We start from the raw sequence: 57,671 nt of genomic DNA, 5'->3' as shown, positions 1-57,671 counted from the left end.
CGTTTGGCCACGGCCTCCTGCAAGGCCATGCCGCCCGCGTTGGCCACCATCAATTTCGAAAAGTCGAGCTTGCCGAAATCCGGATGATTGAGCATCGCGTTGTAGAGCGTGTTCACGGCCGGGAACGTATTGATCGCGTAGCCCCGCAACTGCTTGATCATGCCGCCGATGTCGCGCGGATTGGGAATCAGCACGCCGAGACCGCCCGTGCGGACAGTCAGCAACGCACAGACCGTCAGCGCATAGATATGGTAGAGCGGCAGCGCGATGACGTTGACGATTTGCGCGACGTCGGCATGCAATGCGTTGGCAGGTGCATGCCAAGCCGCCGACTGCAGCACGTTCGCCACGATGTTACCGTGCGTGAGCATCGCCCCCTTGGCCACGCCCGTCGTGCCGCCCGTGTACTGCAGGAACGCGATGTCGCTCCGACTCGGCGCGGCCGCGGCAAACGGCAGCCGGGCGCCTTGCGCGACGACGTCGTTGAATTTCACGTGGCCGGGCAAACTCCAAGCGGGCACCATCTTCTTCACCCGCCGCACGACGAAGTTGACGATCAGCCCTTTCGCGCCCATGAGATCGCCCATCGACGCGACGACCACATGCTTGATCGCCGTGTTGCGTACCACCGCCTGCAGTGTCCCTGCGAAATTCTCGAGAATGACGATGGCCTCTGCTCCGCTGTCCTTCAACTGATGCTCGAGCTCGCGCGGCGTATAGAGCGGATTGACGTTCACGACGACGTAGCCCGCGCGCAAAACGGCAGCCAGCACGACCGGATATTGCAGCACGTTCGGCATCATGATCGCGATGCGCGCCCCGCGAGCGAGCCCCTTCGCTTGGAACCACGCGGCAACCTTGCGCGAAAGCGTGTCGAGTTCGCCGTAAGTGATCGACTTGCCCATGCAGGCGAATGCGCGCGACGCGTGGTATTGCCGAAAGCTGTCTTCGAGCAAATCGCCGACCGACGCGTAAGCCGAAGCGTCGATCTCGGCGGGAACGCCGGACGGGTAGGACTTCAACCAAATTTTTTCCATGCGGCGTCTCCCTAATTTATTCGAATGATCGTGCAAAAAAAGCGCATCGTAGCCGGTCGCCTCGCTCGAAACAACCGGATTAGACACCGACTTCGAACTAGAGAAAACCGCTTGCGCAACGGTCAGATCTCGGCGTGCTCGACTTCGACGAGACAATCGTAGAATGTCGCGGAGCCGCCGAGGTCGGTGAGTGCCTGGCTCGTCACCTGATTCGCATTGCACCCATCCGGTGCAAGCTTTTTCCACCAGATCGACATCCCGACGACGACGCCCTCTCGTGTGCGGTCCGTGACCCGAACGCGGGCGAGGAACGCGCCGCGGTCGTTGCGAATGCGAACGTTATCGCCCTCGCTGATGCCGCGTGCGGCTGCATCGAGCGGATGCATGTCTAGATGCGGCTCGCGCTCGCTGTCGCGCAGGCTGTCGACGTTCACGAAGGTGCTGTTGAGGAAGTGGCGCGCGGGCGGCGAAATCATCGCGAGCGGATAGCGCGCCGCGAGTTCGGGCGAGCCGTCGGCCGATTCGTAAGGCGGCAGGTAATCGGGCAGCGGGTCCAGCCCTTCGCGTGCGAGCAGCGAGCTCTCGAACTCGCATTTGCCCGACGGCGTGCGGAAGCCACCATCGGCGAACGGCGCATCGGGCAGGTTCAGCTTCGCCCAGCCCGCCTCGTTCAGCTTTGCCCAATCGATGCCTTCGAGCGCGGGATCATCCCAGCGCAGCCCGTTTCGTCCGACGGTTTCGTCGCTTTCGAACAGCGCGGGGTCGCTCAGGCCCATTTGGCGCGCGAGGCCGCGAAAGATCTCGGTGTTGGGACGTGCGTCTCCGACCGGTGCGATCGCGGGCCGATTGACCATCACATAGGTATGGCCGTACGACCGATGCAGATCGAAGTGCTCGAGCTGCGTCGTGGCCGGCAGAACGAGATCGGCGTAATCGGCGGTGTCGGTCTGGAAATGCTCGAGGACGATCGTAAACAGATCCTCTCGCGCAAACCCGGCCGCGACGCGTGCCGAATCGGGCGCCACGGCGACCGGATTCGAGTTGTAGACGATCAGCGCCTCGATCTTGGGGCCGAACGTCGCGTCGCCCTCATGCAGCAGCGCATCGCCGATGGCGTTCATATTGACGATGCGTGGCAGCTCGGCTGGCCAGCCCGGGATCAGATCGGGCCGCTGCAGCGCCGCGTTATCGAACGGCACCCAGCCCGATGACGACAACAGCAACCCGCCCGCTCGATCGCGCCACGCGCCCGTCAACGACGGCAAACAGGCGATCGCGCGCGTGGCATTGCCGCCGCCGCGCACGCGTTGCATCCCGTAGTTCAGACGGATAGCCGCTTTGCGCGTCTTGCCGTAAAGCCGGGCGAGTTCGACGAGTTCGCCTTCGTCGATGCCGCAAATCTGCGCAACGCGATCAGGCGGATAGGCCGCTGCGCGCGCCTTGAGTGCCTCGAAGCCGACCGTATGTGCTTCGACGTACGCGTGGTCGATCAGATGCTCGGCAATCAGCACATGAATCATTCCGAGCGCGAAAGCGCCGTCCGTTCCGGGACGCAGTGCGATGTGCTGATGACACTTCTCTGCCGTCAGCGAGCGATAGGGGTCGATGGCGACGAGTCGCGCGCCGCGCCGCTTGGCCTCTTGGGCCCGCGTCCAGAAATGCAGACTCGAGGTGATTGGATTGGCGCCCCAGATGAGAATGAGCTCGCTTTCCTCGAAGAATTCGAGATGCATCCCCAGCGAGGCACCGTACGTGTATTTGAGCCCTGCCATCCCCGCAGCCGAGCAAATCGTGCGATCGAGCCGTGATGCCCCGAGTTTGTGAAAGAAGCGTTGCGCGATGCTTTCGCCCTGCACCAAACCCATCGTGCCGGCATAGCTATAAGGTAGCAGCGCCTGCGGCTCACGCTGGACGATCTCGGAGAGCCGCCCCGCCGCGAGCGACAGTGCGTCGTCCCAACTGACCGGCTCGAACCGGCCTTCGCCCTTGCGGCCGACCCGTTTCAAAGGCGTCGTCAGGCGCTGTGCATGGTGGACGCGCTCGGGATAGCGGGTGACTTTCGTACAGAGGACGCCTTGCGTCGGCGCATGATCGGGATCGCCGGCGACCTTGATTACCTTGCCGTCGGCGACGGTCACGCGCATCGCGCACGTGTCTGGGCAATCGTGAGGACAGACGGCGCGGGCAAATTCGAGGGGCGCATTCATAGCGGCTTCCGTTAGAGACGGTGATGCGTAGGCCAGGCCGACAATTCTATTACTTTCGCGCTCGCCGACTGCACCAAATTGGCACCATGCAGTTCAGCGTAGAATGGTTCGTTCGATACCTGCGTCACATTCCGGAACCTTCTTCCAAAGTCGAACGCAATCATGAAACTCATCCCTGAAGTCTTGGCCGCGCGAGACGAAATTCAGTCCCTGCGACGCGGCATCCATGCTCATCCTGAATTGCGCTACGAAGAGATGCGTACCGCCGATCTCGTCGCACAATGCCTTGAAAAGTGGGGGCTGCGCGTGCATCGAGGGTTGGGCAAGACGGGCGTCGTCGGCGTGCTTCAGCGAGGCACCGGCACGCGGTCGGTCGGTCTGCGAGCCGATATGGACGCCTTGCCGATCGAGGAACTCAATACGTTCGAGCATCGCTCCCAAGCGCCGGGAAAAATGCACGCCTGCGGGCATGACGGACACACCGCCATGTTGCTCGGCGCGGCGCAGCACCTAGCCAAGCATGGCGAATTCGACGGCACGATCGTCTTCATATTCCAGCCGGCGGAAGAAGGCGGCGCCGGCGCGCGCGCCATGATCGAGGACGGCTTGTTCGAGCAATTTCCTGTCGACGCCGTATTCGGAATCCACAATTGGCCCGGTATGCCGGCGGGGGCGTTCGGCGTGACCGAAGGGCCGATCATGGCATCGAGCAACGAGTTTCGTATCGACGTAAAAGGCGTCGGCGCGCATGCGGCCATGCCGCACAACGGTCGAGATCCCGTTTTCGCGGCCATTCAAATCGGCAACGCACTGCAAAGCATCATCACACGAAACAAGAAGCCAATCGATACGGCGGTGCTTTCGATCACGCAGATTCACGCCGGCGATGCGCTCAATGTGATTCCGAACGACGCGTGGCTCGCCGGCACTGTGCGCACGTTTACGACCGAGCCCCTCGATCTCATCGAGTCGAGGATGGCGAAGATTGCTGAAGCGACCGCATCGGCATTCGATTGCTCGGCAACCGTCGTTTTCAACCGCAATTACCCGCCGACGATCAACAGTGCCGCGGAAACGCGTTTCGCGGTCGAAGTCATGCGTGAAATCGTGGGTGCCGGGAACGTCGCGGACAATGTGGAGCCGACAATGGGCGCGGAGGATTTCTCGTTCATGCTGCAGGCGAAGCCCGGCTGCTATGCATTCCTCGGGAACGGTGACGGCCGGCATCGCGACGAGGGCCACGGGATGGGGCCGTGTATGCTGCACAACGCCAGTTACGACTTCAACGACGAACTGCTGCCGGTAGGAACGACGTATTGGGTGCGGCTCGCGCTGCGCTACCTGGCCGAAGGGATTGCACGCTAGCGATTGCGTTTTGCGTTTTGCGTTCGGCCGCCCGCGCGCAGCGTGGGTGCCGGGCGCTCAGCGTGCGGCGGGCGCTTGTGGATTGAGTCGTTGCTTTTTGTTCGAGCATAAAGCACAAACCCCCGGTAGCGGGCGCGCTAACGGGGGTTTGTAGGGTAGGGAGCCTGACGATGACCTACTTTCACACGGGCAATCCGCACTATCATTGGCGTGGAGTCGTTTCACGGTCCTGTTCGGGATGGGAAGGGGTGGTACCAACTCGCTATGATCATCAGGCATGACTTGTTGCTACGAGGCTTGTGGGCCGCATAGCCAATCTGGGAAGAAGTATTGAGCGCGCGGTGTGGGCGGGCTCGGTGTTTCGGTGTAATGGGGGGTGATCGATGGGGGGTGATTGCGTGGCACGGATACGCGAGTCAAACCTTGAGCGCTGAGCCCCCGTTCGGGGGTGCTCTTCAGTCGGTGCTGAGGCACACACACTGAAGGCGAAACGCTCCGGTTATAGGATCAAGCCGTACGGGCAATTAGTATCGGTTAGCTAAGTGCATTACTGCACGTACACACCCGACCTATCAACGTCCTGGTCTTGAACGACCCTTCAAGGGGCTTAAAGCCCCGGGGATATCTCATCTTAAGGCGAGTTTCCCGCTTAGATGCTTTCAGCGGTTATCTCTTCCGAACATAGCTACCCGGCGATGCCACTGGCGTGACAACCGGTACACCAGAGGTTCGTCCACTCCGGTCCTCTCGTACTAGGAGCAGCCCCCTTCAAATATCCAACGCCCACGGCAGATAGGGACCAAACTGTCTCACGACGTTTTAAACCCAGCTCACGTACCTCTTTAAATGGCGAACAGCCATACCCTTGGGACCGGCTACAGCCCCAGGATGAGATGAGCCGACATCGAGGTGCCAAACACCGCCGTCGATATGAACTCTTGGGCGGTATCAGCCTGTTATCCCCAGAGTACCTTTTATCCGTTGAGCGATGGCCCTTCCATACAGAACCACCGGATCACTATGACCTGCTTTCGCACCTGCTCGACTTGTCGGTCTCGCAGTTAAGCACGCTTATGCCATTGCACTATCAGCACGATTTCCGACCGTACCTAGCGTACCTTCGTACTCCTCCGTTACGCTTTGGGAGGAGACCGCCCCAGTCAAACTGCCTACCATGCACTGTCCCCGACCCGGATCACGGGCCAAGGTTAGAACCTCAAACAAACCAGGGTGGTATTTCAAGGACGGCTCCACGCAAACTAGCGTTCACGCTTCATAGCCTCCCACCTATCCTACACAGATCGGTTCAAAGTCCAATGCAAAGCTACAGTAAAGGTTCATGGGGTCTTTCCGTCTAGCCGCGGGTAGATTGCATCATCACAAACACTTCAACTTCGCTGAGTCTCGGGAGGAGACAGTGTGGCCATCGTTACGCCATTCGTGCAGGTCGGAACTTACCCGACAAGGAATTTCGCTACCTTAGGACCGTTATAGTTACGGCCGCCGTTTACCGGGACTTCAATCAAGAGCTTGCACCCCATCATTTAATCTTCCGGCACCGGGCAGGCGTCACACCCTATACGTCCACTTTCGTGTTTGCAGAGTGCTGTGTTTTTATTAAACAGTCGCAGCCACCAGTTTATTGCAACCCCTTCACCCTTCTGGCGCAGGCCAGTCAAGCTACAGGGGCGTACCTTATCCCGAAGTTACGGTACCAATTTGCCGAGTTCCTTCTCCCGAGTTCTCTCAAGCGCCTTAGAATACTCATCTCGCCCACCTGTGTCGGTTTGCGGTACGGTCATCATGAGACTGAAGCTTAGAGGCTTTTCTTGGGACCCCTTCCGATTGCTTCGCAGCACTAGGCCGCTCGCGCCACACCCTTGAATTACGCGCCCGGATTTGCCTAAGCGCCTTCTCCAATGCAGCGACCGGGACTTCCAACACCCGGACAACCTTCCGCGATCCGTCCCCCCATCGCATCTCACGACGGTGCAGGAATATTGACCTGCTTCCCATCAGCTACGCATTTCTGCCTCGCCTTAGGGGCCGACTCACCCTACGCCGATGAACGTTGCGTAGGAAACCTTGGGCTTACGGCGAGGGGGCCTTTCACCCCCTTTATCGCTACTCATGTCAGCATTCGCACTTCCGATACCTCCAGCACACCTTACGGTGCACCTTCGCAGGCTTACGGAACGCTCTCCTACCATGCGCACTTGCGTACGCATCCGCAGCTTCGGTGACTGGCTTAGCCCCGTTACATCTTCCGCGCAGGACGACTCGATCAGTGAGCTATTACGCTTTCTTTAAAGGGTGGCTGCTTCTAAGCCAACCTCCTGACTGTTTTAGCCTTCCCACTTCGTTTCCCACTTAGCCAATCTTGGGGACCTTAGCTGGCGGTCTGGGTTGTTTCCCTCTTGACACCGGACGTTAGCACCCGATGTCTGTCTCCCGTGATTGCACTCTTCGGTATTCGGAGTTTGCTATGGCGAAGTAATCCGCAATGGACCCTTCAACCATGACAGTGCTCTACCCCCGAAGGTGATACACGAGGCACTACCTAAATAGTTTTCGGAGAGAACCAGCTATTTCCAGATTTGTTTAGCCTTTCACCCCTATCCACAGCTCATCCCCTAACTTTTCAACGTTAGTGGGTTCGGTCCTCCAGTACGTGTTACCGCACCTTCAACCTGGCCATGGATAGATCATCTGGTTTCGGGTCTACGCCCAGCAACTGAACGCCCTATTCGGACTCGCTTTCGCTACGCCTGCCTTAATCAGTTAAGCTTGCTACTGAACGTAAGTCGCTGACCCATTATACAAAAGGTACGCCGTCACCCCTTACGAGGCTCCGACTGTTTGTATGCATGCGGTTTCAGGATCTATTTCACTCCCCTCCCGGGGTTCTTTTCGCCTTTCCCTCACGGTACTGGTTCACTATCGGTCGATCACGAGTATTTAGCCTTGGAGGATGGTCCCCCCATCTTCAGACAGGATTTCACGTGTCCCGCCCTACTTCTCGTACGCTTAGTCCTTCAACACTGTTTTCGCTTACAGGGCTATCACCTGCTATGGCCGCACTTTCCAGAGCGTTCAGCTAACAACATCGATAACACGTACAGGCTCTTCCCATTTCGCTCGCCACTACTTTGGGAATCTCGGTTGATTTCTTTTCCTGCGGCTACTTAGATGTTTCAGTTCGCCGCGTTCGCTTCGCGTAGCCTATGTATTCAGCTACCGATACTCCATTCGGAGTGGGTTTCCCCATTCGGACATCCCCGGATCAAAGCTCGTTTGCCAGCTCCCCGGGGCTTTTCGCAGGCTACCGCGTCCTTCATCGCCTGTGATCGCCAAGGCATCCACCACATGCACTTGTTCGCTTGACCCTATAACGAGAGCGTCTCGCGGCCAGAGTTAGCGCTTTAGCGCTTACTCTGGGCTCGCCCCCTTGCGGGGCACCTAGAAGGTACCACCTACGGGGTTAGAACCACTCGCACTACAGGTTTGAGTTCTCGCGTTGTGCCGTATTCCAAGTCATCTTTCGATCACTTTTCATACTTGATACAATCACTACCCATCGATATCTTCCACGTCCATCTCATAGACGCTTCCAATATCCATTACTACTTCTTCCAGATTGTTAAAGATCGACAGCCGACTCGGACTACTTCAGTCGCTCTGACTGGCTCAATCGCCAATGACAAAGACTCTTCCTGCGCAACGCCTTGCGCCGAACCCTTGTCATTGGTGGTTGGTGGAGGCAGACGGGATCGAACCGACGACCCCCTGCTTGCAAAGCAGGTGCTCTCCCAGCTGAGCTATGCCCCCTCACTCAGTACAGACACAGACAGCCCACCTCTTCGATGAGCTCCCCAGGGGCGCAGACATATGGTGGGTCTGGTTGGATTCGAACCAACGACCCCCGCCTTATCAAGACGGTGCTCTAACCAACTGAGCTACAGACCCCTGAGTCTGTCTTGATCTACAGCCGATAAGCGTGAGCGCTCAACCTTGAACACGTCAGCTCGAGAAAGGAGGTGATCCAGCCGCACCTTCCGATACGGCTACCTTGTTACGACTTCACCCCAGTCATGAATCCTACCGTGGTGACCGTCCTCCTTGCGGTTAGACTAGCCACTTCTGGTAAAACCCACTCCCATGGTGTGACGGGCGGTGTGTACAAGACCCGGGAACGTATTCACCGCGGCATGCTGATCCGCGATTACTAGCGATTCCAGCTTCATGCACTCGAGTTGCAGAGTGCAATCCGGACTACGATCGGTTTTCTGGGATTAGCTCCCCCTCGCGGGTTGGCAACCCTCTGTTCCGACCATTGTATGACGTGTGAAGCCCTACCCATAAGGGCCATGAGGACTTGACGTCATCCCCACCTTCCTCCGGTTTGTCACCGGCAGTCTCCTTAGAGTGCTCTTGCGTAGCAACTAAGGACAAGGGTTGCGCTCGTTGCGGGACTTAACCCAACATCTCACGACACGAGCTGACGACAGCCATGCAGCACCTGTGTGACGGTTCTCTTTCGAGCACTCTCACCTCTCAGCAAGATTCCGTCCATGTCAAGGGTAGGTAAGGTTTTTCGCGTTGCATCGAATTAATCCACATCATCCACCGCTTGTGCGGGTCCCCGTCAATTCCTTTGAGTTTTAATCTTGCGACCGTACTCCCCAGGCGGTCAACTTCACGCGTTAGCTTCGTTACTAAGGAAATGAATCCCCAACAACTAGTTGACATCGTTTAGGGCGTGGACTACCAGGGTATCTAATCCTGTTTGCTCCCCACGCTTTCGTGCATGAGCGTCAGTGTTAGCCCAGGGGGCTGCCTTCGCCATCGGTATTCCTCCACATCTCTACGCATTTCACTGCTACACGTGGAATTCTACCCCCCTCTGCCACACTCTAGCTCGCCAGTCACCAATGCAGTTCCCAGGTTAAGCCCGGGGATTTCACATCGGTCTTAGCGAACCGCCTGCGCACGCTTTACGCCCAGTAATTCCGATTAACGCTCGCACCCTACGTATTACCGCGGCTGCTGGCACGTAGTTAGCCGGTGCTTATTCTTCCGGTACCGTCATCCCCCCTCGATATTAGCGAGGAAGATTTCTTTCCGGACAAAAGTGCTTTACAACCCGAAGGCCTTCTTCACACACGCGGCATTGCTGGATCAGGCTTGCGCCCATTGTCCAAAATTCCCCACTGCTGCCTCCCGTAGGAGTCTGGGCCGTGTCTCAGTCCCAGTGTGGCTGGTCGTCCTCTCAGACCAGCTACGGATCGTCGCCTTGGTAGGCCTTTACCCCACCAACTAGCTAATCCGCCATCGGCCGCCCCTTGAGCGCGAGGTCCGAAGATCCCCCGCTTTCCTCCATAGAGCGTATGCGGTATTAATCCGGCTTTCGCCGGGCTATCCCCCACTCCAGGACACGTTCCGATGTATTACTCACCCGTTCGCCACTCGCCACCAGGGTTGCCCCCGTGCTGCCGTTCGACTTGCATGTGTAAGGCATGCCGCCAGCGTTCAATCTGAGCCAGGATCAAACTCTTCAGTTCAATGCCTGTTACTGTTTTCGATTCACGTAGTTGCCTACGTCTTGAATCGGTCGCTCACTCAACGTACTGACAGGTCGAATCCATCTCTCGATGAACCCTACCTCAATACTGTGTGAGACTTGATACTTTCGCTTTCGGCCAGGCCCGAAGACCCAACCTCGCGTTCGCCATCAAGCGCCCACACTTATCGGCTGTAAATTTTTAAAGATCGCGTCGCTCAACCAACAGCGCCAGAACAACCACCCTTCCAGCACCGACCGTCTTGCGTTGCTGCGTCAGCAGCAGAGAAACGAGATTATGCAGAACCTTTCACATACCGTCAACTGTTTTTTTAGCACTCGCGCTATCGAACCGTCGCCGTCGGAGCCTGGCGCAAACCCCCGCGCAGCAACACTCCATCCACCTCTCGCTTCTCTTTCGCGCCGTCCATCGACTGACGCGAAGGGCGCAATTCTATGCACCTTCCGCAGGCCGCGCAAGCGGAAATTGCGCCGAGTCGAATCAGCGGTTCTTGAACACCGGTTTGCGCTTTTCGAGAAACGCCGCCATGCCCTCTTTCTGATCCTCCGTCGCGAACAACGAATGGAACAGCCGGCGCTCGAAACGAATACCTTCGGCAAGCGTTGTTTCATACGCGCTGTTTATCGACTCCTTCACCATCATGACGGCCGGCAACGGGAATTCGGCGATCGTCGCCGCTGCACCAAGCGCCTCGTCGAGCAGCGATGCCGCCGGGACGACGCGCGACACGAGGCCCGCCCGCTCCGCCTCGGCAGCATCCATGAAGCGCGCGGTCAAACACATGTCCATCGCCTTCGCTTTGGAGACGACCCGCGGCAGCCGTTGCGTGCCGCCCGCGCCTGGCATCACGCCGAGCTTGATCTCGGGTTGGCCGAACTTCGCCGTATCGGCAGCGATGACGATGTCGCACATCATGGCTAGCTCGCAGCCGCCACCGAGCGCGAAACCACTCACCGCCGCAATGACCGGCTTGCGGATCGTGCGCACCGCCTCCCAATTGCGCGTGATGTAGTCGCCCTTATATGCATCCATGTAGCTGTACGTGGCCATCATGCCGATGTCGGCACCCGCCGCGAACGCCTTTTCGCTGCCCGTCACGACGATTGCGCCGATGTTCTCGTCGGCGTCGAACGCCTTGAGCGCTGCGCCGAGCTCGTCCATCAAATCGTCATTGAGCGCGTTCAACGCCTTCGGCCGGTTCAATGTTATGAGACCGACGCGCCCGCGCGTTTCGACCAGAATGTTTTCGTAGCTCATGCATCCTCCAAATTTTAGGTGTCGATGAGGCGCGAAAAGCTTTCGCGCCTGCCCGGAAACAATGCTAACATTCGCCAACCAACCGGTCGGTCGGTTAATTGATACGATCCTTCGATTACCGGCCTGCTCCCCCAAACGCCTGGCCTGCGCCCCCTTGTCTCGCTATGACCCATCCTCTATTTGCGAAGCACGAAGACACGCTGAAGAACGCCCTCGAAGCCATCGGCTCGCGCGGCTATTGGAGCCCGTTTCCGGAAATGCCAAGCCCCAAAGTGTACGGGGAAACCGGTAACGCGGACGGAGAAGCGGCCTTCAAGGCGCACCTCGACCGCGAATTCGCCCTCGATCAGCCGAGCACCGGCGAGTGGGTCGGCGCCGAGCAATCGCCTTTCGGCTTTGCGCTCGGCGTTCGCTATCCGAAAGCCGACGCCGATGCGCTGATCGCCGTTGCCGGCGCGGCCGAACAGACCTGGCGCAAGGCCGGCCCCGAGGCGTGGGTCGGCGTGAGCCTCGAAATCCTGAACCGGTTGAATCGGGCGAGCTTTGAAATCGCCTACAGCGTGATGCATACAACCGGTCAAGCCTTCATGATGGCCTTCCAAGCCGGCGGACCGCACGCGCAAGATCGCGCGCTCGAAGCCGTCGCCTATGCCTGGAACGAGTTGCGCCGCGTGCCGGCAGACGCACACTGGGAAAAGCCGCAGGGCAAGAACCCGCCGCTCGCGATGCATAAGCGCTATGCCATCGTGCCGCGCGGCATCGGCCTCGTGCTCGGCTGCTGCACGTTCCCCACGTGGAACGGCTACCCCGGACTCTTTGCAGACCTCGCAACGGGCAACGCGGTGATCGTGAAGCCGCACCCCGGCGCGATCCTGCCGCTCGCCGTCACCGTGCGGATCGCGCGTGAAGTGTTGCGCGAAGCCGGGTTCGATCCGAACGTGGTCACCCTGCTCGCCACGGAGCCCAACGACGGCCCGCTCGTGCAGGATATCGCCCTGCGCCCCGACATCAAGCTGATCGACTTCACCGGCAGCACGCAAAACGGCACTTGGCTCGAACGCAACGCACATCAAGCGCAAGTGTTCACCGAAAAGGCCGGCGTCAACCAGATCGTCGTCGACTCGGTGGACGATTTGAAAGCTGCCGTGCGCAACATCGCCTTTTCGCTCGCGCTGTACTCGGGCCAAATGTGTACGGCGCCACAGAACATCTACGTACCCCGCGACGGCATTCGCACCGCCGAGGGCCGTGCGAGCTTCGATGAGGTCGCCCAAGCACTCGCGAGCGCCGTACAAAAGCTCGTGGCCGAACCGGCGCGCGCCGTGGAGTTGCTCGGCGCGATCCAGAACGAGGCTGTCGCGCGCCGAATCGACGAGGCACGCTCGCTCGGCCGCGTGCTCGTAGACAGTCAAGCGCTCGAGCACCCCGCGTTTGCCCATGCGCGGGTTCGCTCGCCTCTGATCCTGCAACTGGACGCAGCCGAAGATTCGGCGAAATTCACGGGCGAATGGTTCGGCCCTATCTCGTTCGTGATCGCCACGGACTCGACTCGGCAATCCCTCGAACTGGCCGGCTCCCTCGCCGCTCGACATGGCGCCCTAACGCTCTCGGTATACAGCACCGACGAAGCAACGATCGAAGCGGCGCACGATGCGGCCATCGAAGGCGGCGTAGCGCTCTCGATCAACCTGACCGGCGGCGTGTTCGTCAATCAGTCGGCCGCGTTCTCCGACTTTCACGGCACCGGCGCCAACCCAGCCGCCAATGCCGCCTTGACCGACGCGGCATTCGTCGCAAACCGCTTCCGAGTCGTGCAAAGTCGAATCCATGTTGCACCACGCGAGCTGTCCGCGGAAGCTGGCCGAACGGCATAGCCCGTCCGGACGAATGGAGCCGGTACGGCGGCTCCCGCTAATATGAAATCGATCGATCCCGCCGCAATGGCGGGGTCCGCTCACTGGAAACCATCCAATGACCGATGCCTACATTTGCGACGCCATTCGCACTCCGATCGGCCGCTACGGCGGCGCACTGAAAGACGTTCGCGCCGACGATCTCGCAGCGGTTCCCATCAAGGCGCTCATCGCTCGAAACCCAGACGTCGACTGGCGCGCGCTGGACGACATCCTCTACGGTTGCGCGAATCAAGCCGGAGAAGACAACCGCAATGTCGCGCGCATGGCAGCGCTACTGGCCGGCTTGCCAACCGAGGCGCCCGGCTCCACGATCAACCGGCTATGCGGCTCGGGCATGGATGCCGTCGGCTCGGCGGCACGCGCACTCAAAGCCGGCGACGCCCGCTTGATGATCGCGGGGGGCGTGGAGAGCATGACGCGAGCGCCGTTCGTGATGGGCAAAGCAACGAGTGCGTTTTCGCGGCAAGCCGACATATTCGATACGACCATCGGCTGGCGCTTTATCAACGCGCGGCTGAAGGCGCAATACGGTGTCGATTCGATGCCCGAGACCGGCGAGAACGTCGCCGAGCAATTTTCGGTGAGCCGGGCGGATCAAGACGCTTTCGCGCTGCGCAGCCAGCAGAAGGCGGCGCGGGCGCAGCAAGACGGCACACTGGCACAGGAAATCGTGGCGGTCGAGGTGCCTCAGAAAAAGGGCGAACCGCTGATCGTCACGCGCGACGAACATCCGCGCGAAACATCGCTGGAAGCCCTCGCCAAGCTCAAGGGTGTCGTGCGTCCCGACGGCTCGGTCACGGCGGGCAACGCATCCGGCGTCAACGACGGCGCTTGTGCGCTGCTGCTCGCCAATGAAGAAGCGGCCGCGCAGTATGGCCTGCGCCGACGCGCCCGCGTTCTGGGCATGGCAACGGCAGGCGTCGAGCCGCGCATCATGGGTATCGGACCGGCGCCCGCCACGCAGAAGCTGCTGCGACGGCTCGAGATGTCGCTCTCGCAATTCGACGTCATCGAACTGAACGAGGCGTTCGCATCGCAAGGCCTCGCGGTGCTGCGCATGCTGGGACTGCCCGACGACGACCCGCGCGTGAACCCGAACGGCGGCGCCATCGCGCTCGGCCATCCGCTCGGCGCATCCGGCGCACGTCTCGTTACGACCGCGCTCTACCAGCTCGAGCGTACGGGCGGCCGTTATGCGCTGTGCACGATGTGCATCGGCGTGGGCCAGGGCATTGCGCTTGCCATCGAGCGAGTGTAATGGGCGTCGAATAGCCGCCGAGCAGCCGTCGTACTCGGCGCCGCCGGCCTTGAAATGAATGGAGTGAATGAGGAGACGATCGATGCAATATGAAGCAATTCGCGTCGAGATCGACGAAGCCGCGCACGTCGCCACGGTGACGCTCAACCGTCCCGAGAAACTGAACAGCTTCACCCGCGCGATGCACGAGGAACTGAACGGCGCGATCGACGACGCTGTCCGCGCCGGTGCGCGCGCACTCGTTCTGACGGGTACCGGACGCGGATTTTGCGCAGGCCAGGATCTCGCGGATCTGAGCTTCGAGCCCGGTGCAATGTCGGACCTCGGCGCGCTGATCGACGAGCACTTCAATCCGCTCGTACGACGTCTGCGGGCGCTGCCGTTGCCGGTCATCGCAGCCGTGAATGGAATCGCCGCCGGCGCCGGCGCGAATCTCGCCCTTGCATGCGACATCACGATCGCAGCCCGCTCGAGCAGCTTCGCGCAATCGTTCGTCAAGATCGGGCTCGTCCCCGATTCGGGCGGCACGGCGTTCCTGCCGCAGCGCGTGGGAATGGCGCGCGCGCTGGGCTTGGCGATCACAGGCGACAAAATCAGTGCTGAGCAAGCCGAACGCTGGGGCCTGATCTGGCAGGTCGTCGACGATGCCGAGTTGCTCGCCAGCGCCGCCCGGCTCGCCGCCCAACTGGCGCAACAGCCGACTCGCGCCATCGCCGCGATCAAGCGCGCAATGCGTGCGAGTGCCACGAACACGCTCGATCGGCAACTCGACCTCGAGCGCGATCTGCAGCGCGAGCTCGGTAATTCATACGACTACGCCGAAGGCGTGCAGGCATTCATTCAAAAGCGCGCACCGCGCTTCGAGGGGCGTTGAGATGTCGTCCAATTCCCAGGCGACGCGAGAGCACGCCACCTTACCGCACCTGTCGCCGGACGAACTCGCCCGCTTGGTGGGGCACACCATGTATGAGGCGGACGCGTGCAGCCGCGCGCTAGGCTTCGAGCTCGCCGAAGTGCGAGCAGGCTACGCGCGCATGCGAGCCGCCGTGCGTCCCGAGTTTCTCAACGGACACGGCATTTGCCACGGTGGCCTCATCTTCACGCTCGCCGATTCGACGTTCGCGTTCGCCTGTAACTCGTATAACGTCAATGCGGTAGCGTCGGGCTGCTCGATCGAATTCTTGCGCCCCGTGCACGGCGGCGACGTCCTCACGGCTGAAGCCGTGGAGCAAGCGCTCACCGGGCGAACCGGGATTTACGATATCCGCGTCACCAACGGCGCCGGCGAAACCATCGCGATGTTTCGCGGCAAGTCCGCGCACATCAAGGGTCACGTGATTCCGCCAGCGTAAGCGCCGCGGCCGTTTGTGCCGAAACCCTATCGGCGCAGGCGGTAGCCCGCGAAATCGCTTTTTGCCGTACGCGACGGGCAGCGTCTGCGCATGCCCGCCCGCAGCTATTTTTGATGAAACAGGAGACATGCGATGAACACCGCGCTGCCGCTCGATCCAATCGAGACCGCGAGCCGAGACGAGCTCGCCGCCCTGCAGCTCGAACGGCTGAAATGGACGCTCGAGCACGCTTACGAGAACTCGACTGTCTATCGACGCAAATTCGATGAGGCAGGCGTTCGCCCAGAAGACCTCAAGACACTGGCCGACCTCTCGCGTTTCCCCTTTACGACGAAAAGCGATTTGCGCGACAACTATCCGTTCGGCATGTTCGCCGTGCCGCAGGAGAAGGTCTCGCGCATCCACGCATCGTCGGGCACCACCGGCAAACCCACCGTCGTCGGCTATACGGCACGCGACATCGACACGTGGGCCAATCTCGTCGCACGCTCGATCCGTGCAGCCGGCGCGCGACGCGGCGATAAGGTGCACATCAGCTACGGCTACGGCCTCTTTACGGGCGGACTCGGCGCGCACTACGGCGCGGAGCGTGCGGGCCTGACGGTCATCCCGTTCGGCGGCGGCCAAACGGAAAAGCAAGTTCAGCTTATCCAAGATTTCAAGCCAGACATCATCATGGTCACGCCGAGCTACATGCTCTCGATCGCCGACGAACTCGAACGGCAAGGCGTCGATCCCGCGCACTGCTCGCTGCGGATCGGCATCTTCGGCGCCGAGCCCTGGACGAACGACATGCGCCGCGCGATCGAAATGCGCATGGGCATCGATGCGGTCGACATCTATGGCTTGTCCGAAGTCATGGGCCCGGGCGTCGCATGCGAATGCGTCGAGACGAAAGATGGACCGACGATTTGGGAGGACCACTTTTATCCCGAGATCATCGACCCGGCCACCGGCGAAGTGCTGCCGGACGGCGAATTCGGCGAACTCGTGTTCACCTCGCTCACGAAAGAAGCGCTGCCGATCATTCGCTACCGGACGCGCGATCTCACGCGCCTGTTGCCCGGCACCGCGCGCACGATGCGCCGGATGGAAAAGATCACGGGGCGCTCGGACGACATGATGATCGTGCGCGGCGTCAACGTCTTCCCGACGCAAATCGAGGAACTGCTGCTCAAGCAGCCTTCGCTGGCACCGCACTATCAAATCGTGCTCACGAAGGAGGGGCCGCTCGATGTCATGACGCTGAACGTCGAGCCTTGCCCCGACATGCGAGCCGACGATGCAACGCTCACGGCGGCGAAGTCGGCGCTCGCGTACGACATCAAAGCGCTGATTGGCGTGACGGCGATCGTGAACGTCTTACCGGTGAACGGCATCGAGCGTTCGGTCGGCAAGGCCCGGCGCGTCGTCGACAAACGATCGGCCTGACGTCCGGCGAGGTGAACGCTCACGCGGTGAACGTTCAAGAAACGAATCGCTCAAGAGTTCGGCAGCAGCAACCACATGCGGCCGGCCTGCTTCATTTTGCCGGCCAGATCGCCGGCGTCGTCGCCGAGACCCCAAAAGTAATCGGCGCGCACGCCGCCGCGGATCGCACTGCCCGTATCCTGGGCGAAGACGAGCCGATTCATCGGCGTATTCGTGAACGGCCGCGTGGTCGCCAAGAACACCGGCGTGCCAAGCGGGATCGAGGCGGGATCGACGGCAATCGAGCGCTCAGGCGTGAGCGGTACACCTAGCGCGCCGATCGGCCCATCGCCGCCGGCCGACGCTTCCGGTGTAGACGGCATTTCGCGGAAAAACACGAAACGCGGGTTCGTATCGAGTAAGCTGGCCACTCGCGTCGGGTTGGCGCGAGCCCAAGCCTTGATGCCTTGCATCGTCGCCTGCGACGGCGTGATCTCGCCATGATCGAGCAACCACCGGCCGATCGACCGATAGGGCTGGTTGTTCGAGCCACCGAAACCGACCCGCATGACGCCGCCGTCGTCGAGCACGATGCGTCCGGAACCCTGCACCTGCAAAAAGAACGCCTCGATCGGATCGTCTACCCACACCAATTCGTTGCCTTGCAGCGCGCCGGAACGCTCGAGCTCGGCACGCGAGGGCAATACCGTACCCGGACGATAGCCGGACGGCCAGCGATAGAGCGGGAATTGATACGGGCCGCTTCGGGTAAGCGCGCCGTGCAGCAGCGGTTCGTAGTAGCCCGTGACGAGGCCATCGACCGATCCGTCGCCGTTGGCGAGCTGGAACGGCGTGAAATACGTCTCGAAGAACGACCGGGTGGCGGTGGAGTCAAGGTCATCGAGTTGCGAGGCGGCCGCGCAGGCACGCTGCCAGTTGGCCTGCCGCCCGACCCGCAGACAGTTCTCGCGCAGCGCGGCAGCAGCGCCGATCAGCGAATCGTCCTGCCAGCCGGGCACTTGCTGCCACGCAACAGGCGTCAGCCGGGCGGCCGACAACACCCCCGTGACGGCCGGAACGCCGGCAATCGGCGTCGGCGCGGGCCGCACCATGGCACCACCGCCGCAAGCCGCGAGCAGCACGGCCGCAGCCAGAGCGGCCGCGCGCCCGAGGAAGGACGAATGAATACGCATACAATGTTCGTTCTTGATGGAAATCGCCATGTCCGCTCTATTTGACGAATACCCGATGCTGATCTTCGCGCTCGAGGCGCTCGCGGCCCTTGCGCTACTCGTGATCATCGTCGTCTGGACGATGTCGGGCAGAAAGCGAAACGGCCACGCGGACGATCGCGGCGCGCGTCGATAAGCGGCTGGCGTTACCCGCGTATACGCCGCCCCGCGCTCATCGCGCGCGTATGACCCAATACGTCTCAATGCAGCGTGCGCGGCATCTGCAGCGCGAATTCGGGCACGAGCGCTTCGAATCGCTCGCCGTCCTCCGCCACGCAAAAATAAGCGCCGCGCATCGTTCCCACCGGCGTTTCGATCACCGCCCAGCTCGTGTACTCGAACTGCTCGCCCGGCTGTAGGAGCGGCTGGTGCCCCACCACGCCGAGGCCTTTGACTTCCTGCACGTGATTTTCGCTGTCGGTGATGATCCAATGGCGCGCGATCAATTGCGCCGCCACCTGGCCCGTGTTGCGGATCGTCAGCGTATAGGCAAACGCGTACTGCCGGCGCGCGGGATCGGACTGCTCGGGCAAATAGCGCGTCTGCGCCGACACGCTGAATAGATACTGGCTCATCGTGATTTCTTTCTCTGAACAATCGCGGCACCTTCGCCGCACGGGCGGAGCCGAAATCGGGATCGGCCGGAGCGCTCGCCTTTCATGGCGCTCGGCCGCGCGCCGAGGTTTCGGCGGCTGACGCTTCGGCGGTCGGCACTCCGGTTTCGCATTCTGATCGATGCAGCCCCAGGCCGCAACCGCCGCGCCTTGCCGGGTGGCCGAAAGGCCGAGCCAGCCGAGCCGACGCAACACGGTAAAATAGGCGCTTTCCGCCTCGAGGCCAGTTCGCCGGCCCTCTCGCTTCTCACGCCATGACGCAATTTCGCATCGCTCCCAGCATTCTGTCCGCCGACTTCGCAAAGCTCGGCGAAGAAGTCCGCAACGTCGTCGCCGCCGGTGCCGATTGGATTCACTTCGACGTGATGGACAATCATTACGTCCCCAATCTCACGATCGGCCCGCTCGTGTGCGAGGCGATCCGCCCGCACGTGCAAGCGCCGATCGACGTTCACTTGATGGTACGCCCCGTCGACCGCATCGTGCCCGATTTCGCGAAGGCCGGAGCGAACATCATCAGCTTTCACCCGGAGGCATCCGATCACGTCGATCGCACGCTGTCGCTGATCCGCGATCACGGCTGCAAAGCGGGCCTCGTCTTCAATCCGGCCACCTCGCTCAGCTATCTCGACCACGTTATGGATCGCGTCGACCTCGTGCTGATCATGTCGGTCAACCCAGGCTTCGGCGGCCAGTCGTTCATTCCCGAGGCGCTGAACAAGCTGCGCGAAGCGCGTGCGCGGATCGATGCCTACCAAGCGCGCACGGGCCGCGAGATCCATCTCGAGGTGGACGGCGGCGTGAAGGTCGATAACATCGCGCAAATCGCGGCGGCCGGCGCCGATACGTTCGTGGCCGGCTCGGCCATCTTCGGCAAGCCCGACTATCGTGCCGTCATCGACGACATGCGCGGTCAATTGGCCGCCGTCGGCGACGCCCGCGCATGAGCGCCGCCCCTGCCCGGCCAGGCGCCGCGTTGCCGTCGGCTCGACGCCTGAAAGCCGCCGTCATCGACCTGGACGGCACCATGGTCGATACGGCCGACGATTTCACCGCGAGCTTGAACGGCATGCTCGCCGAACTCGGCACGCGCCCCGTCACGCGCGAAGAGGTAATCGGCTACGTCGGGAAGGGCTCGGAACATCTGATTCGCAGCGTGCTGTCCGCACGGTTCTGCGCAGATGAAACCGAGGCACGCTTCACCGACGCGCTCGCGCGCTATCAAGCTCACTACGCTCAGATCAACGGTCGCCACACGCGGCTTTATCCAGACGTCGAGCCAGGCCTCGCGGCGCTCGCCGAGGCCGGCGTGAAGCTCGCGTGCGTCACGAACAAGCCGCATCGCTTCGCTGTGGCGTTGCTGGAACAGTACGGGCTCGCGCGCTACTTCTCGGTGATTCTCGGCGGCGACAGCGTCGCGCGCAAAAAGCCGGACCCGCAGCCGATGCACGTGGCCTGCGACGCAATGGGCGTCGCACCGGGCGATGCCGTCGCGATCGGCGATTCGGAGAACGACGCGCTGGCGGGCCGCGCCGCGGGCATGGCGACGTTGACGGTCCCGTATGGCTACAACCACGGCAAAGCTATACAAACGATAAATTCGGATGGTATAGTCGCCACGTTGCTCGAGGCCGCGAGGTTCGTCGCGAATCTTCCGCCCAGCCCTGACGCAACCATTCAATCGCTGACGACTTAAGTCATTCACCTCATGTTTCTGAACAAAAAACGGAGTCCGAGCAGTATCGACCGGGGAGCTTGGCCCTGGCGTCGCTCGTCACGCTAACCTCTTTCGAGGTACGCTGAAGTTCGTCTTCAGCGACGTTTTTTGATTTCGTCGCGCATTCGCGCAATATTGCCGTACCGCTCAAACGAACGCACCGCGCGGTTTCGTCGTCGCTGCGTTCGTGCGCTTACGACTTCCCGAACGCATGCTTCGCCCGTCTTGGGGCAACGAATGCGTCGGCCATTCGAATAGGATCGGAACATGACCGAACTCGAGTTTCAGTCCCTCGCCGGTGAGGGTTACAACCGCATTCCGCTGATCGCCGAAGCGCTCGCCGATCTCGAAACGCCGCTCTCCCTTTACCTGAAGCTCGCGCAACCCGAGCGCGGCGGCGCGAACTCGTTTCTGCTCGAATCGGTCGTGGGCGGCGAGCGGTTCGGCCGCTATTCGTTCATCGGCCTGCCTGCACGCACGCTCGTTCGCACACGCAGCGGCGTCAACGAAGTCGTGCGCGACGGCCAAGTCGTCGAGACGCACGAAGGCGATCCGTTCGAGTTCATTCAGCAATTCCAAGCGCGTTTCAAGGTGGCCCAGCGCGCGGGCCTGCCGCGCTTTTGCGGCGGCCTCGCCGGCTACTTCGGCTACGACGCCGTCCGCTACATCGAGAAGAAGCTCGCGCATACGGCGCCGCCCGACGATCTCGGCTTGCCCGACATCCAACTGCTGCTGACCGAGGAAGTTGCCGTCATCGACAACCTCGCGGGCAAGCTCTATCTGATCGTCTACGCCGACCCGGCGGCTTCGGAAGCCTACGCGCGCGCCAAGCAGCGGCTGCGCGAGTTGCGCCAGCGCTTGCGCGCGACCGTGCAGCCGCCTGTCACGTCGCCGAGCGTACGCACGGAGACCTATCGCGAGTTCGCGCGCGAAGACTATCTCAATGCCGTGCGCCGCGCGAAGGAATACATCGCGGCCGGCGAACTCATGCAGGTGCAAGTCGGCCAGCGCTTGGTCAAGCCCTACCGCGACAATCCGCTTTCGCTCTATCGCGCGCTGCGCTCGCTCAATCCGTCGCCGTACATGTATTACTACAACTTCGGCGAATTCCACGTGATCGGCGCGTCGCCCGAAATTCTCGTGCGCCAGGAAAAGCGCGGCGAGGATCGCATCGTCACGATTCGGCCGCTCGCGGGCACGCGTCCGCGCGGCAGCACGCCCGAGCGCGACGCCGAGCTCGCGACGGAACTGCTCAACGACCCGAAGGAGATCGCCGAGCACGTCATGCTGATCGACCTCGCGCGCAACGACGTCGGCCGCATCGCGCAGACGGGTTCGGTCGCCGTCACCGACCAGATGGTCATCGAAAAATACTCGCACGTGCAGCACATCGTCAGCTCGGTCGAAGGCAAGCTCAAGCCCGGCACGACAAACTTCGACGTGCTGCGCGCGACGTTTCCGGCCGGTACGTTGTCGGGCGCGCCGAAGGTGCGCGCAATGGAGCTCATCGACGAGCTCGAACCCGTCAAGCGCGGCCTCTACGGCGGCGCCGTCGGGTACCTGTCGTTCACGGGCGAGATGGATCTCGCGATCGCGATCCGCACCGGGCTCGTCCACAACGGCAATCTATATGTGCAAGCGGCAGCGGGCATCGTCGCCGACTCGGTGCCCGAATCCGAATGGCAGGAAACCGAGAACAAGGCACGCGCCGTGCTGCGCGCGGCCGAGCAAGTGCAAGACGGCCTCGATAGCGATTTTTGAGCGGAGAGACATCATGTTGCTGATGATCGATAACTACGATTCGTTCACCTATAACCTCGTGCAGTATTTCGGCGAGCTCGGCGAGGACGTGCGCACCTATCGCAACGACGAGATCACGCTCGATGAAATCGCCGCGATGAAACCCGACACCCTCTGCCTCTCACCGGGGCCAAGCAATCCGCAGCATGCGGGCATCACGCTCGACGTGCTGCGCCGGTTTGCGGGTCGCACGCCGATCCTCGGCGTCTGTCTCGGCCATCAGGCGATCGGCGAAGCGTTCGGCGGCCGCGTCGTGCGCGCGCAGACGATCATGCACGGGAAAGTGAGCCGCATCGAAACCGACGGGCGAGGCGTGTTCGCGAACCTGCCCAAGCACTTCGACGTGACGCGCTATCACTCGCTCGCGATCGAGCGCGAATCGCTGCCCGACTGCCTCGAAATCTCGGCATGGACCGACGACGGCGAAATCATGGGCGTACGCCATAAGACGCTTGCCGTCGAAGGCGTGCAGTTCCACCCCGAATCGATCCTCTCCGAGCACGGCCATGCGCTGCTCGAGAACTTCCTCAAGGGGTCGAAGACGGAACAAGCGGCCCACACCGCGCATAGCGCGTAAGTGAAATGGCCGAAGCGTGATCGACGCACGGACGGATCGAACGACAGGGGCGAGCCCATGACCATCACACCGCAAGAAGCACTGCAGCGCACGATCGAGCATCGCGAGATCTTTCACGACGAAATGCTGCATCTCATGCGGCTCATCATGCGCGGCGACATGTCGCCCGTCATGGCCGCCGCGATCATCACGGGCCTGCGCGTGAAAAAGGAGACGATCGGCGAAATCGCGGCCGCGGCCACCGTCATGCGCGAATTCGCGCGTCACGTCGAAGTGCCCGACAACGCCAACTTCGTCGACATCGTCGGTACCGGCGGCGACGGCGCCAACACCTTCAACATCTCGACGACGACGATGTTCGTCGTCGCGGCGGCGGGCGCGAAAGTCGCCAAACACGGCGGCCGCGGCGTCTCGAGCAAATCGGGCAGCGCCGACGTGCTCGAAGCACTCGGCGTGCACATCGATCTGCAGCCCGAGCAGGTGGCCGCGTCGATCGCCGAAACCGGCATGGGTTTCATGTTCGCGCCCAATCATCACCCCGCGATGAAAAATATCGCGCCGGTGCGCCGCGAACTCGGCATCCGCACGATCTTCAATATTCTCGGCCCGCTCACGAATCCGGCCGGCGCGCCGAATCAATTGATGGGCGTGTTTCACCCCGATCTCGTCGGCATTCAAGTGCGCGTGATGCAGCGCCTCGGCGCCAAGCACGTGCTCGTCGTCTACGGCAAGGACGGCATGGACGAGGTGTCGCTCGGCGCCGCGACGCTCGTGGGCGAGCTACGCGACGGCGAGGTGCACGAGTACGAGATCCACCCTGAGGATTTCGGGCTGCAGATGGTGTCCAATCGAACGCTTAAGGTGGCCGACGCGAACGAATCGAAGACGATGCTGCTCCAAGCCCTCGACAACCGTCCCGGTGTCGCGCGCGAAATCGTCACGCTCAATGCGGGCACGGCGCTGTACGCAGCGAACATCGTCGCTTCGATCGCCGACGGCATCGAAGTGGCGCGGGAAGTCGTCGCGACGGGCCGGGCGCGCGCGAAGGTCGACGAGTTCGTACGCTTCACTCAGCAATTCAAGCATTGATGCCGTCGGGCATCACGACACGACATCAGCGAAAAAAGGGGCTTCGTCCATGAGCGACATTCTCGAACGGATCATCGCGGTCAAACGCGAAGAAGTGCGCGCGGCCGAGTTGAGCGCACCGCTCGACGAGCTGCGGCTCGAAGCGTCGTCGCGCGATCTGCGCGACTTCGTCGGCGCGCTGCGCGCCAAGCATGCGGCCGGCCACGCCGCCGTCATCGCGGAGGTCAAGAAGGCGAGCCCGTCCAAGGGCGTGCTGCGCGAGCATTTCGTGCCCGCCGACATCGCCCGCTCGTACGAGCAAGGCCAGGCGGCCTGTTTGTCCGTGCTGACCGACGTGCAATTCTTCCAGGGCAGCGCGGCTTACCTCCAACAAGCCCGCGCGGCCTGCACGCTGCCCGTGCTGCGCAAAGACTTCATCGTCGATCCGTATCAGATCGTCGAGGCACGCGCGATGGGCGCGGACGCGATCCTGCTCATCGCAGCCGCGTTGCCGCTCGAGCACATGCAAGCGTTCGAAGCGCTCGCGCATTCGCTGGGGTTGGCGGTACTCGTCGAGGTGCACGATCGTCACGAACTGACGCAAGCGTTGACGCTCAAGACGCCGCTCATCGGCATCAACAATCGCAATCTGCGCACGTTCGAGACGTCGCTCGACACGACGCTCGGTATGCTCGATGCGTTGCCGGACGATCGGATCGTCGTCACTGAGTCGGGAATTTTGGCGGGCACGGACGTGGAACGCATGCGCGCGAACGGCGTACACACGTTCCTCGTCGGCGAGGCGTTCATGCGTGCCGACGATCCGGGCGTGGCGCTATCGCACATGTTTTTCTGATCGCGCCGTTCCGCCGCCCCGATCCACTCGACCATCACGACAACGAAGCATGAGCATCGAACGCGAAATCAAACTGGCGCTGCCGCCCGAACAAGCCGACGCGGCCGACCGGTTCTTCACCGGCATTGCCGGCGCGCCGGGACGTGACGTGCCGCTCACGAACATCTACTTCGATACGCCTTCGCTTGCGCTCGCTCGCGCGAGGATCGCCCTGCGGCTGCGCAAGACGCCCGACGGCTGGCTGCAAACGCTGAAGGCAGCGGGCACGGCCGAAGGAGGCTTGCATAGCCGTCACGAGTGGGAAACGGCGGTCGCGAACGAAGCGCTCGAATTCGATGCGCTCGCCGCCGCGTGCGACGACGGAACCGCGCTCGCCGCGCTGCGCGCCGCGGCATCGGAACTCGATGAGCGTTTTCGGACGACGTTCGTGCGGCGCCTTTGGCGTTTTGAATTCGACGGCGCGCGAATCGAGGCCGCCATCGATCGGGGAGAAGTGACGGCTCCGGTCGACGGGCAAACGCGACGCGATGCGATCAGCGAAATCGAGCTCGAATTGTTGAAGGGCGACGAGCAAGCGCTGCATGCGTTGACGGCCAAGCTGTCGGCCGCGGTCCCTGGGCTCATGCCGGAAAACGTCAACAAAGCGCAGCGAGGTTATCGGCTGTGCGCTCGGTGAAGGCGAAGCCGCGGAGTCGGGCAGCGGCTGCGAGCGACCCGGCGCAAGGATCGTTGTTCGACAGGGCGGAAGACGCCTCGGCGGTAGCGAAGGCACAAGCGAAAGCGGGCTCGGACCTAAATGGACCTGCCGCGCCACAAGAGCGTGGAGCACCGACAGGGCTCTCTATCCCGCTTGAATCGCAATTTGGCGCCTTGCCTCCCGCCTGGCGCGAGCATCTGCGCGCGTTCGTCGATAGCGCCGCTTATCGGCCGCTCTGCGCATTCGTCGACGAACAGATCGCTACGGGCAAGATCGTCTACCCAGCCGAAGTATTCCGCGCACTGCGATTGACGAGCCCTGACGACGTCAAGGTCGTCATCGTCGGGCAAGACCCCTACCACGGCGACGACAAGGGCCATCCGCAAGCGCATGGCCTCGCATTTTCGGTACCGTCGCCCGTGCGGCCGCCGCCGTCGCTGCGCAATATTTTCAAGGAAATCGCCGCCGAGTTCGGCTTCGCGATGCCGGCGCACGGCTGCCTCGACGCGTGGGCCCGGCAAGGCGTATTGCTGCTCAACACCGTGCTGACGGTGGAGCAAGGCAAGGCGGCGAGCCACGCGAAGCGTGGCTGGGAAGCTTGCACCGACACGCTGATCCGCGAACTCGCCCATCGGCACGAGCACCTCGTCTTCATGCTCTGGGGCGCGCATGCGCAAGCCAAACGCGCACTGCTCGAGACGCGTCCTCATGGCGTGCTCGAAGCGCCGCACCCGTCGCCGCTATCGGCGCATCGCGGCTTTCTCGGGTGCGGGCATTTCCGCCTTGCCAACGAATATCTCGTCGCGAATGGCCGTGCGCCGATCGATTGGCGCCTGCCCGAGACGGTCGACGCTTAATAGGCGTCTCGACGCAAGCGCCTCCCGACGAAGGCGCTTCGACGAAAACGCCCCGGCGAAAGCCCCTGAACGAAAGCCGCCACGAAGACGCTGCGGCGAGGCCACGCAGCCCGCCTGACGCCCGGCTCTTACGCTTACGCCGCAGCGGCGATCGCTTCGCGGGCGGACGCGAGCGCCGCGCCGGCTACATCCGGGCCCAGGTTCATGCCTTCAGCGTAGATGAACTCGACGTCGGTGATACCGATGAGGCCGAGGAACGCCTTGATATGCGGCGTTTGGCTGTCGTTCGGCGTACCCGCGTACTTGCCGCCGCGTGCCGAGACGACATAAGCCTTCTTCCCTTTGACGAGCCCTTCGGGGCCGTTCGCCGTGTAGCGGAAAGTCACGCCCGCGCGGGCGATCCAGTCGAAATAGGTCTTCAATTGCGACGAGATGCCGAAGTTGTACATCGGCGCGCCGATCACGATCACATCGGCAGCTTGCAGCTCGGCGATCAGTTCGTCGCTGCGTGCGACGATCGCCGCTTGGCCCGGCGAACGCTGCTCGGCCGGCGTGAAGAACGCGCCGAGCACGGCGTCGTCAAGATGCGGCAAAGCATCGGCCAGCAAGTCGCGCAGGACGAGCTGCGCGCCCGGCTTCGATTGCTGTAGCTTTGCGGCGAGTTCATTGGCGAGCAGCGTCGAATTCGCGCCTTGCGAACGCGCGGCCGAATTCAGTTGAAGGATCGTGGTCATGTCGGGCTCCAAGTGGGTTGCGCGGTTGTGCGCGAGTGGAGCCATTGTCGCGGGAGACCCGACACGGAAAAAGTAGGGCTGGGAAGACGGATTGTTGCAGCGATAGAACGATCAGCCGTTCAGCCAGCGCTCCCGCGCACGTCTAGCGGGCGCGCCGCGCTTCTCGGCGGCGGCAACGAGCTGATAGCGCGTCACCTCGGGCCCGTCGAGCTTGAGGCGCGCCACGCGCAACTCATCGCGTCGGAACGCGTGAATCTCCACGGTCGCTCCCGGCAAATAGCGACCGAGCAGCGTGTCGAGGTTCGAGCCCGTCACGCGCAGCCCATCGACGGCGATCAATACGTCGCCGGCCGACAACCCGGCCTTTTGCGCCGCGCTGCCGTCGTGTACGGCCGCCAGCACGCAGTCGACGCCCGCGCGCACGCGTGCGCCGAGCGACGGCTTACCGCTGCGCGTGCCATCGGCCGCGCCCTGCCCGCTCTTACCGCTGCCGTCGCCCCATTGCGGCTCGAGCGTCACGCCGAACGGCTCGAACAGGGCTTCGAGCGGCAGGTCGCGCGTGCCGTGCACGGCCTCGTGGAAAAGCGGCCCGAGTTCGACGCCCGTCGCCTCGGCAATCAACGCCTCGACTTCGTCCTCGCCGACGCCGGCCATCTTGCCGCTGTAGAAGTGGCGGCCATAACGCTGCCACAGCAAACGCATGACGTCGTCGAGCGACTTGCGATGATCGGTGCGCGCGCGTATCGCCAAATCGAATGCCAACGCGACGAGCGAGCCCTTCTGGTAGTAGCTGACGATGGCGTTCGGTGCGTTCTCGTCCTGGCGGTAATACTTGATCCAGGCGTCGAACGAGCTTTCGGCCACGCTCTGTTTCAACCGGCCGCTGCCGCGCAACACGCCGCCGAGCGTCTTGCCGACGAGCGCGTAATAGTCGGCTTCGGCGATCGCTCCGCTACGCACGAGCATCAGATCGTCGTAGTACGACGTAAAGCCCTCGAACAGCCACAGCAGCGACGTGTAGTTTTCGCGCGAGAGGTCGTACGGGGCGAACGCGGCCGGCTTGATGCGCTTGACGTTCCACGTGTGGAAGTACTCGTGGCTGCACAAGCCAAGATAGGTCCGATACGCCTCCGACGTCTCGGGCCGGCCGAGGACGGGCAAATCGGCGCGATTGCAGATGAGCGCCGTCGACGCGCGATGTTCGAGCCCGCCGTAACCGTCGCTGACGACTTGCGTCATGAACACGTAGCGCTCGACGGGCGCTTTTTCCGTGCGCGGCTCGAACAAAGCGATTTGCGCTTCGCAGATGCGTTTCAGATCGGCAGCGAGCCGCGCCATGTCGACGGACACGGTGCGTCCGGCGATGACGATGTCGTGCGGCACGCCATGCGCCTTGAAGCTGGCCAGCGCGAATTGCCCGAGCGTGACGGGATGATCGACGAGCTCGTCGTAATTCTGCGCGCGATACTCGCCGAAGCCGTAGCGCTTCGTGCCGCGCGCCTCGGGCAATGCCGTCGCCACGCGCCAGTCTTTATACGACGCGCCCGCGGGCTTTTGGATGTCGACGATGCACGCGGCCGCTTCGCGGCCGGCCGGCAGCAGGAACACGCTGGTCCCGTTGAAGAAGCCGGTCGTATCGTCCAAGTGCGCGGTGCGCACCGACATGTCCCACGCATAGACCTCGTAGCGCAACGTCAGCACGCCGCCCTTGACGGGCGCGACCTGCCACGTCTGCTTGTCGGTCTTTGCGACGCGAACCTTGCGCCCCGCCTCGTTGAATGCGCTGAGCGTCACGATGTTGCGCGCGAATTCGCGCACGAGGTAGCTGCCCGGAATCCACGTCGGCAACGCGAACCGCTGGCCGTCCGGGTCGGGATCGGCCAGCGTGAGCGTGACTTCGAATAGGTGAGCGGCCGGATGCTTGGGAACGATGGCGTAGCGGGTGGGCTTCATCGGGTAGCGCAATATGTCTCGTGGATTGTCGTTGAAATGAGCGCCGAGCCTCAGTGCGCGCTCGCCAGCGCTTCATTGAGTTCGTCCGCCGAAACAGCGCCGGGCAGACGGCGGCCGTCGGACAAGATGATCGTCGGCGTGCCGGTGACGTTCAGTCCCTGTCCGAGCGCGAGATTCTTCTGGAGCACCGACGTGTCGCAATTGGCGGGCGCGCTGGCGGGCGGGTGACGGTCGACCATCCACGCCTCCCACGTCTTCGCGCGATCGGCCGAGCACCAGATCGCCTTCGACTTCGTCATCGAGTCAGGCGTCAGCACGGGATACAAGAACGTATAGACAGTGACGTTGTCGACGGATTTGAGCGTCGTCTCGAGTTGCTTGCAGTACGGGCAGTTCGGGTCCGAGAACACGGCGATGCGGCGGCTGCCGTTGCCTTTGACGACCTTGACGGCGCGCTCGAGCGGCAGGCTGGCGAAATCGATCTTGTTGATCTCGGACAGACGTGCCTCGCTCAAATTGCTGCGCGTTTTGGTATCGACGAGGTCGCCCGCGATCACGTAGTCGCCGCTGGCATCGGTATAGACCAACTGTGTGCCCAAATTGACTTCGTAGAGGCCCGCGATGGGCGCCTTCGAGATGCCCTTGATCTGGAGCTCGGGCAGACGCGCTTGAAGCGTCGCTTTCAGCTTGTCGGTCGTTTGGTCGGCGTGAGCCGTGCAGCCAAGCGCGACGACGGCGGCCAGCGCCGCCGCGGCTGCGATTCGCATGACATTGCGCATAGTGAGGGTCCTTGCAGTTCGGTTCGTGCGCCGCGTGCGTCATTGCACGCGGGTCAATCAAAACGGTTGGCGGAAAAATGTTGCGCCGCGGCTCTCAGCGCGTTTCGACGCGTGCTTCATGCATCAGCCGAGCGCCGCTGTCACGAGCCAGTGCTTGACGAGCGGCTGCGCGCCGACAAACGCCATCCCCGCGTTGCGCACCGACCGCGCGAGCGTGCCCGGTACGGAGAACAGACGCTGCAGGCCGTCGGTCGCGAGCGTCAATGCGCCGATGTCCTCCCGCCGCGCGCGTTCATAGCGACGTAATAGCACGAGATCGCCGAGATCGCGAAAGGGTTCCTTCTTGGCGATTACGTCGGCCAGCGCGGCGACGTCGCGCAGGCCGAGGTTCATCCCTTGGCCTGCGAGCGGGTGAATCAAGTGGGCGGCGTCGCCGACGAGCGCGACGCGCGGCGCGATCAGCCGATCGACCGATTGCAGCGCCAGCGGAAAGCCGTGCGCGGGCCCGACGCATTCGAGCGTGCCGAGCCGGCCGTGCGTGATCTGCTCAACGGCGGCCGCGAGCTGCGCCGGCTCGAGCGCCAGCAGTTCGCGCGCGTGCTCGCTGCGGGCCGACCAAACGAGCGAGACATGCGAATCGGGTAACGGCAGCAGCGCGACGATCTCGCCGCCGACGAACCATTGATAGGCCGTCTCGCCGTGCGGCTTCTCGGCCTTGAAATTCGCGACGACGCCCGTTTGCCGGTAGTCGCGCCGTGTCACGTGCGCGCCCATTTGGGCGCGCACCCATGAATGCGCGCCGTCCGCGCCGACGACGAGATCGGCCTCGACGACCTGGCCGGTCGCGAGCGCGAGGTACGCCGCGTCCGCCTTCACGTCGATTCCTTGGGCTCGCGTGTCGAGCCAATCGACCTGCGGCTGGAAACGCAGTGCGGCATCGAGCGCATGCTCGATCAGCGACGACTCGACGATCCAAGCGAGCTGAGACACCGCGGCTTGGAACGCCGAGAAATGCAGTTCGGCCAGCGCATCGCCGAACACGCGCATGTCGTAGACGGGCGCGAGGCGATCGTGATCGAGGGCTTGCCAGATGCGCAGCCGCTCGAGCAAGGCTTGCGAGCTGGCCGAAAGCGCATAGATGCGTGCGTCGAACGGCAGGTCGGCCGGGCGCGCCGCGGCCGGCTGCGCGACGAGCGCGACGCGCAGCCCCGCTTGAGCCAGCGCGAGCGCGGCGCTCTTGCCGACGAGGCCGCCGCCGACGACAGCGACGTGAAACGTCTGATGATGGGCAGTCATGGTGAGAATTATAGCGGTGCAGCATCGCGTACAGGGCGCGCATGGCGGGCGCCGCACGAGCGCGTCGATTCGACACAGGCCGACGCTCTCGTAGGACCAGCGCCGCGCTACGCGCGGTTTTCTTTTCGAGACTACGGAACGCTTTCCCGTGCAGTCGATTTCAATCGCAGATAGTTGGAGGTACAACCGAAAATCCTACTAAACCACTCGATGCGGCCCGGTCGTGCTGCGGCGCGGCATCGAGGCAGCATTTGGAGGCACGATGGCCTTTGCGACGGACTTCCCTCGTCCCACCCCCAACCCAACGCCGGGGCCCGCGCCGCAGCCGCCGTCCACGTCAGGCGCGAAACCCAAGCCGGCCCCTAAGCCGGCCGCGACCGCGCCGGCAACGCCGAAGCCGCCCGAGGCAAAAGTCATCGCGGCGAAGCTCGCCGCCGGTCAAACACTCAAGGCGGGCGAGGCGATTCGCTCGGACAACGGCCAGTACGAGCTGGAGATGCAAAAGGACGGCAACCTCGTGCTCTACGACGTCGCGAACGGCAACTCGTTGTGGTCGTCGAATACGTCGGGCAGCGGTGCGCAGGCGGCGCGCGTCGACAACAGCGGCAACCTGCAAGTGCTCAAAGGCAACGACGTTCTCTGGCAAACGAAGACGACCGATTGCGCGAGCACGACGCTCACGATGCAAGACGACGGCAACCTCGTACTCGACGCCACGACCATCACGGCCGGTAAAGCTTCGCAGACGACCGCTCTCTGGAGTTCGAACACGGCGGCGTTGCCGGTCAGCGTCGCGGGGCAAGGCGGCGCCACGCAACAGTCGTCGATCCCGACGACCGTTCCCACGCCCGCCGTGACGTTTGCCCCCGGTTCGCCCGAACTCGGCCTCAAGACCTACACGATCCACAATCCGCCGAGGGCAACCGGCACGGCGTGGAGCATCTTCGAGAACAATGGGGTCCCGGGCCTGCCGGGTACGCTCGATCAGAACTTGGCCGCCACCCCGTACCTCGATCGGCAAGCCTTCGGCACGCGGCCGGCCAACCCGGAAGATGCCGTCTACAAGATCCAGAACGGCCAGCAGATCACCATTCTCGATCCGACGCGGCTCAAGTACCTCGAGAACGAGCGCACCCAACTCGCCACGCTCGATCACGCAAAGACCAAAGACGACAAGACGAACGCCACGATCACGCTCGCCACGACGATCGAAAACGAGCTCGACTATGCCGGCACGCAGCAAGCGGTGCCCGATGCCAAAGCGCTCGGTCAAGAGATTTTGCAGCGCGCTCCCGGCGACAAGAACTTTCAGGCAGCGGTCGGAACCGCTGTCGGGCTCTACCAGGCAACGCTGACAGCCGAAGGCCGCACGACGGACCAACTCGGCAAAATCCAGCAAGCGGCCGCCAAAGGCGACTGGAAGAGCGTGCAGCAACTCACCGCGCAGCAGGTGGCGGCATGCGTCGGCAAAGACACCGGCTCGAGCGCGCTCGGCGACATGCTCGGCCGCGGCGGCGTGTATGCCACCTACGCGGGCGGCAACCCGAAGTTTGCGCAGGCGGTCAGCGCTGGCGTCGCGCAGGCGCAGCAGCAAGTGTTGATCACCAATCCGGTCAAACAAGTCGATACGACGCTCAAGCAGCACGGCGGCGCAGCCGCGATGGCATTGCTCAACAAGATCACCGATCCGAGCACGGCGATGCCCGGACAGGTCGCGCAGATCATGTCGGACCCGACGATCCAGGCCGACGTCAAGCAAAGCCTGCAGAGCGCGAATTGGGAGGACGCTTCGTCCAAGCAAATGATGAACGACCTCGCCGCGGCGTGCCAACACAGCGTCGAGGCGGACTCGGGCACGGTGGGCACGGGCACGCAGGCCGTGAAGTCGATCGCTAACTCGGTCATCGGCGTCTACGACAAGATGAACGCGCAACCGCAATTGATGGAAGATCCGCCGTTCACGACCCAAGTATTCACGAGCGCCGCCTCGAACGGCAACGTGGCGCTCGCGCTGGCCGTCGCCACGCAGGCCGTCCCGGCCGATCGCCCGGACATCCAGAGTTCGGCGATCGACGGCACCCGCGTGGGCATGGACCAATTCTCGGCCCACAGCAAGGATCTCTTGAATCAAACCGACAAGGACGCCGCATTTTTCCAATACGGCTTCCACGATTTCGGCGGGGACAGCACGGCCACCGAGCAAAGCGCGTATCTAAACAAAATGCTCGTAGCCAACCCCAAGCAGGCGACATTGCTCAACAACGATGGCAATGCCGACACAGCGCAAGGAGAAACGCTCGACGGCATGCGCACGGCAATCGCCGCGTTCTCTCCCGACTTGAACGGCGTCGAGGGCTTCAACGTCAACGTCGGTAACGACCGTTACGTGAATCCGACGATTCAAACCTCGTCGAAAAGCATTCTCGGGGCGCTCAGCGCATCGCCGACAATGGAGTCGACTACCGCAGCCGGTACCGCAGCGACGTCGAGCAACGCACCGCCGACGAACATGCTGTGGCTGATGCGCTCGACGCGCAACGTCGCCTACCAGACGACGAAGGGCTTCATCATCGACAACCCCGCCGCCATCAGCCAGTTGAGCCAGAGCAGCCTCATCCCGTCGGCAATCAAGTCCAAGCTCTTCTCAAAGGACGGCACCAAACTTTCGGACACCGCGCTGAACGTTGTCTCAAGATTGAACAACGGGCTCAGCGCATACCTGTTCCTCGATAACGCCCAGTTCCTAGCTAAATCGTTCGCGGGCGAGGCGCACAATATCCCCAATGCCATTCAGGACCTCAGCTATGTCGGCCCGCACGGCAGTAACGGTTTAGCGCTGGCCCTGAACGCCACAATGTCGGAGAGCATGGCGCCCATTCGCCCGAACTCCGGAGCCACCATTCTGAACAGGTTCGTCTCGGAGCAGCAGGAGCGAATTCTCTCCTCGGGCCTGAACGATTCGGTCAAGACGGCGCTGACCGGCCTACTGGGTACGATGACGAAAGATACGGTCGACTTCGCCTATTTCGGCGTCGATTCGGCGAACGCGGCTTACTACTTCAACCAGGGCGGCTCGTACGCGAATTACATCCGTGGCTCCGGCGACACGATCAGCGCGCTCGGCGATGCGGCGTTCTTGACGGGCGCGGCCACCGACGCCGGTGTGATCGGCGCCGACGGCACGTTCCTCGGCTTGGCTGCCGGTGCCGTGGGATGGACCGGCGTAGGCGCCGCGCTGATGCTGGTCGGCTCGGGCGTCTATACGATCGGCAACGCCGAATCGCATTCGCATGCGTACGACGGCAGCGATCAGGCGCTGCTCGAAGCGATGGGGGTGAATTCGGGCGTCGCCGCGGAACTGGCCAAACATTCGTTCTCGTTCAGCACGACCGCGCCGAGCGCGGGTCCGTTCTTGACGTCGTTTTTCAAGAACCAGCATTTGTCGGACAAGGACATGGTGAACTGGCTCAACACGCTCACCCCTCATCAAGCCGATACGATGGCAAGCCAGATCAAATACTCGGAAATCAGCTTTCAGGACGACCCGACTTACTCGATCCAGTGGTTCCAGAGCACGCTGGAGCTATGCGGCATCACTCCGCCCCCCGGCACGCAAATCGCGGACACCCATTGACGATCGCGGCTCGGCTCGTCTTGTCCCATGCCGCCGCCGCGATGAGCCCGCGCACCGTCTCAGGTGCGGGGCTCGCCTATCCCGTCATCAGACACTGCCTTCCTTCTCGATGACGAGCACACGCGCCGCGCCGATCGGATGCGCGACGTGCTCGGTGCCGACCGACGCGAAGAAGATGTCGCCAGCGTTCATCAGAACGGAACTCGTCTGGCCGTTTTCGCGATAATCCATGCGCACTTGGCCGTCCATCACGGCGAACACTTCTTCGCCGTCGTTCACGTGCCACTTGTACGGCTGGTCCGTCCAGTGCAGCCGCACCGAGACCCCGTTCATGCTCGCGATGTCGAGCGCGCCCCACGCGCGCTGCGCGGTGAATGCGCCGCTTTCGATGAATTTCATCCGTCGTCCTCGAAGTGTGGTGGCGAGTACCGCCCTCACGAATGATGGCCGACCGCCGACGCCATCTCCGGCCGCACGGCGAACAGCGCAACCTTGTTGCGCCCCGTCGCCTTCGCGTCGTACAACGCTTGATCGGCCTCGCGTATCACCGCGGTGACGTCGCCGTCGGTCTCGGGCGTCCAGGCGGCTGCGCCGATGCTTGCCGTGACGCGACCGTACTCGCTCGTCACGTGCTCGATGCCGAGGTTGCTGATCGCCATCCGAATCTGCTCGGCAATAACGGCAGCGCCTTGCGGCGCCGTGTCCGGCAACACGACGAGGAATTCCTCGCCGCCGTAGCGGGCGGCGCTGTCGGTCGGGCGGCGAATGTTCTCGCCGATGCACTTGGCGACCGCGGCGAGCGTGTCGTCGCCGGCTTGGTGCCCGTAGAAATCGTTGTAGGCCTTGAAGCAATCCACGTCGACGAAAAGCAGCGAAAAGACGCTGCGGTTACGCCGTGCCCGGCGCCACTCGCGATCCAATATTTCGCCAAGCGTCCGACGATTGTTCAAACCCGTGAGCCCGTCGGTGCGCGCGAGCAGCGCCAATTCGCTCTCCGCTCGCATCCGGCGCCGCAACTGCGCGGCCAGCACGAACGCGATCCCGACGAAACCCAGGGCAAAGGTCGCCATCAGGGAACCGATGATCACCGCGCGCCGCGTCCACGTGGCGTAGATGTCCGGCTCTGCCTCGGCCACCATGATGATGAGCGGAAGATGCTGCAGATGCTTGAAGTAGTAAAGCCTGCGCATGCCATCGATCGTCGATTTGTCCGCAAAACTGCCGTCGGGGGCCATGAGGAACCTGCGGAAGGTACTGGCGCCGCCGATGTTTCGTCCGATGACTGCAGGATCGTACGGCTGGCGCATCACCATGACCCCGTCTTGGCCGATCAGCGCCACGGAGCCGTGAGGACCGAGTTGCAGCCCCGAAAACAAGTTGTGGAAATATTCGAGTTGAACCGCCACCATCGTAATGCCGCCGAATGAGCCGTCGGGCCTCGAAATGCGCCTGCTCAAAGCGATGCTCGGCGAGCCGCTGCGCAGCCGCGAATAGTACGGATCGCTAACGAACAGGCCCGCATCCGGATTGTCGCGCTGAACGGTGAAATACCGCCGGTCCGCGAAATTGAGATCGGGCGTCGCATCGGTCAGGGAATCGAGGACGACTTGCCCCTTCGCATCGAGAACCAGGACGGAACCGAGATAGCTGGCCGAGGCGGCGCGGTCGAACAGCGTCTGGCGCCGTAGCCGGGACGGAAGCGCCATGATCTCGGGGTCGTGAATCCCGTCGATGACAGCTTGCAGCGAGAGCGCGTACAGCTCGAAATTGCGCTCGATGTCGCGCTCGGCGATCAGGGCGACGTTGCGCGACGCCTCCCGGGCGTGCTCGAGCGCATCCGCGCGCGCCTGGAATACCACGACGCCGCACAGCGCCACCATGAAACAGGCGATGACGAGCGCCCCCGCGACGATCGCGCGCGGGGTGAGCAGATTGAGCCTTAGTCGCTGCCAGGAGGAGCCTTGAGGACTAGGTTTAGCGGTGGATACGTCGTCGCCAGTTCCTTGCATGCCGGTCCCATGATCGAAAGACGACATCGGTGCATCTCTGTGCACACGCGACGAAGTTTAGCATTGGGGATGCCGCCCGGCGCACACGTGTTCGACCCCGGCCTGTTTGCCGAGCGAGGGCGGTCCTCGTTTGGCCGGCGCGCTTCGCCGGGGGCGGGCCGGGAAGCCGAAAGCGTTACAATTGTCGCCTTTCGAGATCTAGCCAGGTTTTTCCCATGAGCCTCAAATGCGGCATCGTCGGCCTGCCCAACGTCGGCAAGTCCACCCTGTTCAACGCGCTGACCAAGGCGGGCATTGCCGCCGAGAACTATCCGTTCTGCACGATCGAGCCGAATGTCGGAGTGGTTGAAGTACCCGACGCGCGGCTCAAGGCGCTTGCCGACATCGTCACGCCCGAGCGCATCGTGCCGGCCGTCGTCGAGTTCGTCGACATCGCCGGTCTCGTTGCCGGCGCGAGCAAGGGCGAAGGGCTCGGCAATCAGTTCCTCGCTAACATCCGCGAAACCGATGCGATCACGCACGTAGTGCGCTGCTTCGAGGATGAAAACGTCATCCACGTTGCCGGCAAGGTCGATCCGCTGTCGGACATCGAAGTCATCAATACCGAACTCGCACTCGCCGATTTGGCAACCGTCGAAAAGGCCCTGACGCGCTACGCAAAGGCGGCCAAGTCGGGCAACGACAAGGAAGCCGTGAAGCTCGCCGCCGTGCTCGAAAAGGCGCGCGCTCAGCTCGATGCCGCCAAGCCGATTCGCGCGCTCGATCTGACCGACGACGAGGCGGCGCTGCTCAAGCCGTTCTGCCTCATCACCGCCAAGCCGACGATGTACGTCGCCAACGTCAAGGACGACGGCTTCGAGAACAACCCGCATCTGGACGCGGTGCGAAAGCACGCGCAGGCGGAGAAGTCGCCCGTCATCGCGGTGTGCGCGGCGATCGAAGCCGAGATCGCCGATCTCGCCGACGAAGACAAGGAAGTGTTCCTTGCCGACATGGGCATGGACGAGCCTGGCCTGAACCGCGTGATCCGCGCCGGCTTCAAGCTGCTCGGCCTGCAGACGTACTTCACGGCCGGCGTGAAGGAAGTGCGTGCCTGGACGATCCATATCGGCGATACGGCGCCGCAAGCGGCGGGCGCCATCCATACGGACTTCGAGCGCGGCTTCATTCGCGCGCAGACGATCTCGTTCGGCGATTACGTTGCTTACAAGGGTGAGCAAGGCGCGAAGGAAGCGGGCAAGATGCGCGCCGAAGGCAAGGAATACGTCGTGCACGACGGCGACGTGATGAATTTCTTGTTCAACGTGTAAGCATGAACTGTTGTTCTTGGGTGTTCGCCGACATTCGCAGATTCAGCCAAACCCTTTAAATACAAAGGGTTTCAGTTCATCAGAGTTCGTGACTGTTCGTTGATATTCTGTCGATGTGGGGGCATCATAAGGGGCATACAGAATCATGCCCGATACCTCCAAGGAATCATGCCCCCCAAGTCAGCCAATTGCCCCTGCCGATGCAGGGGAAGCCCCCACCTCCAGCGTCGCCCCCTCCCCTCGCGCATCGAAGCCACGAGTCAGCGACGCTGCGCTACGTGTGCTGAAACCGGCTGACAAGCCATACAAGTATGCGGTCGGCGACGGGCTTTATCTGGAAGTCTCCCCACGAGGTTCCAAGCTCTGGCGCTGGAAATATCGCTTGGGCGGCAAGGAAAACCGCTACGCGATTGGCAGCTATCCGGAAACCTCGCTGAAAGAAGCACGGGAACAGGCTGACGCTGCCCGGAAACTGGTCAAGCAAGGGCAACACCCCGCTCAACAGCGAAAGATCGAGCGCCTGAAAACCATCCATGGGCACGCCAGCACCTTCAATGCCCTAACCGACGAATGGTTGGCACTGAAGGATTGGGAAGACGTTACGAAGAAACGTAGGCTCGATATGCTGAAGCGGGTCGTGTCGCCGTCTATTGGCGATCTCCCCGTCCGGGCGATTACGCCGAGCATGGTCCTCGACATACTGAAAAAAGCGCATAGCAACAACGGCCCATCCGTCATGGCCGAAGCCAAGCGGACGATGTTCGGGATTTTCGAGTTAGCGGCAGAGACCTTCCGCGTTGACGCCAATCCGGTGTATCAATGGCGTGAAGCGTTGCCCAAGAACAAGACGCAACACAAACGAGCCTTGGACATCACGGAAATCGGCCAACTGCTGAGAGACGTGGACGGGCACGGCGGCAACTTTCAAACTCAAAGCGCGTTCAAGCTCATGTGGTTGACATTGGCACGCCCCTCGGAAGTCATCGAAGCGGAATGGGAGGAATTCGATCTTGCCGAAGCCCAGTGGCGCATTCCTGCGGAACGAATGAAAAAGCGCCGGGAGCACGCGCTCCCCTTGCCAACGCAGGCAATCGAGATACTAAACGGCATGAAGACGCTGACCGGCAACAGGAAACACGTTTTCCCGCACCGCGACGATAAAGCGAAGCCGATGGTAACTGCCGCATTCCGGCAGATGCTGCATGTCCTCGGCTGGTCAGGAAAGTTCAGCCCACACGCGGCCAGGACCACCGGCAGCACGCGACTCAACGAACTTGGTTTCTCGTCAGATTGGATCGAGCGCCAGCTTGCCCACGCCGAACCCAATTCGGTTCGTCGTACTTACAACCACGCGGACTATATGCAGGATCGGGCGAAAATGATGCAGCAGTGGGCCGACCTCCTCGATCAGTGGAGGCGTGGCACTGAGAATGTCGTTCCGATAAAACGCGAAAGCGCTGCTTGAGCAAGACGGTCCGTTGCGATTCGATGAACCGGCTGACGGAGAACTTGCGAGCCTCTATCTGTATAAGTCGAGATCTGATCGGTCAGTCAAAGTCAGATTAGATCTCAGCAACTGGCGCCTCTCGCCCCGATGCCGTCATACGGATCGTCGTGACCGCAATGTCTGCCTCCAGAGACCAACAGCCATGCACCCACGGCGAATGAATCGCTCGGCCGCAGGCGGTGGCCGATACGTGCTGCGACAGCCAGTGATGGGATCCCGCGTCTTGCTAAGATGGACCCGTGGCGCGCCGTTGCAGCCTACACCGTGCGCCTGCCTGCTCCCCTTTCGCGAGGGACTCGCTCTCGGACCAAGATCGCCGATTCCGCAAAATATTTGTAGAAAGAGAGGAAGGTTAGGAGCACGTCGAGACGGTTCCACCATCCTCAATCACGAGCAAAGGCCAATGCTGAACACATTCACCGAAGACGCCGTCACCAAATTTTCCGGGTGCGACAGCGATGAACTTGCAGCGGGAACGCCCTCCAATCCGTCCATCTGGCTGTTTGGCATCGAGCACGGAACTTACAAGAGCATTCACGACGAGTCGTTCGAAAGCAATGAGGCCGACGGCGACGATTCTTACTCGATCGCGATGCAGCGTCGATGGCCCTACAACGTCAAGGCATTCAAACTTCTCGCCGCAATTCGAGGCTTCCAAGTCGATGATTGGCTCGACTTCGCTCAGCGACACCAGCCCTTCGTGAAAGGTTCGCCGGGCTACTTCAAGGGAAATATATATCCCTACGCGTGTCACGACGTGGAGAAATGGCCTGAGCATGTCATCCAAGAGACGGGCATTACGAACAAGCTTCAATATCAAGCTTGGTGTCGAAAGTACCGTTTCCCGGTCATACAGAATTGGATCAGCGAACACTCGCCCAGCATTTTCATCGGCCTTGGCATCGGCTTCCGTCGTGATTTCGCCGTGGCCGTGTTCGGCACCGAGAGCGGAATGGAAGAAACGCAGATTTCGACGGAGCATTCCCACCGACGCATTTTTCACAAAAACAGCGACGGCAAGCGCTTGGTCGTCATTCCTCACTTTTCCGGGGCCAACGGGCTGAATAGCAACGCGTTGATCCAAAAGACAGGTGAATTCATCGCTGAATTCATGCTCAAGTAAAGCCTCCTATTACCAACACCAAAACGGCCAACATCATGAAATGCTCAAATTGCGGGAAAGACTGCGGCACAATCTTCCGTTGCAGCAATTGCGGCGACGTCAAGTGCGTGAAGTGCCCCGGCAAGCAAAACATCCCCGGGAATTATCACCAGTTTTCGTGCATGGCTTGCAAGAAGAAAGGCACCGTCAAGCGGATCACCTGATCCGCTTTCTCGCGATTGCCGAGTTTCGCGGCAACCGCTGAGTACCCGCCAATCGCGAATGGCTGATGCCCGAGCCGCCGCGCAAACGCCCTGTCGATTGCACTGGCGAGCGCCTCCTCATGGCCGACTGCCGCCGAATGCGGTCGGCCAAACTGAGTCAGCCAATCTGGCGCTGCGTGTTTGATCTAGTCCAACCTTTTACACCTCTATCGCAACGGACAGAGACCGGCTTTGTCTTCACGCACCGCCTCGCCTCAGGGCAGCAACCACCCGAGACATTTCCTGCTCGAACCCATCCCTGTTGCTCTTTGGATTCGGCACCGTAGCAGCCACTCGCGACTTGATTTGGTCAACGATATCCGGTCTGGTTGAGACGAACTGGTCGCTAAAGAGAAAATCATCGATCGACAGGGGAATCAGGATATCGCTTCCTCCCTCACGAGCCTCCCGCTCCAATACGCGCTCGATTTCATTCATTACACCGGGACGAGAAAGCGACGACTTCGAGCACACCAGGAGGATCCGGTCATGGGTATTGACGCCGTTGTACATCATTCGATGCAGCTTTTGTCCCGGCAGCTTATCGACGGGAAAGAACCACGTCTTCACCCCATTCCGGGTCAAAAACGAGTTCATTTCCGCGACGACCTTCTCGTCGGGGCCGCCATAAGAAATGAATGCGCTTTGATGAAGCTCATCCTCCGAGACCACATCAACCGCCATACCCACCTCGTCGAATTTGTTTATAAGGCTACCCGCATCAATGGCCAGTTGATCAGTGTAAAGCGTTAGAACCGGCCCATCCACGAGATCGGCGCTCCGCCGCTTTTGTCGTTTCGGAGCTTGCGTCTCTATCATGATGTTAGACCTCGCCTCTGCTATTTGGCGCGGACGCAGATACATCATGTATTCAAGCTCATTTGCAGCGTTACCACCTAATTGCGGAACAGCCAAGAGCGGGTGCATAACCCCGGTATCGAAGTTGAAGGCAACAATCGAATGCACTGTAAGCCCGTCAGGCGGTTGAAGAAAGTCGCACTCATACAGCACTGAACTCGGGTACTTGTCCCGAAAATACGCCTGCGCCCGCTTCTTCAAAGTAATCACGTTAGGTCTCAAATTCCCAAATCTGTATCGCGCAACCAGCGCCTCACGGCCCAGTCGCACCGCCTGTTCCGAACATCCACGGACTCCACTATATCCCGGCACGATCAACCAACGTGCAGAGAGATGCAATATGGATCAATGCGAAACATCACAGGCGAGCAAGGGCGTTCTTTCTGTAAGCGACTTTTGTCAATGGGCCGGAGTGGGCCGCACTGCGGTTTATGCGGAGATGAAGGCCGGCAGGCTTACGGCCAGAAAATTTGGGCGACGGACGATCATTCCGCAATTTGAGGCGGAACGCTGGTTGGCGTCTCTTCCTTTACAGCGACAATCTTGACCTCCCCAATCTCGGGCTAACAGCCAACCGCCTCTCGCGATGGCATCTATCGCCGCTGGCTGGACCCTAGCTCAACGGGAGTCCACGCCGGACAGGCCCAAGTTAAACCGGCACACGCCATCGCGAGAACCACCAATTCGGCAGCACGAGCCCCGCGGACCGTAAGACTCACGCCAGCATACCAGCCATCCGCCAGCACGAAGACCAATGTCGCCAGAGTCCAAAGTTTCCGTCTAACCCCGACCGATAGGCGGGAGGGATGCAGCCCCAATTGCAGTTGGCGATAGAAGTACAACCATATAGCCGCGCAAAGTGCCCCTGCAACCAAGAACGCTTGGTCTGGGCCTCGCACTGAATAGTCCGCGCCACCGTACCAGCCCAAGAACATGGTCAGCGCAAACGCGACGGCGGATGTCGTCCAGTTCTTCATTTGCTCCACCCGTTGGCGAATCGACCCCGGAAAGACCGAATTCCCCCTCCACGTTCCCGATAGTCTACAACTACGGCACCGTGGTCAGCGCCCGAGATAGGGGCGAGCCATTGGCGAAAAATCGGTGGTCGTCGCTGTACGAACGGCATGGCTCGGCACTACATATATGTGCTCGCTTTGTGAAGAGAAACACTTCCCTCCTGCACGAACTCCGACCGGCGTAGGTACTCCACACTCACCGCAGCCGTCCACCGTGACCGAGCACCCGTGCCCCCACCCACTAGACTCAAGCAAGACAGCAACCGATTTCCCCCTGACTTACCCCGTCGTGGCGTATCGAACGCCATCGGGAAACAAAGTCGCCGGAAGGCCGGATTCCGATCCCTGATGGAGCGTGGGGTAGCCGATGTCCGTCGCCTGTATGCTGGAACGGCGTTTGTAGACACTTCGCCCCCACGACCTCGCCGCCAAGCCCTTGATTCACATACATAAAAAATCACTGCAAAGGGTGCCGTCTGTACTTAAGCGGTTTTTCTGACGTTTCGGCATCAGAGCCGGAAAAGCATCAACGCTCGCTGAGTAAGTTCCGTCTGCTCTTTTTGGAATCGCTCTGACCGAACCTGCGACAGCTTTTCCTCTTCTGCCTGAACTCGCCTGACCGCCCTAGCCGCTCTTCGAGCCTTCGCGTTCCTGCGCGCGTTTTCACGCTCCTGCTCTTCGATTTCGTTGACTTGCCGCTCGGCCTCAATCAATCGGCGCGCATTGTCGCTAGAGATATCTTCACCGTGTCGGCGTAAGTACCCCAGATATTCGAGTCCAGCATACAGGCGACGGACATCGGCTACCCCACGCTCCATCAGGGATCGGAATCCGGCCTTCCGGCGACTTTGTTTCCCGATGGCGTTCGATACGCCGCACTTCTTTTTGCACCGGACGTTGCCGGGCCGCCCCCGCCTCGACAAGATTAGCTGTGCAACTCGAGCAAACGGGGACGTCCCCACGACGGACGACACCTCCGCAGTCGCACTGACGCTCTTTAAAAGGTACTGCAACCAGCACCATTGCCGATAAATGGGATCGCTTGGCGCAGCCCTGATCTCGAATGCGTCTTTGTGCAGTCCGTCAGCGCGCGATATTGCTGTCAATCGCGCCTCAACCCATTTCCGAAATGCAGGACGTAGTTCATTGGGAATAGCTGTCAGGATATGCGTGTGGAACCCATGCGTGCGACCATCTTCATGAACGTACAGCCATACGAACGGACGACCTCCGGGCACTTTGTGCCGGTACCAGTCGTGGAGATGTTTGAAGAATTCATAGCGAAGCGCTTTCGCCGCTTCCGAATGATCCTCGATGCCGAGCAAGCCCCAAGTAATGCTGACATGGACATCCATGAGGAGTCCGATTGAGTTGGCGAACGCCACAGCACTATAAAGATCGACGCACTGCGAAGCCGTGAGATACCGCCCCGGCCCATCGCGCTCATAGTCGTAGGGCTTGCTAAAGAGATATGGGCTCGATTCCCATCTCGGATACTCGCGCTCAACGCCGAGAGCAAATTCGTCTTTGTTCAAGCCGAAAATGCACTGCATGATCTGGGAGTGTTCACCGCTCCCCCAGCGGGCCGCGAACACGTCTCGCATATGGGCCGGATAGCCTGATTCCCGCAGATGCCGGACGCGATCCTCCATCTCGTGCGAGATGGTGTTGTGCATGTCGCCGTCTTCCGGCTGATGTTCGTTAGCGAACGGGGTCATTGTGTGCCTCATCGGTTTGCCAACCCAATGAAGCACTCACAGGGAGTACCGGCATTCATCGGGTCGAGACTGTCACCTTTTCACGTGCGGCAGACAGCCGCACAGGCCAACCAGCCCCGCCCGACGTTCCACCACGTAGATGCCCGAGGTGAAACCGGCGCGCCTACATACACATATAAGGCGGAGACGCGCAAACGCACAGAAATCGGCAAAAAAAGTTCTCGCCAGCCTCCAGCGGCCGATTTATTTCAAATACCCTTCAGTCTATTGCCTGCCCTGCGGCATCACTTCACAAAACCCAAAGCCACAAATTTCTGGGCAAGATCAAATGCGGGCCGCGGTGCTCTTCGCTGCGGGTCTTCGACGTAGCCACCATCCGCTGTCTTTTGCACACACACCGGAATGACCAAAACAATCTTCTGAGTCTTCGGGTCACGGCCGACATATTGCCCCCCGGGTGCCGTCTCCCCATAGAGAGCCAACGCTTCTGGACGATGAGGAACCATCTTTGAGTACGGGGTCATGTAGGAGAGGTAGTTAGGAACGTTGCCCCAACAGTCCGAGAACTCGTCGAAATGGTATGGCGTCCTCCCGGCACCCACGAGCTTCCGAGTCGCTATGTCGTAGATACCCAAACCGAGGGCGATAGGGTATGGGGAATCTTGGTTTGCGGAATTGAATTGCGCGTCGAAGCCCTTGGCAATATCCGATTCCTGCGGATCAAGGTAGGTCAAAGGCTTCTTCTTGACCGCTTCCCCATCGCCTAGCGCCGTCTTGCCTTGAGACGAAGGAAGCTCGCTCTGACTTACCGGCGTATCGGCGACCTTCTCCGCATCAGCGAATGCGGGAGTCGGCGGCGACGTTTGAGGTTTAAGCGTAAGCACCTCGCGAAGGCCGTTCGCAATACGGCGTGCGCGTAAGGCATGATCAGGTATCGGGCGATTTGATTTTTTGGCCGCTGGCAATCAGTCCGTGGAGGCCGGTAAGCAAGACTGCCCTGGCAGTTTGCTAGCGACGTTCCAGGGCAGCAGTTCGTCGATACGGTTGATAGGGTGATCAGCGATATGGGTCAGGACGTATTCGAGGTAGGCGCGTGGATTGATCGCGTTGAGCTTGCACGTGCCGATCAAGCGTAAGCACCTCGCGAAGACCGTTCGCAATGCGGCGCGCACGTGAGGCATGATTGGGTATCGGGCGCTCGGGTTCGCCCGCTGGCAATCAGCCCGTGGAGGCAGGCGAGCAAGGCTTGCCCGGCAGCTTACTTGCTACGTTCCAGGGTAGTAATTCGTCGATGCGGTTAATGGGGTGATCAGCGATATGGGTCAGCACGTATTCGAGGTAAGCGCGCGGGTTGATGGCGTTGAGCTTGCACGTGCCGATCAAGCTGTACATCGCGGCAGCGCGCTCACCCCCGCTATCGGAGCCTGCGAACAGGAAGTTCTTACGTCCCAAACTCACGCAGCGCAGCGCGTTTTCGGCCAGGGCGTTGCTGATTTCGGCACGCCCCTCTTCGCAGTACAGCACGAGGGCATCCCACTGGTTAAGCGAGTAACGGATCGCTTTGGCAAGGTCGGATTTCTTCGACAGTGTCGCGAGTTTGTCCGTCATCCACGTCTTGATGGCCGCGAGCAGCGGGATGCTTTTCTCCTGCCGCACGCGAAGCCGCTGCGCGGCGGGTTTGCCGCGGATGTCGGCCTCGATCGCGTAAAGTCCACCGATCAGCTCGAGCACCTCCCGGGTCGCCTCGGTCGGCGTTCGGGCATGCACGTCGTATATGTACCGTCTCGCGTGGTCCCAGCATGCCGCCTCGCGAATCTTGCCGCTCTCGTACAGTTCGTTGAAGCCACTGTAGGCGTCCGCTTGCAAGATACCCTCGAATCCGGCCAGATGGGTCTGGGGATGGATGCCTTTGCGGTCCGGCGAGTAAGCAAACCACACTGCGGCCGGTTCGGTCGAGCCCGAACGGGTGTCATCGCGCACATACACCCACAGGCGCCCAGTCTTCGTCTTCTTCTTGCCCGGCTCGAGTACCGGGATAGGTGTGTCATCCGCGTGCAGCTTCGACGGTGCCACCGTGTAGCGGCGCAGTGCCTCGGTCAGCGCATCGCAAAGGGCCTCGCACTGGCCGACCCAGCGGCCCATGCTGGCGGGGTCGAGCTTCACGCCGTCGCGCGCGGCAATCTGCGACTGCCGGTACAACGGGGTGTGGTCAGCGTACTTCGAGACGAGGATGTCGGCCAGCAGGCTCGGATGGGCGATGCTGCGCGTGATCGGCAGGCCGGGCATCGGCGGCTGCGAGAAGTGGTGACCGCACGGGCAAACCGTCTTGCGCCGGATCGTGCGAATCACCTTGAACATCGCCGCGACGCGGGCGAGCTGCTCGGACACGTCCTCTCCGAGCGGCTGCATTGCGCTGCCGCACTTCGGACACGTTGCGTCAGCCTCCAGTACGCGTTCTTCGCGTGGCAGATGCGGCGGCAGAGCTTCTTTCGGCGATGCGTCGCCCACAGGCGTGCCCGCGCTTGATTGGCGGGCGCGCCGCACATCAGCGACGCCGCGCTCGCCCGTCAGGTCCTCAAGCGCGGTTTCCAGCCGTGCGACCTCCCGGTCCAACTGCTCGGACTTGCGGCCGAATTGCATGCGCCTAAGCTTGTCGAGCTGCGCCTTGAGCTGCTCGATCTCCAGATCGCGCTCGGCAAGCTGAGCACGAGCCTCGAGCAGCAAGGCTCGCAGCGTTTGAACATCGTCAGGAAGTTCGGCGCCGTTCGACATGCGGCGCAGTTTACGAGCCTTCTGCTCGGTTTACAACATCGACAGTGCAGCGGTGCGACGCGGTTGCCGCCAATCGATGCCTTCGAGCAACATGGACAATTGCGCCGCCGTCAGATGGACCTTGCCGCCATCGGCCTGTGGCCACACGAAGCGCCCACGCTCGAGCCGCTTCGCAAGAAGCCAGAGCCCGTCTTCGGTCGCCCACATGAGCTTCACGAGATCGCCGCGCCGGCCCCGGAAGATGAACACGTTGCCGCCCAACGCATTGTCTTCGAGCGCCGTCTGCACCTTCGCCGCCAGCCCTTGGAATCCGCAGCGCATGTCGGTGACGCCGGCCACCAGCCAGACGCGTGTACCCGTGGGCAGCGAGATCACGATTGCAGGCTCCCCAGAACGAGCCGCAGCGTCTCGGCGTCGACGGCGCCGTCGACCTTGACGAGCGCGCTACCGATCCGAATCTCGATCGTCCCATTTCGCGGTGTCCGATGGTCAACGCCGGATGCTTGCGCCGACATCGCCACGCGCGCCGGCGGCGTCTCATGAACTACCGCCACGGGAATCAGGGGCGTCGTTTCGGCCTGCAATTGCGCGCGATAGCGGCTGCGCCAGGTGAACAGCATGTTCGCGTTGATGCCATTGTCTCGCGCCAGCTTCGCCACCGACACACCGGGCTCGCATGCCGCAGCGGCAAGTCGGCGTCGAAACTCGCGATCATAATTCGGGCGTCCCTTGCGGCTACCCGGCTTGGCTTCTGGCTCTGTCACAGTGATGTCCATCAAATCGAAAATGATGGGCACCACTTTGATGTCGGTTCTCGCCGTCGTCTACGACGGTTGTCGTGAGGTGCTTACGTTTAAGCTGCAAATCCACACATTGCAGCGTCACGAGTTCCGGCCCAAGTGCCGGCGAATTGTCCGTGTACTGATCAACTGCGAGCGCGTGAACAAAGGTTTGTCCGCTCCGATTGATGTCTCCCTGCACCTGCCATGCCGAGTAATTCCGAAGGTTCGCCTGGCACTCGTCAAACGAATGAAAGTAAACCGACGCGAGATTCGAGCGGTACATCTGCTGCGACGACAGCAGGAAGTGACGCTCCGTTACCGTAACCTTCGCCCAGTTGGGTGGATTTGGCCGAAAGTAATGTTGTTCAAATGCCCGGGCGTCCAATGTCGGTGAGGGAACACTCTTTCCGCACGCGGTCATGCTTGCGGCAGCAACAATACCCAGACAAAGAGTTCTCGCATAAACACTCCGGGAGTTCGCAGTCTTCTTCATGTGCGGCACCATACCGACGTAATTTGTTGATTTTACTTCCAACATATCACATCCTTCTTACGCCAACACGTCCGCCCAACCATACGAGTTGTTCTTGAGGCAACAAATATGGTTGACAAGGCTGGCGCACGCCAGAAAATCGGGAAGCGGCTGGGGCAGCGGATCGCAGAGCAAAGAAAAGCTCTCGGCTGGACCCAAGATCAATTGGCCGAACAGGTCGGCGTAGATACTGAAACGGTATCCCGATTCGAGCGCGGCGTGGCAGTCCCATCCCTTCTGACACTCGACAAGCTGGCAACCGTGCTGAGCACCAGCGTCTCCAGCCTATTGTCCGAAGCGTCCCCCAGCCCGTCCGATCAGGCGCTCCGCATTTCGGCATGGCTAGATCGCCTGCCATCCGAAGACGGAGATTTCGTGGTTGCCCAGATCCAAGCTCTATGCGATCACATTCACAAGCAGCGAGGTAGCACGGCCACGAAGAGCAAGACCAAGGGCAAGTCGCGCTCCAAGTAAATTGCGACGGCGGAGTTCTGAATCTCCTTGAGAGGGCCGAACAGCCCTCCTTTCCCAAGGAGATCACATGCAACACAATCGCCCGCCTCTCGTACCGACGAGAATCCTGAAGGCGCACAAGGTTTATGAGCCCAGCGATAGCCGATTCATGGCTGCGGCTCGGCTCCTGCAAGCCTTGTCGCGTGAGGACCAAGGTTTGCCCATCGGCAGCCATCGCAGCGCCAAAGGCAAGCGATACAAGCTAGGCAGCCGACTCGATACCGAATGCGCCGAAGCCGGCGGCAACTTCCTGTCGCCCGACATTGCGCGGCTCGCATTGCGCGAATCCGTGTACTGCGAAATCGGCGCGATGATCGAGCAGGAGCGTCTTTGGACCAATCTGCTATCGAGCCAGCCGCTTTGCTTCAACCTGTTCGGTGGGATGAAGCTGGACATCGAGAAAGCCAACCGCTTTTTCCGGCATCTCTTCCCCGACTACGTGGAAGCCGTCAGCGGCATTTACTTCGAGCACTCGCCGGGGCGAGGCGATCCGACCTTTACGCACGACTACACCACCTTCGATGTCTTTGTCACGTGCACGACGCCCCAAGGGGGCAACGGATTCATCGCGATCGAAGTCAAGTACACGGAGACCATGACCGAGCCTATCGCGACACTGCGACCGCGCTACGAAGAGCTTTCCCGAGCCTCCGGCATCTACAGCGATCCCGATGCGCTGGCGCTGCGAGGAAGTCCGCTACAGCAGTTGTGGCGCGAACACCTGCTGAGCCAAAGCATGATCGACACTGGTGCTTACGCCTCCGGTCGATTCGTCGTGATGTATCCGAGGCAGAACGTGCATTGCGCGGCGGCGGTGAACGCCTATCAGCGGCAGTTGGCCCCGCGAGAACCAAAGGCTGCTGCGTTTCAAGTCGTTACCTTGGACGCGTGTGTCAATGCACTCCGTGCCGCCGGTGACGATGAGCTTGCGATGGCGTTCCACCAGCGCTACTTGGACTTCGAGCGTATCGAGCACGCGATCTTCGGCCAACGGGGCTGCGTAGAGCCACCCCCGGTCAGTTAAAATAGCAAGCCAGAGCGTCCCCATCCGGTCAACGTCCGCCGACGTTCGCCCCCATTCGATCAAAATGGGGGCATGGATGGGGGCACCATGAAGGCTGCAATCGACCGGCCCCTAGCAACGACAAGGCTTCCCGGGCAGGTCTTACCGTTTAACATGTAAGGGTGGTGGGGGGGGGGGGGCGCCCCCCCCCCACCACCCTAGCCGAGCACAAGAGCAGCCGCAAAACTAAGTCCCCGCAGTAACCGGACAAATCCCCACCGCCCTCAGCTCCTGCCCTGCCGCCGCCCAGCGTTCGACAGCCGCTACCGCCGTGCGCAAGCCATTCTCCTTGCGCATCTCGGCACCCAGCGCTTCAGCCCTCTCTCGCGTTGCCTGCTGCGAGGCGAAATCGATCGCACGCGCGAACGCCGCCGCCTCGGGCGCGTTGCCGTCAACGGGCGCCGCGGCGATACCGAGCCGCCGCAACCGCTCCGCCCAGAACGGCTGATCGCCCGCGAACGGCACGACGACCGACGGCTTGCCCGCACGCGTGGCCGAGTGCGTCGTGCCCGCGCCGCCGTGATGCATCACGAGCGATACGCGCGGAAAGAGCCACGCATGCGGCGTATCGCCGACAACGCAAAAATTCGACGGCAACGCCGATGCATCGACACCACTCCACCCCGGATAAAACAGCGCGCGACGCCCGCCGATCGCCTCGATCACCGCACGCATCAATCGCTCGCGATCAAACCCGGCCATGCTGCCGAAGCCGACGTAGATCGGCACCTCGCCGCCTTCGAGAAATGCCGCGAGCGCGTCGGGAGGCGTCCAATCGGTCTCGCCGCCGATCGACATCGGCCACTGTCCGCAGACGAGCGCATGCTCGGGCCAATCGGCAGGCTGCGGCAGCAAGGCGCGCGAGACGCCGTAAAGCATCGGTTGGTCGGTCCAATTGCGTCTGCGCGGCGGCAGCGCGCAAACGTCGGCGCGCGCCGCATTCGTGGCCCGGCGGAACGCGCGCCAGATCATGCCGTTGACGAACGTGTGGCTCGCGCGATTCAGAAAGCCCGGCGCGATGCCGGGCCGTAAGAACGATGAAGCGAACTCGCGCGTCGGCGTGAGAGGTATCATCGACGCGCCAATCGCAGGAATCCGCCAATACTCAGCAACCGACAGCCCCACGTAAGCCGCCAGCGCCGAGACGATGATGGCGTCGCTGCCGTCGGCCGCAGCCTTGATTTCACGCATCCATGCCCCCGTGTTGGCGTTCGCGACGGCCGCAAGCGCCTTCACCGTCGCTTGCGCGCCGCCGCGTTTGCCGACGACCGCGCCCAGCGCCTCCCCCGGCGACAACGCTTGCCGGATGTCGCCCGCAAGCGGCGCGCACGGCACGCCGAGCGCACGCGCCGCATGCAGCGTCCCCGCGTCGGCCAGCAAGTGCGCGCCATGTCCAGCGTCCATCAGCGCACGGCAAAGCGCAGCCAGCGGCCGCGTATCGCCTTCTGTCCCATACGTCGCTACGGTAAATTTCATGGTTCGTCGCCGGCCCGCTTATCGCGAGCCGCGCCAGTCGATTTAAAATGAGTACGTCGTATATTAATGCACATAGTGCATTTTTTCAGAGAATATCGCGCATGACAACTGTCGAGGACCTGGGACGCCGGGAGCGTAAGCGTTTGCAAATGGTCGCCCATCTGGTCGGCGTCGCCGGACGCCTGTTCGAGACGCACCCGTATGGCAGCGTCACGATGGAACAGATCGCGCTCGAGGCCGACGTGGCCAAGCGCACGCTCTACAACCACTTCCCGACCAAGGAGGCGTTGCTTGCGCATTGGCTCGAGGCAGAGCTCAAATGCGATCTCGAACAGCTCGCGCCCGAGCTCGAACGCAGGCGCGGCTTCGTTGCGCGCGTGTCGGCCGAGCTCGATGCGTCGGCCGACTGGTGTGGGCGGCATCCGACCCACCTTGCCGCCTATCTGCGCCATCGCTTTCTCTCGTTGGGCGATACGCCGCCGCAAGCGCCGGCCAAGCCCGATCCCGACCGCGGCGACATCGCGCTGCTCTGGCGCGCGCTCATCGCCGACGGGCAGGCCGCCGGCGAGCTGAGCGAGCGGTTCTCCACCACCCAGCTCACCACTTGGTTCCATCACCTCTATCTCGGCACGCTGATGCGCTGGCTGATGCAGCCGAAGATCGCGCTACGCGATGAATTCGCTCAGATGGTCGAGCTTTTCATGGATGGCGCCGCGCACCGCACCGCACCGCCCGAACACGCGCGCGACGGCACACATTGACCGTCCCAACTACGCGTCCGGCCGCTCGTCTTCGCCTTCGCTCGCGCGTGCGTCCACGCACGCGCGAGCCGATTGATAAAATGGCGCGTTGCAGGCGTTCACGCTTTCCTCGTTTCACCTTCATTCACCCGCACGCCGCCTCGCTCGCGAAGGCGGCAGCTCGTTTCGTTCACTCAAGCACATGGCCCAATACGTCTTCACCATGAACCGGGTCGGCAAAATCGTGCCGCCCAAGCGTCAGATCCTGAAGGACATTTCGCTGTCCTTCTTCCCCGGCGCAAAGATCGGCGTGCTCGGCCTCAACGGCTCGGGCAAGTCGACACTCATTCGCATCATGGCCGGCGTCGATCGCGACATCGAAGGCGAAGCCACGCCGATGCCGAACCTGAACATCGGCTATCTGCCGCAAGAGCCGCAGCTCGACCCCGAGAAGACCGTGCGCGAAGCCGTCGAGGACGGGCTCGGCGACGTCTTCCAGGCGCAGAAGAAGCTCGATGAAATCTACGCGGCCTATGCCGAGCCCGACGCCGATTTCGACGCGCTCGCCGCCGAACAGGCGAAGTACGAGGCGATTCTCGCGGCCAGCGACGGCGGCAGTCCCGAGCAACAGCTCGAGGTAGCCGCCGACGCGCTGCGCTTGCCGCCGTGGGATGCCAAGATCGCGCACCTGTCGGGCGGCGAAAAGCGGCGCGTCGCACTCTGCAAGCTGCTGCTCGAAAAACCCGATATGCTGCTGCTCGACGAACCGACCAACCACCTCGACGCCGAATCGGTCGAATGGCTCGAGCAGTTTCTGACGCGCTTTCCCGGCACAGTCGTTGCGGTCACCCACGACCGCTACTTCCTAGACAACGCCGCCGAGTGGATTCTCGAACTCGACCGCGGCCACGGCATTCCCTGGAAGGGCAACTACAGCAGTTGGCTCGACCAGAAGGAAGACCGCCTGAAGCAGGAAGAAGCATCCGAATCGGCACGTCAAAAAGCGATCAAGAAAGAACTCGAATGGGTGCGCCAAAACCCGAAGGGGCGCCAAGCGAAATCGAAGGCACGTATCGCCCGCTTCGAGGAGCTGTCGAGCCAGGATTACCAAAAGCGCAACGAGACGCAGGAAATCTTCATTCCGGTCGGCGATCGGCTCGGCAATGAAGTCGTCGAATTCAAGAACGTCAGCAAGGCATACGGCGATCGCCTGCTCATCGACAACCTCAGCTTCAAGGTACCCGCGGGCGCGATCGTCGGCATCATCGGACCGAACGGCGCCGGCAAGTCGACGCTGTTTCGCATGCTGACGGGCCGCGAGACGCCCGACTCGGGCGAGGTCGTCATGGGGCCCACGGTCAAGCTCGCCTATGTCGATCAAAGCCGCGACGCGCTGGACGGCTCGAAGACGGTGTTCGAGGAGATCTCGGGCGGTGCCGACGTGCTGACGGTCGGCAAGTACGAGACGCCGTCGCGCGCCTACATCGGCCGCTTCAACTTCAAGGGCGCCGACCAGCAAAAGAACGTCGGCAATCTCTCGGGCGGCGAACGCGGCCGCCTGCACCTGGCCAAGACGCTGATCGCCGGCGGCAACATGCTGCTGCTCGATGAGCCGTCGAACGATCTCGACGTCGAAACGCTGCGCGCGCTCGAAGACGCGCTGCTCGAGTTCGCAGGCTCGGTGATGGTGATCTCGCACGATCGCTGGTTCCTCGACCGAATCGCCACGCACATCCTGGCATTCGAAGGCGACTCGCAAGCCGTGTTCTTCGACGGCAACTACCAAGAGTACGAGGCGGACAAGCGCAAGCGGCTCGGCGAAGAAGGCGCAAAGCCCAAGCGCCTGCGCTACAAGCCGATCACGCGCTGATCGGCAAGCTGGGGCGTGCCGGCTCGTTCGAGATCGTTGGAGATCGATCGCGAACGAGCGCACGCCGCAGGCGGTGCACAGGATGCAAAACGAAAGCGCGCGATGGGCCGCTCGTGGAGATGCTCAATCCCCGAACGCGAAACCCAACGCGCGCAGTTTCGCTTCGGTCGCCTCGGCGCTCGTATGGTGCACGCCATGCCAGCCCGCAGCAGCAGCGGCATCGGTGTTCTTGGGGTTGTCGTCGATGAACACGATCTCGTTCGGCGCGATGCCGGGCACGTGGCGCTCGATGCGAGCGCCCGTCTCCGCATAGATACGCGGATCGGGCTTCGCGAGCTTCACGCGGCCCGACACGACGATGTCGCGAAACCGGCGCAATACGGGGAAGTGTTCCCAAGCGTACGGAAACGTCTCGTTCGACCAATTCGTCAGCCCGAACAGCGGCACGCCGGCCGCCTCCAGCTTGTCGACGAGCGCGACGCCCTCCGCGAAAACGCCACCGATCATCTCCTCCCAGCGCCCGTAAAACGCGCGAATGCGCTCGGCCTCGTGTGGAAAACGAGCGACGAGTTCCTCCGTGCCCGATGCGATCGATTGGCCGGCGTCTTGCCTCACCACCCAGTCCATCGTGCAGACTTCCGTCAAGAAGCGGCGGCGCTCATCGGCGTCAGGAATCAGCTTGCGGTAGAGATAGTCGGGGTTCCAGTCGATGAGCACCCCGCCGAAATCGAAAACGACGACTTTCGGCTTCATGCGAATTCCTTTCTCGGCATTGGAGCGTACGCCCCGTTCAAATCGGCTGCGTGCGCGCATCGAGCCACGCCTTGGCGTCGCCACCGACGAGCGGCCCCACACGGGCCCGCACCGTCTCGTGGTAGGCATTCAGCCAGGCCCGCTCGTCCTCGCGCAAGAGCGACGGCATCACACAGCGCGTATCGATCGGACACAGCGTCAGCGTCTCGAAAGCGAGGAATGCGCCGAACTCGGTCTCGCCGTCCGCGCGGCTCAGCACCAGATTCTCGATCCGCACGCCCCACTGGCCAGGCCGATAGACACCCGGCTCGACCGACGTGATCATGCCCTCTTCCATCGCCGTATGCGGGTCGGGCTGCGCATAGTGCGAGATCACTTGCGGGCCTTCGTGCACGTTCAGGAAATAGCCGACGCCGTGGCCCGTGCCGTGCCCATAGTCGATGCCCGCCTCCCAGATCGGCGCGCGCGCGATCGCATCGAGCATCGGGCCGCGCACGCCGCGCGGAAACCGGGCCCGCGACAGCGCGATCATGCCTTTGAGGACGATCGTGAAATCGCGCTTTTGCGCCGCGCCGACCGTGCCGACGGGCACCACTCGCGTGATGTCGGTCGTGCCCGTCACGTATTGGCCGCCCGAATCGATGAGCAGCAGGCCGTTGCCTTCGATGCTCGCATGGGCGGCCGCCGTCGCTCGATAGTGCGGCATCGCGCCGTTCGCGTTGAATCCCGCGATCGTCGCGAAGCTCGGCGACACGAAGCCGGGCTGCCGAGCGCGCGTGGCCGTGAGGCGTTCGTCGATCGTGAGTTCGGTGATCGTCTCGTGGCCGAGCGCCGCTTCGAACCAGGCGAAGAACTCGGCGAGCGCCGCGCCGTCGTGCTCCATCGCGCGCCGCACGCGCTCGGCTTGATCAGGCGTCTTGCGCGACTTCGCGAACGTCGACGGATTCACCGCCTCGACGACGCGCACGGCCGCGGGCACGGCTTCGCGCAGCCCGAGGGTGACGCGGCCCGGGTCGATCAAGAGCGTCGCGCCGCCGGGCAGTGCGGCGAGCGCCGTGCGAGCTTGCTCATACGGTGCCACGCGGATGCCATCGCGCGCGAGCGCATCGACGATGTCGGGCGGCACCTTGCCCGCGCCGACGAACAGCGCGGCCTCGTCAAGACCCACGAGTGCGTGCGCGACGAATACCGGATTGAAGTTGACGTCGGCGCCGCGCAAGTTCGTGAGCCAAGCCACGTCGTCGAGCGTCGAGATGAAATGCCACTGGGCTCCGCATTCGCGCATCGTCGCGCGCACGAGTGCGAGCTTGTCCGACCGTTCGACACAGGCGTGCGCCGGCGCATGCTCGTAGATCGGGCTGGCGGACAGCGCGGGCCGATCGGTCCACACTGATTCGAGTAGATCGAGATCGGTGACGAGCGCGACGGCGCGCGCATCGAGCGCTTCCCGCAGCGTGCGCGCGGCCGCGAGCCCGAGCACGGCGCCGTCCGCGCCGACGCGCTCGCCGGCCGCGAGCCGCTGCGCGAGCCAGTCGACATAGGCTTGCCCCTGCGGGCCTCCCGCCATTTTCATGAGGGCGATGCCGGTCCCGGCAAGCTGGGCCTGGGCCTGCACCCAATACCGGCCGTCGGCCCAGACGCCGGCAAAATCGGCCGTGACGACGAGCGTGCCGGCCGAGCCCGTGAAGCCCGACAGCCATTGACGTGCTTGCCAGCGCTCGGGCAAGTATTCGGACAGATGCGGGTCGGACGAAGGCACGACATAGGCGGCGAGCCCTGCGCGCGCCATCGCTTCGCGCAGCCGGGCAAGCCGGCCGGCGATCGGCGAGTCGCGCTCGCCAAGCGGGGCGTCGTGGGAGAAACGATCGTTCATCGAAATCACCTGAGTTCAGCGACGGCGGGCAAGGCCAACCGCCACCGCGACGGCAAGAAGCGCTATGCCCGTACAAACGGGCCATTCGAGCGTTTCGCCGTCATGAAAAAGGCCGGACACGTCACCCGCCATTTTCGCGGCTGCCGCGGCAGCGACACCAGCTATCAAAGCAATGGAGAGACCGGCACGACTGAGGCGGCGCAGCGGGTGAAGCCACCAACCGGCAAGCGCAATGGCGATGCCGAGCACGATGATGCCGGGCCAGCCCATCAGTACCTCCCCGTGCCATAGGTTGCTTCGCCGCCGGGTACGCAGC

General features: G+C 62.1%; 46 protein-coding genes, 2 tRNA genes, 3 rRNA genes and 1 pseudogene (1 of these 52 running past the window's edge). 24 read left to right on the top strand and 28 right to left on the bottom strand.

Annotated elements, in window-relative coordinates:
- Positions 1-1,037, bottom strand: partial view of a long-chain fatty acid--CoA ligase gene (locus tag J3485_RS02685; protein ID WP_206951041.1) — the 5' portion only. Its footprint begins 676 nt before the window's first position; only the first 1,037 of its 1,713 coding nucleotides appear in the window; it begins with the start codon at positions 1,035-1,037; its stop codon lies off the left edge, out of view.
- A gap of 122 nt (positions 1,038-1,159) precedes the next feature.
- Entirely contained in the window at positions 1,160-3,244 is a 2,085-nt protein-coding gene (locus J3485_RS02680; protein WP_206951040.1) for a molybdopterin-containing oxidoreductase family protein, read from the bottom strand.
- A gap of 162 nt (positions 3,245-3,406) precedes the next feature.
- On the opposite strand from J3485_RS02680, the gene J3485_RS02675 reads away from it, so the two are divergent.
- Positions 3,407-4,609: a M20 aminoacylase family protein gene (locus J3485_RS02675; RefSeq protein ID WP_206951039.1), complete on the top strand. Its 1,203-nt coding sequence runs from the start codon at positions 3,407-3,409 to the stop codon at positions 4,607-4,609.
- A gap of 162 nt (positions 4,610-4,771) precedes the next feature.
- Here J3485_RS02675 and rrf read toward each other — a convergent pair.
- From rrf to J3485_RS02645, 6 genes are all read right to left on the bottom strand, one after another.
- Positions 4,772-4,885, bottom strand: a 5S ribosomal RNA gene (gene rrf / locus J3485_RS02670).
- 227 nt (positions 4,886-5,112) lie between these two features.
- Positions 5,113-7,995: ribosomal RNA gene (locus tag J3485_RS02665) — 23S ribosomal RNA — on the bottom strand.
- Positions 7,996-8,361: 366 nt separating this feature from the next.
- A tRNA-Ala gene (locus J3485_RS02660) sits at positions 8,362-8,437 on the bottom strand.
- Between the two features lie 61 nt (positions 8,438-8,498).
- A tRNA-Ile gene (locus tag J3485_RS02655) sits at positions 8,499-8,575 on the bottom strand.
- A 64-nt stretch (positions 8,576-8,639) separates the two neighbouring features.
- Positions 8,640-10,170: ribosomal RNA gene (locus J3485_RS02650) — 16S ribosomal RNA — on the bottom strand.
- The 16S, 23S and 5S rRNA genes sit together here with 2 tRNA genes alongside, the layout of an rRNA operon.
- 501 nt (positions 10,171-10,671) lie before the next feature.
- Positions 10,672-11,448 carry an enoyl-CoA hydratase gene (locus J3485_RS02645; protein WP_206951038.1) on the bottom strand — a complete coding sequence of 259 codons (777 nt, stop codon included), beginning with the start codon at positions 11,446-11,448 and terminating at the stop codon, positions 10,672-10,674.
- A 164-nt stretch (positions 11,449-11,612) separates the two neighbouring features.
- Between J3485_RS02645 and paaN the strand changes: the two genes are divergently transcribed.
- The 5 genes from paaN (at position 11,613) to paaK (ending at position 17,405) form a co-directional block, all read left to right on the top strand.
- Entirely contained in the window at positions 11,613-13,322 is a 1,710-nt protein-coding gene (paaN, locus tag J3485_RS02640; protein WP_206951037.1) for a phenylacetic acid degradation protein PaaN, read from the top strand.
- A 97-nt stretch (positions 13,323-13,419) separates the two neighbouring features.
- A complete protein-coding gene (gene pcaF, locus J3485_RS02635) occupies positions 13,420-14,622 on the top strand; it encodes a 3-oxoadipyl-CoA thiolase (protein WP_206951036.1) in 1,203 nt (400 codons plus the stop codon).
- Between the two features lie 82 nt (positions 14,623-14,704).
- Entirely contained in the window at positions 14,705-15,496 is a 792-nt protein-coding gene (paaG, locus tag J3485_RS02630; protein WP_206951035.1) for a 2-(1,2-epoxy-1,2-dihydrophenyl)acetyl-CoA isomerase PaaG, read from the top strand.
- 1 nt (position 15,497) lies between these two features.
- Positions 15,498-15,974, top strand: coding sequence for a hydroxyphenylacetyl-CoA thioesterase PaaI (gene paaI, locus J3485_RS02625; protein ID WP_206951034.1), 477 nt, complete (start codon positions 15,498-15,500; stop codon positions 15,972-15,974).
- A gap of 132 nt (positions 15,975-16,106) precedes the next feature.
- Positions 16,107-17,405: a phenylacetate--CoA ligase PaaK gene (paaK, locus tag J3485_RS02620; RefSeq protein ID WP_206951033.1), complete on the top strand. Its 1,299-nt coding sequence runs from the start codon at positions 16,107-16,109 to the stop codon at positions 17,403-17,405.
- Positions 17,406-17,455: 50 nt separating this feature from the next.
- On the opposite strand, the gene mltA is transcribed toward paaK, so the two are convergent.
- Positions 17,456-18,607: a murein transglycosylase A gene (gene mltA, locus J3485_RS02615; RefSeq protein WP_508616725.1), complete on the bottom strand. Its 1,152-nt coding sequence runs from the start codon at positions 18,605-18,607 to the stop codon at positions 17,456-17,458.
- On the opposite strand from mltA, the gene J3485_RS29685 reads away from it, so the two are divergent.
- A complete protein-coding gene (locus J3485_RS29685; protein WP_508616724.1) occupies positions 18,606-18,752 on the top strand; it encodes a hypothetical protein in 147 nt (48 codons plus the stop codon). The two genes, mltA and J3485_RS29685, sit on opposite strands and share 2 nt — an antisense overlap.
- A gap of 64 nt (positions 18,753-18,816) precedes the next feature.
- On the opposite strand, the gene apaG is transcribed toward J3485_RS29685, so the two are convergent.
- A complete protein-coding gene (apaG, locus tag J3485_RS02610; protein ID WP_206951031.1) occupies positions 18,817-19,191 on the bottom strand; it encodes a Co2+/Mg2+ efflux facilitator ApaG/CorD in 375 nt (124 codons plus the stop codon).
- A 293-nt stretch (positions 19,192-19,484) separates the two neighbouring features.
- Here apaG and rpe point away from each other — a divergent pair, with 293 nt between their 5' ends.
- From rpe to J3485_RS02570, 8 genes are all read left to right on the top strand, one after another.
- Positions 19,485-20,177 carry a ribulose-phosphate 3-epimerase gene (gene rpe, locus J3485_RS02605; protein WP_206951030.1) on the top strand — a complete coding sequence of 231 codons (693 nt, stop codon included), beginning with the start codon at positions 19,485-19,487 and terminating at the stop codon, positions 20,175-20,177.
- Entirely contained in the window at positions 20,174-20,926 is a 753-nt protein-coding gene (locus J3485_RS02600) for a phosphoglycolate phosphatase (protein ID WP_206951029.1), read from the top strand. The genes rpe and J3485_RS02600 overlap by 4 nt, the downstream gene beginning before the upstream one ends.
- Positions 20,927-21,214: 288 nt before the next feature.
- On the top strand, positions 21,215-22,708 hold the full coding sequence (gene trpE / locus J3485_RS02595) for an anthranilate synthase component I (RefSeq protein WP_206951028.1): 1,494 nt from the start codon (positions 21,215-21,217) through the stop codon (positions 22,706-22,708).
- Positions 22,709-22,721: 13 nt separating this feature from the next.
- Positions 22,722-23,324 (top strand): aminodeoxychorismate/anthranilate synthase component II, encoded by a 603-nt coding sequence (locus tag J3485_RS02590; protein WP_206951027.1) that lies wholly within the window; start codon positions 22,722-22,724, stop codon positions 23,322-23,324.
- A 57-nt stretch (positions 23,325-23,381) separates the two neighbouring features.
- The gene (gene trpD / locus J3485_RS02585) at positions 23,382-24,413 is read left to right on the top strand and encodes an anthranilate phosphoribosyltransferase (RefSeq protein WP_206951026.1); all 1,032 of its coding nucleotides are present in this window, start codon (positions 23,382-23,384) and stop codon (positions 24,411-24,413) included.
- A gap of 49 nt (positions 24,414-24,462) precedes the next feature.
- Positions 24,463-25,248 (top strand): indole-3-glycerol phosphate synthase TrpC, encoded by a 786-nt coding sequence (gene trpC / locus J3485_RS02580; RefSeq protein WP_206951025.1) that lies wholly within the window; start codon positions 24,463-24,465, stop codon positions 25,246-25,248.
- A 49-nt stretch (positions 25,249-25,297) separates the two neighbouring features.
- Positions 25,298-25,924: a CYTH domain-containing protein gene (locus J3485_RS02575; protein WP_206951024.1), complete on the top strand. Its 627-nt coding sequence runs from the start codon at positions 25,298-25,300 to the stop codon at positions 25,922-25,924.
- A complete protein-coding gene (locus J3485_RS02570; RefSeq protein WP_206955607.1) occupies positions 25,921-26,802 on the top strand; it encodes a uracil-DNA glycosylase in 882 nt (293 codons plus the stop codon). The genes J3485_RS02575 and J3485_RS02570 overlap by 4 nt, the downstream gene beginning before the upstream one ends.
- Before the next feature lie 134 nt (positions 26,803-26,936).
- Here the strand turns inward: J3485_RS02570 and J3485_RS02565 are convergent, their stop codons facing one another.
- The 4 genes from J3485_RS02565 to J3485_RS02550 all read right to left on the bottom strand — a co-directional run bounded on the left by J3485_RS02565 (position 26,937) and on the right by J3485_RS02550 (position 31,564).
- Complete coding sequence (locus J3485_RS02565) at positions 26,937-27,536, bottom strand: FMN-dependent NADH-azoreductase (RefSeq protein WP_206951023.1); 600 nt, start codon at positions 27,534-27,536, stop codon at positions 26,937-26,939.
- A gap of 111 nt (positions 27,537-27,647) precedes the next feature.
- Complete coding sequence (locus J3485_RS02560) at positions 27,648-29,489, bottom strand: M61 family metallopeptidase (protein WP_206951022.1); 1,842 nt, start codon at positions 29,487-29,489, stop codon at positions 27,648-27,650.
- Between the two features lie 50 nt (positions 29,490-29,539).
- A complete protein-coding gene (locus tag J3485_RS02555) occupies positions 29,540-30,268 on the bottom strand; it encodes a DsbC family protein (RefSeq protein WP_206951021.1) in 729 nt (242 codons plus the stop codon).
- 123 nt (positions 30,269-30,391) lie between these two features.
- Complete coding sequence (locus tag J3485_RS02550) at positions 30,392-31,564, bottom strand: UbiH/UbiF family hydroxylase (protein ID WP_206951020.1); 1,173 nt, start codon at positions 31,562-31,564, stop codon at positions 30,392-30,394.
- Between the two features lie 262 nt (positions 31,565-31,826).
- On the opposite strand from J3485_RS02550, the gene J3485_RS02545 reads away from it, so the two are divergent.
- On the top strand, positions 31,827-35,198 hold the full coding sequence (locus J3485_RS02545; RefSeq protein ID WP_206951019.1) for a hypothetical protein: 3,372 nt from the start codon (positions 31,827-31,829) through the stop codon (positions 35,196-35,198).
- 87 nt (positions 35,199-35,285) lie between these two features.
- On the opposite strand, the gene J3485_RS02540 is transcribed toward J3485_RS02545, so the two are convergent.
- Both J3485_RS02540 and J3485_RS02535 read right to left on the bottom strand, forming a co-directional pair.
- Positions 35,286-35,597, bottom strand: a complete 312-nt coding sequence (locus tag J3485_RS02540; RefSeq protein WP_206951018.1) for a cupin domain-containing protein — start codon at positions 35,595-35,597, stop codon at positions 35,286-35,288.
- A 35-nt stretch (positions 35,598-35,632) separates the two neighbouring features.
- Positions 35,633-37,234: a sensor domain-containing diguanylate cyclase gene (locus J3485_RS02535; RefSeq protein ID WP_242538458.1), complete on the bottom strand. Its 1,602-nt coding sequence runs from the start codon at positions 37,232-37,234 to the stop codon at positions 35,633-35,635.
- Positions 37,235-37,422: 188 nt separating this feature from the next.
- On the opposite strand from J3485_RS02535, the gene ychF reads away from it, so the two are divergent.
- The 4 genes from ychF to J3485_RS02515 all read left to right on the top strand — a co-directional run bounded on the left by ychF (position 37,423) and on the right by J3485_RS02515 (position 41,391).
- Positions 37,423-38,517, top strand: coding sequence for a redox-regulated ATPase YchF (gene ychF / locus J3485_RS02530; RefSeq protein ID WP_206951017.1), 1,095 nt, complete (start codon positions 37,423-37,425; stop codon positions 38,515-38,517).
- A 145-nt stretch (positions 38,518-38,662) separates the two neighbouring features.
- Positions 38,663-39,982: a tyrosine-type recombinase/integrase gene (locus tag J3485_RS02525; protein ID WP_206951016.1), complete on the top strand. Its 1,320-nt coding sequence runs from the start codon at positions 38,663-38,665 to the stop codon at positions 39,980-39,982.
- Positions 39,983-40,427: 445 nt separating this feature from the next.
- Positions 40,428-41,147, top strand: a complete 720-nt coding sequence (locus J3485_RS02520; RefSeq protein ID WP_206951015.1) for a hypothetical protein — start codon at positions 40,428-40,430, stop codon at positions 41,145-41,147.
- Entirely contained in the window at positions 41,116-41,391 is a 276-nt protein-coding gene (locus tag J3485_RS02515; RefSeq protein WP_206951014.1) for a hypothetical protein, read from the top strand. Before J3485_RS02520 ends, J3485_RS02515 begins: the two co-directional genes overlap by 32 nt.
- 196 nt (positions 41,392-41,587) lie before the next feature.
- Here J3485_RS02515 and J3485_RS02510 read toward each other — a convergent pair whose 3' ends face one another.
- The 8 genes and pseudogenes from J3485_RS02510 to J3485_RS02475 form a co-directional block, all read right to left on the bottom strand.
- A complete protein-coding gene (locus J3485_RS02510; protein ID WP_206951013.1) occupies positions 41,588-42,457 on the bottom strand; it encodes a toll/interleukin-1 receptor domain-containing protein in 870 nt (289 codons plus the stop codon).
- Positions 42,458-43,772: 1,315 nt separating this feature from the next.
- Positions 43,773-44,981: a hypothetical protein gene (locus J3485_RS02505; protein WP_206951012.1), complete on the bottom strand. Its 1,209-nt coding sequence runs from the start codon at positions 44,979-44,981 to the stop codon at positions 43,773-43,775.
- Positions 44,982-45,265: 284 nt separating this feature from the next.
- Complete coding sequence (locus J3485_RS02500) at positions 45,266-45,865, bottom strand: hypothetical protein (protein ID WP_206951011.1); 600 nt, start codon at positions 45,863-45,865, stop codon at positions 45,266-45,268.
- Between the two features lie 81 nt (positions 45,866-45,946).
- A pseudogene (locus J3485_RS02495) lies at positions 45,947-46,111 on the bottom strand (transposase domain-containing protein); the annotation flags it as partial.
- An 88-nt stretch (positions 46,112-46,199) separates the two neighbouring features.
- The gene (tnpC, locus tag J3485_RS02490; RefSeq protein ID WP_206951010.1) at positions 46,200-47,753 is read right to left on the bottom strand and encodes an IS66 family transposase; all 1,554 of its coding nucleotides are present in this window, start codon (positions 47,751-47,753) and stop codon (positions 46,200-46,202) included.
- A gap of 30 nt (positions 47,754-47,783) precedes the next feature.
- Positions 47,784-48,128, bottom strand: coding sequence for an IS66 family insertion sequence element accessory protein TnpB (gene tnpB / locus J3485_RS02485; RefSeq protein ID WP_206951009.1), 345 nt, complete (start codon positions 48,126-48,128; stop codon positions 47,784-47,786).
- On the bottom strand, positions 48,125-48,517 hold the full coding sequence (gene tnpA, locus J3485_RS02480; protein WP_309476971.1) for an IS66-like element accessory protein TnpA: 393 nt from the start codon (positions 48,515-48,517) through the stop codon (positions 48,125-48,127). The genes tnpB and tnpA overlap by 4 nt, the downstream gene beginning before the upstream one ends.
- Positions 48,489-49,073, bottom strand: coding sequence for a hypothetical protein (locus tag J3485_RS02475; protein WP_206955875.1), 585 nt, complete (start codon positions 49,071-49,073; stop codon positions 48,489-48,491). Before J3485_RS02475 ends, tnpA begins: the two co-directional genes overlap by 29 nt.
- A 63-nt stretch (positions 49,074-49,136) precedes the next feature.
- On the opposite strand from J3485_RS02475, the gene J3485_RS02470 reads away from it, so the two are divergent.
- Positions 49,137-49,541 carry a helix-turn-helix domain-containing protein gene (locus J3485_RS02470; RefSeq protein ID WP_206951008.1) on the top strand — a complete coding sequence of 135 codons (405 nt, stop codon included), beginning with the start codon at positions 49,137-49,139 and terminating at the stop codon, positions 49,539-49,541.
- Between the two features lie 67 nt (positions 49,542-49,608).
- Complete coding sequence (locus tag J3485_RS02465) at positions 49,609-50,604, top strand: PGN_0703 family putative restriction endonuclease (protein ID WP_242538456.1); 996 nt, start codon at positions 49,609-49,611, stop codon at positions 50,602-50,604.
- Between the two features lie 225 nt (positions 50,605-50,829).
- Here J3485_RS02465 and J3485_RS02460 read toward each other — a convergent pair whose 3' ends face one another.
- Positions 50,830-52,119: a glycosyltransferase gene (locus tag J3485_RS02460; RefSeq protein WP_206951007.1), complete on the bottom strand. Its 1,290-nt coding sequence runs from the start codon at positions 52,117-52,119 to the stop codon at positions 50,830-50,832.
- 101 nt (positions 52,120-52,220) lie between these two features.
- On the opposite strand from J3485_RS02460, the gene J3485_RS02455 reads away from it, so the two are divergent.
- Complete coding sequence (locus tag J3485_RS02455) at positions 52,221-52,880, top strand: TetR/AcrR family transcriptional regulator (protein WP_206951006.1); 660 nt, start codon at positions 52,221-52,223, stop codon at positions 52,878-52,880.
- 181 nt (positions 52,881-53,061) lie between these two features.
- Entirely contained in the window at positions 53,062-54,729 is a 1,668-nt protein-coding gene (gene ettA / locus J3485_RS02450; RefSeq protein WP_206951005.1) for an energy-dependent translational throttle protein EttA, read from the top strand.
- A gap of 123 nt (positions 54,730-54,852) precedes the next feature.
- Here ettA and J3485_RS02445 read toward each other — a convergent pair whose 3' ends face one another.
- Genes J3485_RS02445 through J3485_RS02435 form a run of 3 tightly spaced genes read right to left on the bottom strand, consistent with a single transcriptional unit; the run spans position 54,853 to position 57,625 of the window.
- Positions 54,853-55,482 carry an HAD family hydrolase gene (locus tag J3485_RS02445; RefSeq protein WP_206951004.1) on the bottom strand — a complete coding sequence of 210 codons (630 nt, stop codon included), beginning with the start codon at positions 55,480-55,482 and terminating at the stop codon, positions 54,853-54,855.
- A 37-nt stretch (positions 55,483-55,519) separates the two neighbouring features.
- Positions 55,520-57,355, bottom strand: a complete 1,836-nt coding sequence (locus tag J3485_RS02440; RefSeq protein WP_206951003.1) for an aminopeptidase P family protein — start codon at positions 57,353-57,355, stop codon at positions 55,520-55,522.
- A 15-nt stretch (positions 57,356-57,370) separates the two neighbouring features.
- On the bottom strand, positions 57,371-57,625 hold the full coding sequence (locus tag J3485_RS02435) for a hypothetical protein (protein WP_206951002.1): 255 nt from the start codon (positions 57,623-57,625) through the stop codon (positions 57,371-57,373).
- Positions 57,626-57,671: the final 46 nt, after the last annotated feature.

Origin of the sequence: Trinickia acidisoli (genome assembly GCF_017315725.1) — a bacterium.
Classification (GTDB): domain Bacteria; phylum Pseudomonadota; class Gammaproteobacteria; order Burkholderiales; family Burkholderiaceae; genus Trinickia; species Trinickia acidisoli.
This window is presented reverse-complemented; position numbering and strand designations above follow the sequence as displayed.

Coding starts and splice junctions, on each gene's coding strand:
- J3485_RS02680 (WP_206951040.1), bottom strand. CDS start 3,244: ATGAATGCGCCCCTCGAATTTGCCCGCGCCGTCTGTCCTCACGATTGC.
- J3485_RS02675 (WP_206951039.1), top strand. CDS start 3,407: ATGAAACTCATCCCTGAAGTCTTGGCCGCGCGAGACGAAATTCAGTCC.
- J3485_RS02645 (WP_206951038.1), bottom strand. CDS start 11,448: ATGAGCTACGAAAACATTCTGGTCGAAACGCGCGGGCGCGTCGGTCTC.
- paaN (WP_206951037.1), top strand. CDS start 11,613: ATGACCCATCCTCTATTTGCGAAGCACGAAGACACGCTGAAGAACGCC.
- pcaF (WP_206951036.1), top strand. CDS start 13,420: ATGACCGATGCCTACATTTGCGACGCCATTCGCACTCCGATCGGCCGC.
- paaG (WP_206951035.1), top strand. CDS start 14,705: ATGCAATATGAAGCAATTCGCGTCGAGATCGACGAAGCCGCGCACGTC.
- paaI (WP_206951034.1), top strand. CDS start 15,498: ATGTCGTCCAATTCCCAGGCGACGCGAGAGCACGCCACCTTACCGCAC.
- paaK (WP_206951033.1), top strand. CDS start 16,107: ATGAACACCGCGCTGCCGCTCGATCCAATCGAGACCGCGAGCCGAGAC.
- J3485_RS29685 (WP_508616724.1), top strand. CDS start 18,606: ATGTCCGCTCTATTTGACGAATACCCGATGCTGATCTTCGCGCTCGAG.
- mltA (WP_508616725.1), bottom strand. CDS start 18,607: ATGGCGATTTCCATCAAGAACGAACATTGTATGCGTATTCATTCGTCC.
- apaG (WP_206951031.1), bottom strand. CDS start 19,191: ATGAGCCAGTATCTATTCAGCGTGTCGGCGCAGACGCGCTATTTGCCC.
- rpe (WP_206951030.1), top strand. CDS start 19,485: ATGACGCAATTTCGCATCGCTCCCAGCATTCTGTCCGCCGACTTCGCA.
- J3485_RS02600 (WP_206951029.1), top strand. CDS start 20,174: ATGAGCGCCGCCCCTGCCCGGCCAGGCGCCGCGTTGCCGTCGGCTCGA.
- trpE (WP_206951028.1), top strand. CDS start 21,215: ATGACCGAACTCGAGTTTCAGTCCCTCGCCGGTGAGGGTTACAACCGC.
- J3485_RS02590 (WP_206951027.1), top strand. CDS start 22,722: ATGTTGCTGATGATCGATAACTACGATTCGTTCACCTATAACCTCGTG.
- trpD (WP_206951026.1), top strand. CDS start 23,382: ATGACCATCACACCGCAAGAAGCACTGCAGCGCACGATCGAGCATCGC.
- trpC (WP_206951025.1), top strand. CDS start 24,463: ATGAGCGACATTCTCGAACGGATCATCGCGGTCAAACGCGAAGAAGTG.
- J3485_RS02575 (WP_206951024.1), top strand. CDS start 25,298: ATGAGCATCGAACGCGAAATCAAACTGGCGCTGCCGCCCGAACAAGCC.
- J3485_RS02565 (WP_206951023.1), bottom strand. CDS start 27,536: ATGACCACGATCCTTCAACTGAATTCGGCCGCGCGTTCGCAAGGCGCG.
- J3485_RS02560 (WP_206951022.1), bottom strand. CDS start 29,489: ATGAAGCCCACCCGCTACGCCATCGTTCCCAAGCATCCGGCCGCTCAC.
- J3485_RS02555 (WP_206951021.1), bottom strand. CDS start 30,268: ATGCGCAATGTCATGCGAATCGCAGCCGCGGCGGCGCTGGCCGCCGTC.
- J3485_RS02550 (WP_206951020.1), bottom strand. CDS start 31,564: ATGACTGCCCATCATCAGACGTTTCACGTCGCTGTCGTCGGCGGCGGC.
- J3485_RS02545 (WP_206951019.1), top strand. CDS start 31,827: ATGGCCTTTGCGACGGACTTCCCTCGTCCCACCCCCAACCCAACGCCG.
- J3485_RS02540 (WP_206951018.1), bottom strand. CDS start 35,597: ATGAAATTCATCGAAAGCGGCGCATTCACCGCGCAGCGCGCGTGGGGC.
- J3485_RS02535 (WP_242538458.1), bottom strand. CDS start 37,234: ATGTCGTCTTTCGATCATGGGACCGGCATGCAAGGAACTGGCGACGAC.
- ychF (WP_206951017.1), top strand. CDS start 37,423: ATGAGCCTCAAATGCGGCATCGTCGGCCTGCCCAACGTCGGCAAGTCC.
- J3485_RS02525 (WP_206951016.1), top strand. CDS start 38,663: ATGCCCGATACCTCCAAGGAATCATGCCCCCCAAGTCAGCCAATTGCC.
- J3485_RS02520 (WP_206951015.1), top strand. CDS start 40,428: ATGCTGAACACATTCACCGAAGACGCCGTCACCAAATTTTCCGGGTGC.
- J3485_RS02505 (WP_206951012.1), bottom strand. CDS start 44,981: ATGACCCCGTTCGCTAACGAACATCAGCCGGAAGACGGCGACATGCAC.
- tnpC (WP_206951010.1), bottom strand. CDS start 47,753: ATGTCGAACGGCGCCGAACTTCCTGACGATGTTCAAACGCTGCGAGCC.
- J3485_RS02475 (WP_206955875.1), bottom strand. CDS start 49,073: ATGTTGGAAGTAAAATCAACAAATTACGTCGGTATGGTGCCGCACATG.
- J3485_RS02470 (WP_206951008.1), top strand. CDS start 49,137: ATGGTTGACAAGGCTGGCGCACGCCAGAAAATCGGGAAGCGGCTGGGG.
- J3485_RS02465 (WP_242538456.1), top strand. CDS start 49,609: ATGCAACACAATCGCCCGCCTCTCGTACCGACGAGAATCCTGAAGGCG.
- J3485_RS02460 (WP_206951007.1), bottom strand. CDS start 52,119: ATGAAATTTACCGTAGCGACGTATGGGACAGAAGGCGATACGCGGCCG.
- J3485_RS02455 (WP_206951006.1), top strand. CDS start 52,221: ATGACAACTGTCGAGGACCTGGGACGCCGGGAGCGTAAGCGTTTGCAA.
- ettA (WP_206951005.1), top strand. CDS start 53,062: ATGGCCCAATACGTCTTCACCATGAACCGGGTCGGCAAAATCGTGCCG.
- J3485_RS02445 (WP_206951004.1), bottom strand. CDS start 55,482: ATGAAGCCGAAAGTCGTCGTTTTCGATTTCGGCGGGGTGCTCATCGAC.
- J3485_RS02440 (WP_206951003.1), bottom strand. CDS start 57,355: ATGAACGATCGTTTCTCCCACGACGCCCCGCTTGGCGAGCGCGACTCG.
- J3485_RS02435 (WP_206951002.1), bottom strand. CDS start 57,625: ATGGGCTGGCCCGGCATCATCGTGCTCGGCATCGCCATTGCGCTTGCC.